This is a genomic window from Streptomyces sp. P9(2023), assembly GCF_032436795.1.
Taxonomy (GTDB): Bacteria; Actinomycetota; Actinomycetes; order Streptomycetales; family Streptomycetaceae; genus Streptomyces.
This window is the reverse complement of sequence record NZ_JAUPWM010000043.1, coordinates 1-55,236: the sequence shown is the minus strand read 5'-3', so window position 1 is coordinate 55,236 and position 55,236 is coordinate 1. Positions and strand designations below refer to the sequence as shown.

Sequence of the window (55,236 nt, the reverse complement as noted above, 5' to 3'; positions counted from 1 at the left end):
AACCCCGATCACCCACCGGCCCGACGACCGGCCTTGATCAGCCGGCCGCCCGGATCATCCGCCCGGCCCGCCGATCATCCCGGACCCTCCGATCACCCGCCCGGACCCCCGAAAAGAGCCACCGACCCCATGGGTACCCCCGAGCTGATCTCCCCGCGTTCGCCGCGCGTCGTCGCCGCCCGGCGGCTCGCCAAGCGCAACTTCCGGAGCAAGGACCGCCTCTTCATCGCCGAGGGCCCGCAGGCCGTCCGCGAGGCCGCCGAGCACCGCAGCGGCTCCGGAGAGCCCACCCTCGTCGAGCTCTTCACCACCGTCGAGGCGGCCGAGCGGTACGACGGGATCGTCGACGCCGCCCGCGCGGCCGGGGCCCGGGTCCACTACGCCGACGCCGCCGTCCTCGCCGAGGTCTCCCAGACCGTCACCCCGCAGGGGCTCGTCGGGGTCTGCCGCTTCCTCGACTCGCCGTTCGAGGAGGTCCTCGCGGCCAGGCCCAAGCTGGTCGCCGTCCTCGCCCACGTACGCGACCCCGGGAACGCCGGCACCGTGCTGCGCTGCGCCGACGCGGCAGGCGCCGACGCCGTCGTCCTCACCGACGCCTCCGTCGACCCGTACAACCCCAAGTCCGTCCGCGCCTCCGTCGGCTCCCTCTTCCACCTCCCGGTCGTGGTCGGCGTCCCGGTCGAGCGGGCCGTCGCCGGACTGAAGAGCGCGGGCGTACGGATCCTCGCCGCCGACGGTGCCGGTCAGGACGACCTCGACGACGAGCTGGACGCCGGCACCATGGGCGGGCCCACCGCCTGGGTCTTCGGCAACGAGGCCTGGGGGCTCCCCGAGGAGACCCGCGCGCTCGCCGACGCCGTGGTCCGCGTACCGATCCACGGCAAGGCCGAGAGCCTCAACCTCGCGACGGCCGCCGCCGTGTGCCTCTACGCCTCCGCGCGTGCGCAGCGCCCCCGAACCTCCGTCTGAGGGGCTCCAAAGCGTCACCCGCACCTAGTAGGGTGACCAACTCGGGGGCCCACTGCGCTACACGGAGGGGTGGGGAACGGGGATGACGGTCGGTACGGACAGTCCCGCACAGGCACGGAGTGCCGCGCCGGATGCCCCGGAGGGGTCCTCGGAAGCCCCGAAGAACCAGGACCCACCTCAGAGCCCCGAGGCCACCGAGGCCCCTGGGTCCCCGTGCGCCCCCGCCGCGGCGCCCGCGATCACCGGCATAGAGCCCGACGAGCTGCCCGACGGGCTCGTCGTCGCCGACGCCACCGGCCACGTCGTCTGCTTCAACGCCGCCGCCGCCCGCATCACCTCCGTACCCCCGAGCCAGGCCCTCGGCCGGCCGCTCGAGCAGGCGCTGCCCCTGGAGGACCTCAAGGGGCGCCGCTGGTGGACCCTCACCGATCCGTACGGCGGGCTCGCCACCCGGCGCGGACAGCCCGAGCGCAACCTGCTCCTGCCCGGCGGCCGCGAGGTCCTCGTCTCCGCCCGGTACGTCCGCGAGCACCCCACCGGACCGGTCCGCCGGGTCGTCGTCTCGCTGCGCGGCACCGAGGCCCGGCGCCGTACCGAACGCAGCCACGCCGAGCTCATCGCCACCGTCGCCCACGAGCTCCGCTCGCCGCTGACCTCCGTCAAGGGCTTCACGGCGACCCTGCTCGCCAAGTGGGAGCGGTTCACCGACGACCAGAAGCGGCTGATGCTGGAGACCGTCGACGCCGACGCCAACCGCATCACCCGGCTCATCGCCGAGCTCCTCGACATCTCCCGGATCGACTCCGGCCGCCTCGAGGTGCGCCGCCAGCCCGTCGACATCGCCGCCGCCGTCGGCCGGCACATCCAGGCCCACACCACCGGCGGCCAGTCCCCGGACCGCTTCTTCGTCCGCGTCCGGCCCGAGCTGCCCGACCTGTGGGCCGACCCCGACAAGGTCGACCAGGTCCTCGGCAACCTGCTCGAAAATGCGGTGCGCCACGGCGAGGGAACCGTCACCATCGAGGTGGCACCCACCAGCGACACCCCCGACGGCGAGAAGGGTACGGCGGTCACCGTGAGCGACGAAGGCCCCGGCATCCCCGAGGAGTCGATGGGCCGTGTCTTCACCCGCTTCTGGCGGGGGAGCAAGCGCGGTGGCACCGGACTCGGCCTCTACATTGTCAAGGGCATCGTCGAGGCCCACGGCGGCACGATCACCGTCGGACGCGGTCCCCGCGGCGGCGCCGAGTTCCGATTTATCCTGCCCGTCGGTGCCCCGGCCTATCTCGCCTGACGAGATCAGCAGCCGCCCGGGCCGCCCACGGGCTCATTCGCGTCCCCGCGCCCCGTTAGACTCGACCTTTGGCACGTTTGCGCCCTTGACGTCGAGCGGGGCCGCGCCCAAGCCAGCCAAACGGAAGCACGGGAAGAGATGTCCGCACCCAATAAGTCGTACGACCCGGTTGAGGTCGAGGCCTTGAAACCGGAAGAGATCGAGCGCATGCGGGACGAGGCGCTCGCCGCCTTCGCCACCGCGGGTGACCTCGACGCGCTCGCGCACGCGAAGGTCGCGCACACGGGCGGCACCTCGCCGCTCGCGCTGGCCAACCGCGAGATCGGCGCGCTGCCGCCGCAGGCCAAGGCCGCGGCCGGCAAGCTCGTGGGCCAGGCCCGCGGCGCGGTCTCCAAGGCCCTCGCCGCCCGCCAGGCCGAGCTGGAGGACGAGCGCGACGCCCGCGTCCTGGTCGACGAGGCGGTGGACGTCACCCTGCCGTACGACCGCGTTCCGGCCGGCGCCCGCCACCCGCTGACCACGCTCATGGAGCGGGTCGCCGACGTCTTCGTATCCATGGGGTACGAGGTCGCCGAGGGCCCCGAGGTCGAGGCGGAGTGGTTCAACTTCGACGCCCTCAACTTCATGCCGGACCACCCGGCGCGCCAGATGCAGGACACCTTCTTCGTCCAGGGCCCCGAGGGGACCACCGACGACGAGTCCGGCATCGTGCTCCGTACGCACACCTCCCCGGTGCAGGCCCGCACGCTCATCGACCGGGAGCCCCCGGTCTACGTCGTCTGCCCCGGCCGCGTCTACCGCACCGACGAGCTCGACGCCACGCACACCCCGGTCTTCCACCAGATCGAGCTGCTCGCCGTCGACGAGGGCCTGACCATGGCCGACCTCAAGGGCACCCTCGACCACATGGTCCAGGCGCTCTTCGGGGCCGACATGAAGACCCGGCTGCGCCCGAACTTCTTCCCCTTCACCGAGCCGTCCGCCGAGATGGACATGCTCTGCTACGTCTGCCGCGGCGAGTCCGTCGGCAACCCCGACCGGCCCTGCCGCACCTGCGGCAGCGAGGGCTGGATCGAGCTGGGCGGCTGCGGCATGGTCAACCCCAAGGTGCTCGTCGCCTGCGGTGTCGACCCGGAGAAGTACAGCGGATTCGCCTTCGGGTTCGGCATCGAGCGGATGCTGATGTTCCGCCACAACGTCGATGACATGCGAGACATGGTCGAGGGTGACGTCAGGTTCACCCGGCCGTTCGGGATGGAGATCTGATGCGGGTCCCGCTTTCTTGGCTGCGGGAGTACGTCGACCTGCCGGCGACGGAGACCGGACGCGACGTCCAGGCCAAGCTCATTTCGGCAGGACTCGAGGTCGAGACCGTCGAGCAGCTCGGCGCGGGCCTGACCGGCCCGCTGGTGGTCGGCAAGGTCCTCACCATCGAGGAGCTGACGGAGTTCAAGAAGCCCATCCGCTTCTGCACCGTCGACGTCGGCCAGGCCAACGGCACGGGCGAGCCGCAGGAGATCATCTGCGGCGCGCGGAACTTCGCCGAGGGCGACAAGGTCGTCGTGGCGCTGCCCGGCGCCGTGCTCCCCGGTGACTTCCGGATCGCCGAGCGCAAGACGTACGGCCGGGTCTCCCGCGGCATGATCTGCTCCGGCGACGAGCTGGGCATGGGCGACTGGGGGTCCCCCCTGGACGGAGTCCTTGGGGGAGGCACGCACGGCATCATCGTGCTGCCGCCCGAGCTCGAGATCGGCATCGACGCCACGAAGCTCCTGGAGCTGTACGACGAGGTCCTCGACATCGCCGTCACGCCCGACCGCGGCTACTGCCTCTCGATGCGCGGTGTCGCCCGCGAGGCCGCCATCGCGTACGGCCTGCCGCTGCGCGACCCGGCGCTCCTCGACGTGCCCGCGCCGAACTCGTACGGCTACCCGGTCCAGGTCACCGACCCGATCGGCTGCGACCGCTTCACCGCGCGCACCGTCGTGGGCCTGGAGCCCGAGGCGCGTACGCCGATCTGGATGCGGCGCCGGCTGCAGAAGGCCGGCATGCGTCCGATCTCGCTCGCCGTGGACATCACCAACTACGTGATGCTGGAGCTCGGTCAGCCGCTGCACGCCTACGACCGCTCCCGGCTCGACGGCCCCATCGGGGTCCGCCGCGCCGCCGCCGGGGAGACCATCACCACGCTCGACGGCGTCAAGCGCGTCCTCGACACCGGTGACCTGGTCATCACCGACAACCGCGGGTCGATCGGCATCGCGGGCGTGATGGGCGGCGCCGACACGGAGATCGCGGATCTCCCCCAAGCTCTCGACTCCGCTCGAGCAGGGGGGACCCCCATGGACGTCGCCGGTGCCACCACCGAGGTCGTCATCGAGGCCGCGCACTTCGACGCGATCTCGATCGCGCGCACGGCCCGCCGCCACAAGCTGCCCTCCGAGGCGTCCAAGCGCTTCGAGCGTGGCGTCGACCCGCAGGCCGCCTCCGCCGCGGCGCAGCGCTGCGTCGACCTGCTCGTGCTGCTCGCGGGCGGCACGGCCGAGGCCGGTGTCACCGAGATCGTCGCCCCGTCCGCGCCCCGTACGGTCACCATGCCGGCGGACCACCCGGACCGCGTCGCGGGCGTCGCCTACGGTCGCGAGACCGTCGTCCGCCGCCTCCAGCAGATCGGCTGCGACGTCTACGGCCAGGACGAGCTGGTCGTCACCGTCCCGTCGTGGCGCCCCGACCTGTGGGTGCCGAACGACCTCGCCGAGGAGGTCATCCGGCTGGAGGGCTACGAGAACCTGCCCTCGACGCTGCCCAAGCCGCCCGCCGGGCGTGGCCTCACCGAGCGCCAGCGCACCCACCGCCGGGTCGGCCGCGCGCTGGCCGGCGCCGGCTACGTCGAGGCGCTGAACTACCCGTTCATCGGCACGCAGGTCTTCGACCAGCTCGGCCTGGACGCGGACGACGCCCGTCGCCGGGTGGTCACGCTGGTCAACCCGCTCTCCGACGAGGAGCCCGCGCTCCGTACGACGCTGCTGCCGGGCCTGCTCGGCGCGCTGCGCCGCAACGCCGGACGCGGCAGCCACGACCTGGCGCTCTTCGAGACCGGTCTGGTCTTCCGGCCGGGCGACCGGCCGGGGGTCGCCGTCCGGCTGCCCGTCGACCGCCGTCCCACCGACGAGGAGATCGCCACCGTCAACGCCGCGCTGCCCGCGCAGCCGCGCCGGGTCGCCGTCGTCCTCGCCGGGGCCCGCGAGCAGGCCGGCTGGTGGGGCAAGGGCCGCCCGGCCGACTGGGCCGACGCCATCCAGGCGGCGCGCACGGTGGCCGCCGAGGCCGGTGTCGAGCTGATCGTCAGCGCCGACCAGCACGCCCCGTGGCACCCGGGCCGCTGCGCCGCGTTCCACGTGGTCGTCAACGGCGAGAAGGTCCTCGTCGGCCACGGCGGTGAGCTGCACCCGCGCGTCGTCAAGGCGCTCGGCCTGCCCGACCGCACCTGCGCGACGGAGCTGGACCTGGACCTGGTGGAGCAGGCCAACGAGGGCCCCCTGAAGGCCCCGAGCATCTCCTCCTTCCCGGTCGCCACCCAGGACGTCGCCCTGGTCGTCGACGCGTCGGTCCCGACCGTGACGGTCGAGGCCGCGCTGCGCGACGGCGCCGGTGAACTCCTGGAGTCCGTCCGGCTGTTCGACGTGTACACCGGCGACCAGCTCGGCGAGGGCAAGAAGTCCCTGGCGTACGCGCTGAAGTTCCGCGCCACGGACCGCACCCTCACGGTCGACGAGGCCAGCGCCGCGCGCGATGCGGCCGTCGCCCTCGCGTCCGAGCGCACGGGTGCCGTGCTGCGCGGCGCCTGAGCGGAACGCTCCCGGAGGGGGCCGACCCGGTGAAGACCGGGCCGGCCCCCTCCGGCATCTCCGGGCCGGCTCGTGCCTCGTGCTCACGTGCGAACGGGCACCGTTCGTGCGGGTGGCGTAAGCGTGGCGCGGAGCGGCGCGCCGGTGGCGCTCACTCCTTCGGGTGAGATGCCCGGTGGGTGTTCCGCGCTGCCCTGTGGGGTCGGCAGAATCGACGCGGCCACAGGGGCGGGCCTGTGTGCCGCAGGGCCTTCGGGCGCTGCAGGGCCTCAGGAAGGGCCGTGCATGATCCGTACCAGGACGTTGCTCTCCGATGGCTCCCGGCTGCGCGGGCTGCGGCCGCTCGCCCTTCCCACCCTCTGGGGTGCGGTGGCCGTGACCTGGAAACTCGGCTGTCCACTGGCCCAGCAACCGGGCCTGCCCATGCGCATCGCGACCAGCGTGCTCTTCTTCAGCGTCGGCACCGGGCTGATCCTCGGCATCCGCCGAGGCCTCTCGCGCGAGCTGGAGCGGATGCGGGCCATCGCCCACGCCACCCAACGGGTCCTGCTGCGCCCGCCCCCGCCCCGGCTCGACGGCCTCTCCGTCGCGGCCGGCCAGCTCTCCGCCTCGCGGGGCGCGACCGTCGGCGGGGACCTGTACGAGGCGGTGGCCACGCCCTACGGCGTGCGGGTCGTCATCGGAGACGTCCGGGGGCACGGTCTCGCCGCCCTCGGCGCGGTGGTCGCCGTGCTCGGCAGCTTCCGGGAGGCCGCGCACGACGAGCCCGAACTCGGCGGTGTGCTGCGGCGGCTCGACCGGGCGCTCGCCCGCCATCTGCGCGAGCGGGCGCGCGAGGAGCACCCGGCGGCCTGTGCCGGGCGCGAGCCGGAACATCCGGCGGCGGAGGAGTTCGTCACCCTGCTGCTCCTGGAGATCGGCGAGGACGGGGAGGTGTACGCGCTCAACTGCGGGCACCCAGGCCCGTACCGGATCGGCCGCCGCGTGGAGGCCGTCCCCGTGGGCGACCCGCTTCCGCCGCTCGGCACCTTCCCGCTGCCGGCCGACCTCGCCCCGTACCGCTGCACCCGGCTCCTGCCGGGCGAGGCGCTCTTCCTGCACACCGACGGCGCGGAGGACGCCAGGGACGGGGCCGGCCGTTTCTTCGGGCTCGAAGCCGTCCTGAGCGAAGCCGTCCTGACCGAGGCCGCCCGTGACGCGCCCCTCTCCCCGGCGGCGCTCGTCCGCCGCGTGCACACGGCGCTGCTACGGCACACCCGTGGCCGACTCGCCGACGACGTGGCCCTGTTGGTCGTCCGTAACGACCGGATGCGGGTTCCGGCGCAGCCCGCCGAACCCGGGCTGCGCCGTACCCGACCTGAACCCTCCCCTCACTGTTGAGCGATGGGAACGGCCGGCGCCGCCGGGACCGCCTGGGAGTGTCGGGCAGGTCGGCGGGCGGGCGGCGCGGGGCGGGCCGCCGCACTGTACGAGGGGGAGCCCGGCGGCCCGGGTCGCCTTGCGGCGAGGCGCTCAGTCAACCGGCCCGGAGGGGACGGCGGCAGAGTGCACGGACCGGAAAAACGGGCACTTCATTCACACCCCGTGTGAAACCGCCCTCCTCTACGCTGGGCGGACCGATCGTCGGAGGGGCTCATGCACCCCAACACCCTGCTTGACGCCCTGCTGGACGAGGCCGGCATCTCGCACGCCGGCCTCGCCGCCCGGGTGAACCGGGCGGGCCGCTCCCGTGGCCTCGCCCTACGGTACGAACACACCGCCGTGGCCCGCTGGCTGAAGGGCCAGCGGCCGCGCGGCCAGGTGCCCGACCTGATCTGCGAGGTGCTCGCGGCGCGGCTGCACCGGGCCGTCACCCTCGACGACATCGGTCTGGGCGTGTCCGGCGGCGCCGCCGTCGCGCACGGTTCGCCGCTCTCCGCCTTCGTCGAGCGGGCCACCGCCCTGTGGCGCTCCGACGAGCAGCAGCGGCCGCACATACTCGGCGCGCAGGCGGTCACCGGCACCCCGGCCGTGATGCCGGTCTGGGAGTGGGAGAACCCGCCGGAGGACTCCGACGTCTCCCGCGACGGCCGGACGCGGGTCTCGCCGGCCGACATCGCCATGCTCGGCGCCGCCCGGGCGCACTACGAGCAGATGTACCGCAAGACCGGCGGCGTGGCGACCCGGGTGCGGATCGTCGGATTCCTCAACGCCGAGACCGCGCCGCTGATGCGCGGGGCGTACAGCGACAGCCTCGGCCGGCAGCTGCACCGGGCCACCGGCGGCCTGGTGGCCGTGGCCGGCATCTGCGCGTACGACTCCGACGCCCTCGGGCTCGCGCAGCGCTACTTCCATCAGGCGCTGCGGCTCGCGAAGGCGAGCGGGGACCGGGGCCTCGGCGCCTATGTGGTGGCGCTGCTCGTCAACCAGTCGCTGTTCATGGGGGAGTACCGGCAGGCGGTGGCGTTCGCCGAGGCGGCGCTGCGGTCGGCCGGCACCCGGATCACCGCGGCGCTCGCCGCCGATCTCTCCGCGATGCAGGCGAAGGCGTACGCCCATCTCGGCGACGGGACGGCCGCGTTGGCCTGCATCCGGCGGGCGGAGGTGGCGGCGGACCGGATCAGACCCGGGTCCGAGCCGGCCGAGACCGGTTACGTCCAGCCGGGACTGGTCAACGTGCAGGTCGCCGAGGCGCTGTTGAGTCTGGGTGATCTTCCGGCGGCCCGGGAGCACGCGTGGGCGGCCGTGGAGACGCCGGCGCACGACCGGGGCCGGGTGCACCGGCTGGCGATGCTCTGCCAGATCGAGCTGCGGCAGGGGGAGGCGGACGCGGCGGCAAGGACGGCGGTGGAGATGACCGAGCGGGCGCGCGGGATGGAGTCGCAGCGGCTGCGCGACCGGCTGCGGCTGGTGCGGGAGCATCTGCTGGCGAGCGACTGCGCGGACGCGCGGCAGGCGGCCGAACTCATCGACGGGGCGCTACGCGTTCCCCTGTGAGCCCCGGACTGCTGCCATATTGCCACCGACCAATCGGAAGGTGGCAGAAACGTGCAGTGGACGAAACTGAGCGAACAACCTGTCTATGAGAACCGCTGGTTCCGGGTGAACCTCGCGGACGTCCAGCTCCCGGACGGCCGCCACCTCGACCACTATCTGATCCGGCTCCGCCCGGTCGCCGTCGCGACCGCCGTCAACGAGGCCAACGAAGTCCTCATGCTCTGGCGGCATCGCTTCATCACCGACAGCTGGGGGTGGGAGCTGGCCGCCGGCGTCGTCGAGGACGGCGAGGACCTCGCCACGGCCGCCGCCCGCGAGATGGAGGAGGAGACCGGCTGGCGGCCGGGGCCGCTGCGCCATCTCCTCACCGTCGAGCCGTCCAACGGCCTCACCGACGCCCGGCACCATCTCTACTGGGCCGAGGAAGCCACGTACATCGGCCCGCCCGAGGACGATTTCGAGTCCTCACGGCGCGAGTGGATACCGCTCAAGCTGGTCCCGGACATGATCGCCCGGGGTGAGATACCGGCCGCCAACATGGCGGCGGGGCTGCTGATGCTCCATCACCTGCGGCTGGGCTGACGTCTCGATCCCACCCCCGGGAACGCCGAACGGCCCGTACCTGTGCGGGTGTACGGGCCGTTCGGCGGTCGAAGGTGTTCAGGAGTACGGGTAGAAGCCCGAGCCCGTCTTGCGGCCGAGCCGGCCCGCGTCCACCATGCGCTGGAGCAGCGGGGGAGCGGCGTACAGCGGCTCCTTGTACTCGGCGTACATCGAGTCGGCGATGGAGGCGATCGTGTCCAGGCCGATCAGGTCGGCGAGCTTCAGCGGGCCCATCGGGTGGGCGCAGCCGAACTCCATGCCGTTGTCGATGTCCTCGCGGCTCGCGATGCCCGACTCGAACATCCGGATCGCGGAGAGGAGGTACGGCACGAGGAGTGCGTTGACCACGAAGCCGGAGCGGTCCTGGGCGCGGATCGCGTGCTTGCCGAGCACCTTCTCGGCGAAGACCTGGGCGCGGCTGATCGTGCCCTCGGACGTGGTGAGCGCCGGGATGAGCTCCACCAGCTTCTGCACCGGGGCCGGGTTGAAGAAGTGGATGCCGATGACGTGGTCCGGGCGGGAGGTGGCCACCGCCAGCTTCACCAGCGGGATGGAGGAGGTGTTGGAGGCCAGGATCGCGTCGGGCCGGGTCATCACCTGGTCGAGGATCTTGAAGATGTCGGTCTTGATCTGCTCCTTCTCCACCACGGCCTCGATGACGAGGTCGCGGTCGGCGAACTCGCCCAGGTCGGTGGTGAAGGAGAGCCGCGCCAGCGTGGCGTCCCGCTCCTCCTCGCTGATCTTGCCGCGTTCGGCGGCCTTCGCCAGCGAGTTGTAGAGCCGCGTACGGCCGATCTCCAGCGCCTCGCCGTCGGTCTCGGCGACCTTCACGTCAAGACCGCTGCGGGCACACACCTCCGCGATGCCAGCGCCCATCTGGCCGCAGCCCACCACTCCGACGCGCTCAATGTCGGCCATGGAGTCCGTCACCTCGTGTCTTTCGTTCTTCACTGGCGGCGGGGTCCGTGTGATTCCGGCGCGCCCACCTCGACCCCACGACGTTACCGCTCATTAACCGATGATCGATCGGCCGGGGCGGGCATGCTCTGCCTGTGGGTGTGACGTATCCGACATGTAAGGGATGACGAATGGGACTTCTCGGGAGAAGGGGGTTCGTCGCGGGCGCGGCACTCGCGGCGCTCGCCACGACGGGCGCCTCCGGCGGCAGGAACACCGCCGCCGCGCGGACCGAACGGGAGAGGGCGGCCGCCGCGCGCGCGTTCCGGGGCATGTGGATCGCGACGGTCTTCAACCGCGACTGGCCCTCGCGCGCCGGGCTCCAACCCGAGGCGCAGCGGGCCGAACTCCTCGCCCACCTCGACCGGGCCGTCGAGCGCCGGCTCAACGCGGTCGTCCTCCAGGTCCGGCCGACCGCCGACGCCCTGTGGCCCTCGCCGCACGAGCCGTGGGCGGAGTGCCTGACCGGGGTGCAGGGCCGTGATCCCGGCTGGGATCCGCTCGGGACGGCCGTCGCTGAGGCCCATGCGCGCGGTCTTGAGCTGCACGCCTGGTTCAACCCGTACCGTGTGGCGAACCACACGGACCCGAAGCGGCTCGCGGCGGACCATCCGGCCCGACGTCACCCGGAGTGGATCGTTCCGTACGGCGGGAAGCTGCACTACAACCCCGGGCTGCCGGAGGTGCGCCGCTTCGTCCAGGACGCGATGCTGGACGCCGTCACCCGCTACGCGATCGACGCCGTCCACTGGGACGACTACTTCTACCCGTACCCGGTGGCCGGGCAGGCCTTCCCCGACGACGAGGCGTACGCGCGCTACGGCGGGGGCTTCCCGAACCGGGCGGCCTGGCGGCGGAACAACATCGACCTGCTCGTCTCGGAGACGGCCGCCCGCGTCAAGGAGATCAATCCCCAGGTCGCCTTCGGCATCAGCCCCTTCGGGATCTGGCGCCACGCGACCACCGATCCCGCGGGCTCGGACACCCGGGGCGGGCAGAGCTACGACGACCTGCACGCGGACACCCGGAAGTGGATCAAGGAGGGCTGGATCGACTACGTCGTCCCGCAGCTGTACTGGCACATCGGCAACGACGGCGCCGACTACGCCACGCTCGTGCCCTGGTGGGACGCGGTGGTACGGGGTACCGGCGTCGAGCTCTACATCGGTGAGGCGCTGTACAAGGCCGGCGACCCCGCCCAGCCCGCCGCCTGGCAGGACCCGAAGGAACTCTCCCGCCATCTGACCCTCGCCGCGCGGTACCCGGCGGTCGGCGGGCACTGCTTCTTCGCGGCGAAGGAGGTCACGAGGGACCGGATCGGGGCGATGGCGGCCGTGGTGGCCGACCACTACCCGACCTGGGTCCGTTCGCCCCGCTAGGCACCGCCTGGGGCGGCTTCGCTTCGACTTCTCGTGGTGGCGTTCGCTACGACTTCTCGTGGTGGCGTACGACGGTGTCGGGGCCCGGAGCCATCAGGGCCTCGTGACCGTCGTCGTCGAACTTGACGCGGTACGGGGGGTTGCCGTTCTCGCCGAGCACCTGGAGGACCTCGGCCGTACGGTCGTGCTGACCGACGGTCCGGCCGTGCACCAGCAGCTTGTCGCCCACGTTCGCTTCCATCGGGGTGACCTCCTCGCGGCCGTGTTGATCCTGCCTACGCCGCTTGTCCTCGATCCGAGTCTATGTCCGCCATTGTGACCCGCATCACCCCCTGGCGCTTGTCCAGCTCTCAACTCTTGGATCGCTGCGTCACGGCGATGCAGACGAGCACGGCCGCGGCGGCCAGGGGAGCGGCGGGCGAGAGCGACTCGCCGAGCAGCGTCACCGACCAGACCAGGGTCAGCAGCGGCTGGGCGAGCTGGAGCTGGCTGGCCTTGGGGATGCCGATCGCCGCCATGCCCCGGTACCAGACGTACAGGCCGAAGAAGGTGGAGCCGGCGGCGACCCAGAGCAGCCCGACGACGCCGTGGGCGTTCAGGTGGACGGGCTCGATGGAGAGGGCGACGGCCGAGCCGACCAGCATGAGCGGCAGGCAGAGGATCAGGGCCCAGCCGACGACGTGCCAGCCCGGCATGAGCCGGGCCAGCCGCCCGCCCTCGGTGTAGCCGGCCGCGCAGACCAGGAGCGCGCCGAACAGGTACAGGTCGCCCGTCGACAGGGCGCCGCCGCTCTGCTGGAGCGTGAAGGCGAGGACGACCACCGCGCCGGCGACGGCCGCGATCCAGAACGTACGGGACGGGCGGCGGCCGGTGCGGATCGCGGCGAAGGTCGCCGTGGTGAGCGGCAGCAGGCCCACGACGACGGCCGCGTGCGAGGTGGTGGACGTCTGCAGGGCGAGCGTCGTCAGGAGCGGGAAGCCGATGACGACTCCGCCGGCGACGACGGCGAGGCCCGCCCAGTGGCGGCGCTCGGGCAGTGGCGCCTTCATGGCCAGCAGGAAGGCGCCCGCGATGAGCGCGGCGAGCGTCGAGCGGACGGCGACGAGCGACCAGGGGCCGAAGCTCTCCAGGCCCCAGGCGGTGGACGGGAAGGTGAGCGAGAACGCGACCACGCCGAGAACGGCGAGGAGCGTGCCGCGGGTCTGCGGGGAGGCCGCGTCCGTGGTGCCGACCGCTATCGTGGTGGAGTGAGTAGCGCTATCCTGTGCTGTCATGCATGAGCGTAGCAGCGTCGGTGACCTGGCCACATCCCTCAGGGCGGAGCTGAACCGCTACTCGCCTGGAGGGAAGCTGCCGTCGAGTCGCGCCCTGGTCGAGCGGTACCGCGTCTCCCCGGTGACGGTCACCCGGGCCCTCGCCCAGCTCGCCGCCGAGGGCCTCGTCGTCACCCGGCCGGGAGCCGGGGCGTACCGCGCGGAGCCGCGCGAGCGGACGGCCGTGGCGGGGGACACCTCCTGGCAGGAGGTCGCCCTGAGCGCCGACACCGCGACGGAGCTGGTGCCGCGCAGCGTCGACGCGTCGGGTGTCCTGGTGACCCTGTCGGCGCCGCCGCCGGGCGTCATCGAGTTCAACGGCGGCTATCTGCACCCCTCGCTCCAGCCCGAGCGGGCCATGGCCGCCGCGCTGGCCCGCGCCGGCCGCCGCCCCGGCGCCTGGGGCAGGCCGCCCACCGACGGCCTGCCCGAGCTCCGTGAGTGGTTCGCCCGCGACATCGGCGGCACCGTCACCGCCGCCGACGTCCTCGTCACCGCGGGCGGCCAGCCCGCCATCGCCACCGCCCTGCGGGCCCTCGCCCCGCCCGGCACCCCCGTCCTCGTCGAGTCGCCCACCTACCCGGGCATGCTCGCCGTCGCCCGCGCGGCCGGGCTGCGTCCCGTACCCGTACCGGCTGATGCCGACGGGGTCCGTCCCGAGCTGCTCGAAGCCGCCTTCCGGGCCACCGGCGCCCGGGTCTTCGTCTGCCAGCCGCTCTTCCAGAACCCGACCGGCGCCGTGCTCGACGCCGGGCGGCGGAGCGCCGTGCTCCGGATCGCCCGGGCGGCCGGGGCCTTCGTCGTGGAGGACGACTTCGCCCGCGGGCTCGTCCACGAGGACGCCGGACCGCTCCCGGCGCCGCTGGCCGCCGAGGACCCGGACGGCGTCGTCGTCCATGTCCGCTCGCTGACCAAGCCGACCTCGCCCAGCCTGCGCGTCGGCGCCCTCGCCGCGCACGGCCCGGTCCTGGAACGGCTGCGCGCCATCCACGTGGTCGACACCTTCTTCGTTCCGCGCCCCCTCCAGGAGACCGCCCTCGAACTCGTCGGCTCGCCCGCCTGGAGCCGCCATCTGCGCGCCGTCTCCCAGGAGTTGAAGAGCCGCCGCTCCACCATGACCGGCGCGCTCGCCCTGCACCTCCCGGAGCTGGACCTGCCCCACATCCCCTCGGGCGGCTACCAGCTCTGGCTGCGGCTCCCCGACACCCTCCCCGAGGCCGCGCTCCTCGCGGGCGCCCTGCGGGCCGGCGTCGCGGTCGCCCCCGGCCGCCCCTACTTCAGCGCCGAACCGCCCGCCGGTCACATCCGCCTCAGCTTCGCGGGCGTCGCGGGCCCCACCGAGATCGCGGAGGGCGTCCGCCGCCTGCGCACGGCCGTGGACGAGCTGACCGGCTGAGCCACCGGAGGGCTGCGGACAAAACCACCTGACAAGCCGCCCGGCGCCCTGCGAGCCTGCGCGTCATGACCGACACGCACACCACCGACCCCACAGACACCATGCACACCACGGACCCCATGGACCCCATGGACCCCACGGACACCACCGGAGCCCTCACGCACGGCGCGTACGAGATTTCCGCCGATCCGGACCGCATCGACCGGGCCCGCGTCCACCACTGGCTCTCCACCGACGCCTACTGGGCGCTCGGCCGCCCCCGGGACCGGCAGGACCTGGCCATCGACGGCTCCCTCAACTTCGCCGCGTACCACCGCGAGACGGGCGAGATCGCCGCCTACGCCCGGGTCGTCACCGACCGCGCCACCTTCGCCTGGCTCTGCGACGTCTACGTCGACCGGCCGGCGCGCGGCACCGGCCTCGGTACGGCGCTCGTGACCGCCGTACGGGACCACCTGAGGCCGTACGGGCTGCGCCGCATCCTTCTGGCCACCGCGGACGCGCACGGTGTGTACGAGAAAGTCGGTTTCGAGACCCTATCGAACCCGGATAAATGGATGGCTCTCGGACATCAGTGACCCTTCGACCGGCTCACCCGCCTGACCGGTCCCCGTGCATATGCCCTCTTGACCTGCCAGGCCTTCGGCCTCACGATCGCGGCCATGGGCATACGGGTCACGCTCGTCGCAGCGGCGCGCAGCTCCTCCCTGCTCGCCGAGCGGTTCGACGACGACCGGCCGCTCGACGAGGCCGGCTGGTACGAGGTGCAGCTCGCCGCGCACACGCTGGTCCCGCTCGGCGCGGCCGAGCTGCGCTACTGCTCCCCGACGCCCCGCAGCCGGGCCACCGGCGCCGCGCTCGGCTACGCCCCGCTCGCCCAGCCCGCGCTGCGCGACTGTGACATGGGCCGCTGGCGCGGACTGACCCTCGCCGAGGTCGCCGCGCTCGAACCCGCCGCCGTCGACGCCTGGCTCGCCGACCCGCGCATCGCCCCGCACGGCGGCGAGACCCTGCTCGCCTTCATCTCGCGGATAGGGGGCTGGCTCGACACCCGCCCCGCCGACGACGGCGCCATCGTCGCCGTCGCCGAACCGGCCGTCGTCCGGGCCGCCCTGGTGTACGCCCTGAAGGCGCCGCCCGCCACGTTCTGGAACGTGGACGTCCGCCCCCTGTCCACCGTCACCCTCACCGGCCGCCCCGGCCTCTGGCACCTCCACCTCCAGGCGGCCGTCGGCTAGCGGTCGCCCCGGCCGGCCCGGTGGTGGGCGGCGACCGGCTAGCCTGAGAGCACGATGAACCGTTTGACCACGTCATGGGGCGAGTTCCCACTCGCCCGCTTCCCCGAGGACCCGCGCGACCCGCTCCGTGCCTGGGACGCGTCCGACGAGTACCTGCTGAGCCACCTCGCCGAGACGGACACCGATCTGTCCGGCACGGTGGCCGTCGTCGGTGACCGCTGGGGTGCTCTCGTCACGGCGCTCGCGGCCCGCCGTCCGGGCGCCCTCGCGCAGATCGCCGACTCCTACCTCGGCCGCCGGGCGACCGTCGAGAACCTGGCCCGGTCGGGGGCCGATCCGGACGCCGTCCAGCTGCTCACCACCCAGGACGCGCCGCCCGAGCGGATCGACGTGCTCCTCGTCCGCGTCCCCAAGAGCCTCGCGCTCCTGGAGGACCAGCTGCACCGGCTCGCGCCCGCCCTGCACGAGGGCACCGTGGTCGTCGGGACCGGCATGGTCAAGGAGATCCACACCTCCACGCTCCAGCTCTTCGAGTCGATCCTCGGTCCCACCCGCACTTCGCTCGCCGTCAAGAAGGCCCGGCTGATCTTCTGCACGCCGGACCCGGCGCGCGAGCGGGCGGCGAACCCCTGGCCGTACCGCTACGACCTCCCCGCCGACGCCGGGACCGTCGCCGGACGGACCGTCGTCAACCAGGCCGGGATCTTCTGCGCCGACCGCCTCGACATCGGCACCCGCTTCTTCCTGAAGCACCTGCCGACCGGTCTCGGCCCGGCCCGGGTCGTGGACCTGGGCTGCGGCAACGGAGTCGTCGGCCTGGCCGTCGCACTCGCCGAGCCCGAGGCCGACCTGGTCTTCGCCGACGAGTCGTACCAGGCCGTCGCCTCGGCCGAGGAGAACTTCCGTAACCACACGGCGGAGGACCGGGCCGCCGAGTTCGTGGTCGGGGACGGAACGGCCGAGCTGGCCACCGAGTCGGTGGACCTCGTCCTGAACAACCCGCCCTTCCACAGCCACCAGGCCACCACCGACCGCACCGCCCGCCGGATGTTCACCGACGCCCGGCGCGTCCTGCGGCCTGGCGGCGAACTGTGGGTGGTCGGCAACCGCCACCTCGGCTACCACGTCACGCTGCGCCGGATCTTCGGCTCCTGCGAACTGGTCGCGAGCGACCCGAAGTTCGTGGTCCTGCGGGCGGTCAAGCAGTCCGGCGGGCGGGCCCGGCGGAGCGATTCGGCAGCGGCAGCCACCGCACCGGCACCTGGCGCATGACCAGGACCGAGTCCAGCTCGGCGCTGCCGGGCGGGAAGCGGTCGGGGTCCTCGAAGTAGCTGGAGCGGGCGGACGTGACCCGGCCGGGCTCGATGTGCCAGGCGTCCGTCCGCAGCTCCATCCCGTCGAGGCTCGCGCCGGTACGGGTCGCCGACCAGCCCTTCGCGCCACCCCGGAAGAACGCCGACGCCTCGTCCAGATCGGCGAACAGCCCGCTGCTCTCCAGGGTGCCGGTGATCTCCGCGGTGACGTCCACCCGCGTCTCCCCGTCGCGGGTGGCGAACGCGACCCGTACGGTGTCCGGGCTCTCGTCCACCTCGAAGTCCGCGTGCCCGTGTTCCCCGGGGAACACCCGGCCGCCCGCCCACCGGTTGACCAGCGAGGCGGTGTCCCGGCGCGGTATGTACACGCCGGTCTCCACACCGTCCGGGCCGTCCCACTCGACGGCGATCCGGTGCGCCGCGTTCTCGCTGCGCAGCCCCACCGAGGCGGGCGCCCAGGCGGGCCGTACGGAGCCGAGCCGCAGCAGGCAGATGCCGGCGACGGCATGCCCGCGGACCAGCTGCGGACGCAGGCCCACGGGCAGCAGCCGGGCGGCCACCGCCGGCTCGACGCGGTAGTTGACGAGCAGTCGCCGCTCGATGACGCTCGCCACGGTGAGGTTCATGGGGGGAGCGTAACCCCGTGTCACCAGGCCGCCGCCGTCAGGCCGGGCCATCGGGACGCTGTCGTCGGGCCAGGCCGTCGGAGGGCTTCGGTCAGGCCAGGCCGTCGGGCCGCTTTCGTCAGGCCAGGGCGACCAAGTCCAGGTACTCCTCGCTCCACAGGTCCTCGTCCCCGTCCGGCAGCAGCAGCACCCGGTCGGGGCGCAGCGCGTCGATCGCCCCCTCGTCGTGGGTGACCATCACGATCGCGCCCGGGTACGTGCCCACGGCCGCCAGGACCTCGTCCCGGGAGGCCGGGTCCAGGTTGTTCGTGGGCTCGTCGAGCAGCAGGACGTTGGCGCCCGAGTGGACGAGCCCGGCGAGCGCGAGCCGGGTCTTCTCGCCGCCCGACAGCACCCCGGCCGGCTTGTCGGCGTCGTCGCCCCGGAACAGGAACGCCCCGAGGACCCGCCGTACCTCCCCGTCCGTCAGATGCGGAGCGGCGGCGGCCAGGTTGGCGCGGACCGAGCGACCGAGGTCGAGCGTCTCGTGCTCCTGCGCGAAGTAGCCGATCCGCAGACCGGGCCCGTGCACCACCCGCCCGGAGTCGGGCCGCTCCACGCCCGCGAGCAGCCGCAGCAGCGTGGTCTTGCCGGCGCCGTTGAGGCCGAGCACCACGAGGCGGCCGCCCCGGTCCACGGCGAGGTCCACGGCGTCGAGGACCGGGCGGCCCGTCCCGTAGGACTTGGTGAGCGACACCGCGCCCAGCGGCATCCGGCCGCACGGCGCGGGCTCGGGGAGCCGGATCCGCGCGACCCGCTCGGTCTGCCGGGCGGGGTCGAGCCCGTCGAGCAGCCGGTCGGCGCGGCGCGCCATGCTCCGGGCCGTCGTCGCCGTCGCGGAGCGGGCCTTCATCCTGTCCGCCTGCGCGTGCAGCGCGGCCGCCTTGCGCTCGGCGTTGGAGCGCTCGCGGGTCCGGCGGCGTTCGTCGGCGTCCCGCTGGGCGAGGTACGCCGCCCAGCCGGTGTTGTGGACGTCGATCGCGGCGCGGGCCGGATCGAGGTGGAAGACCCGGTTGACCGTGTCGGCGAGCAGCGCCACGTCGTGGCTGATCAGGACGAGCCCGCCCTGGTGGGCGGCGAGGAAGCCACGCAGCCAGCCGATCGAGTCGGCGTCGAGGTGGTTGGTGGGCTCGTCGAGCAGCAGCGTGCCGTGCCGGCCGTGCCCGGCGAACAGGATCCTGGCCAGCTCGACCCGTCGCTTCTGGCCACCGGAGAGCGTGCCGACGGCCCGCTCCATGAGGGTGGCCGGCAGCCCGACACCGGCCGCGACCCGGGCGGCCTCGGCCTCGGCGGCGTACCCGCCGCGGGCCTCGAACTCCGCCTCGGCGCGGGCGTACGCCGCCATGCCCCGCTCGTCGGGGGTCTCGCCGAGCGCGACGGCGGCCGTGCGCAGCGCGCGCACGGACCGGTCGAGTCCGCGCGCGGAGAGGATCCGGTCGGTGACGGAGCCGACGGGGTCGGCGGCGCGGGAGTCCTGGGCGAGGTACCCGAGCTCGCCGGTACGGGTGATGGTGCCGGCGGCCGGCGGGCGCAGCCCGGCCAGGGTGTCGAGCAGGGTGGTCTTCCCGGCGCCGTTGCGGCCGACGAGGCCGATCCGGTCACCGGGGGCGACGTGGAAGGAGAGGTCGGACAGCAGGAGCCGGGCGCCGGCGCGCACGGCGGCACCATGAACGGTGATCATGGGGTAACGCTCCGAAAAGGCAGAAGGACACACGGGTGGCGTGGAAGCGGGTCCTTGAGCTAGGAAATTCGGGGCGTAGACATGCCGCTCAGGCTAATTGAGGCCCGGGTCGCGGCGCATGTGACTTTCCGCGGCGCCGCCGCGGATGCGCCGTCGGGCGTCTTGGGTGAGGCTCGCCGCTTCCGCCGTCGTACGGCCGGTGAGGCGGGCGACCTCGGGCAGCGGCAGGCCGAAGAGGTCGTGCAGGACGAGGGCGAGCCGCTCGTCCGGGCCGAGGGAGTCCAGGACCACGAAGAGCGCGAGGCTTGTTCCGTCCGCGAGCGCGGTCTCGTCGGGAGTCACCGACACGGACATCGGCGCGGGCGGGGGCACGGGCACCGAGGTCGGCACGGGCAGCGACGCCGACGTCGGCACCGGCTTCGGCGCCGGTGACCCCGGCACCGACCTCAGCATCCGCCCCGGCCCTGGCCCCGACCCCGGCCATGGCTTCGGCGGCGCGCCCGCCCGGGCCCGCAGCCGCTCCACGCACACCCGCGCGACCACCGTCGTCAGCCAGGAGTCGATCCCCGCGAGCCCGACCGCCGTCCTGGCCGTGCTCAGCGCCTCCGTGGCCTCGTGCCGCGAGCCCAGCATCCGCCGGGCGACGGCCCACAGTCGCTCATGGTGCAGGTCGAACTGCCCGGCCAGAAACGCGTCGCCGTTCATGTGCCCTCACTCCTCTACGTCGGTCTTCGAAGCGATGACGCGTCCGTCGAGGGCGATGTGACAGCTAGCGCGGCGGCCGGCGGGGGTGGGGCACGGTCGGCGCGGAGCGGGACGGCCGGCCGAGGCGGACCGGTACCCCAGGCGAGTACAGGACGCTGACCGGGGCCTCGCGGGGCGTCGGGATCCCGGCCGAGTCGAGCAGGTTCTCGTCGCACGCGCGCAGCTCGGCGCGGAACAGCGGCCAGCGCGGATGGTCGTTGGGCAGAAACGCCGCCGCGCCGAAGAACGCGCTGTGCAGGCCCCACCGGGCGGTGAGGAAGTGCTCCAGCTCGGTGGGCTCCTCGATCCGCTCGCCCCGCTCGACGGTGAGGCGGCTGAACGCCCCGCGCGGGCCGGGCCAGCGGCGGGAGCTGGTGTAGTCGACCGTGTCGCCCTCGGTACGGACGCTCATCCGGGACCACAGATACGGCAGCTGGAAGCCGATGCGCCCCATCACCACCGGGATCAGCCGTGACGCGTCCATCGACCGGAAGACGACCCCGCGCCGCCCGTGCGCGTCGACCGAGTACAGGCGCACGTTGGTCTCCGGGAAGGAGCCGAAGTACGGGATTCCCGGCAGCCGCAGCCAGCCGACCTTGTGCATCCGGAAGGCCACGAGCCCGACGTAGGTGAGTCCGTCGTGGGTGTCGGGCACCGTCCCCTTCGGCAGGAGTGGGGCGACGACGTCCGGGTCGACGGCCCAGTGGACGAAGGTGAGGTCGAGCCACTCCTGGGTGAGGAGCGGGTCGCGTATGCGGGCGGGGGCGTCGGGCACGACGGACTCTGGCTGCAACACGGCGTAAAGAATGGCAGAGCGCCCCCGGCGCACGCCCCCCCGCCCCGTCACTCCGCCCGCAGTGTCGGACCCGTCTGCGATGCTGGTGGATGTGACGACGCTCGAAGACCTGGTGCGCCTGCGCCGCGCCCGCGACGCGATGGACCGCGACTACGCGCAGCCGCTGGACGTCCCGGCGCTGGCGCGCATCGCCCTCATGTCGGCCGGGCACTTCTCCCGGAGCTTCCGCGCCGCCTTCGGGGAGACGCCCTACAGCTATCTGATGACCCGCCGTGTCGAGCGGGCGAAGGCGCTGCTGCGCCGCGGCGACCTGAGCGTGACCGAGGTCTGCTTCGCCGTCGGCTGTACGTCGCTGGGCTCGTTCAGTACGCGGTTCACCGAGCTCGTCGGCGAGAGCCCCAGCGCGTACCGGGCCCGCCGCCACGAGGCGGGCGCCCCGATCCCGGCCTGCCTGGCGAAGATCCACACGAGACCGGTCAGGAACGGCACGCCCGCCGCCTAGCGCGGAATCCGACGGCACCTCCTATCGTCGGGACCATGACCATCAAGCTCGCACAGTGCTTCATCGCGGTGGACGACCACGACAAGGCGCTCGCCTTCTACCGCGACGTCCTCGGCATGGAGGTACGCAACGACGTCGGCTTCGAGGGCATGCGCTGGGTGACCGTCGGCTCGCCCGAGCAGCCCGACGTGGAGATCGTCCTCGAACCGCCGCTCGCCGACCCCAACGCCTCGCCCGCGGACCGCCAGGCCATGGCGGAGCTGCTCGCGAAGGGCATGCTCCGGGGGGTGATCTTCCAGACGGACGACTGCGACGCCACCTTCGAGCGCATCCGGGCCGCCGGCGGCGAGGTCCTCCAGGAGCCGGCCGACCAGCCCTACGGCGTCCGCGACTGCGCCTTCCGCGACCCCTCCGGGAACATGCTCCGTTTCAACCAGCCCCGCACTGCCTGACCCCTGCTCCGAGGGGCTGCCCTCTGGTGCGGGAGCAGGTCGGTGAGCTCGTGGAACAGCCCCGCCCCGGTCCGGCGTTCACCGAGTCGGCGGCAGGACCTGAAGGTGCTCGGCGGCCTCAGGGGCGGTGTACGAGGCGGCGAAGGTGAAGGCGCGCGGGGACGGCCCGTGCGCCCGCAGGTCCGCCAGCCGCTCCAGGGCCTCGTCGACGGTCGGGATGTGCCCGGCGGGGACCCACCAGAGCACCAGGTGCGCCTCGACGTTCCGTTCGAACCATTCGCGGCGCCGCCGCATCACCTCCAAGTGCCCGCTGCGGTAGGCGAAGTCCCACAGCGCGTCCTGCGTCTCCCACACCGACAGGTTCACGATGACGCCCTCACCCGCCGGGCGCAGGCCCGTCGCGTCGGGCGCCCCCTCCTCCGCGAGTCGCCAGACGAACCCGGGCGCTCCGTCGGCCGCGGCGTTGACCGGAGCGAGCATGCCCGGGAACCCGCCCGGCGGGCGCCCCGACCTGACGTACCGGCCCCGGCCCCAGTAGCGTCCGTTTCCATGATCGCCATCGATGCCCTTGTCCGCCTCTGCCCGCCACCCGCCGATCCGCCGCCCGCGGTGGACTGGCCGCAGGCCGAGCGCGCCCTCGGGGTGACTCTGCCCGCCGACTACAAGCGGCTGGTCGAGGCGTACGGCGACGGCATCTTCGACGAGACGATCTGGCTGCTCGTCCCCGACTCCGCCTACGACGACTGCGATCTGCACGGGCAGACGGCGGAACGGGACGAGGTCCTGGCCGGCCTGTGGGAGTCCGAGGACAAGCCCGCCGCCCTGCAGGAGGTGGGGGCAAGGGTCCTGCCGTGGGCGTTCGAGGAGGGCACGGGGGCGTTCCTGTACTGGCTGGCGCGGCCCGGTCAGCATCCCGACGAGTGGACCGTGCTCTACAACGAGGGGCGCGGCCCACTCTGGGAGCACCACGACATGGGGTGCCTCGCCTTTCTGCTGGCGGTGCTCACCGGAACGGCGGAAACGGAGTACTTCGGCTATTTCCACGAAGTGCTGAAGCCGACGGAACACCGCTTCGAAACGGCCGACCGGACCCTCGGACGCCCGTGACGCCGCCGGCCATGTGCGGAGTTCCTGCGTAAGACGTCATCGCGGGAGCATGGAAGTGAGGTACGTCGAGGCGGGCGGAGCCTTCCCGGCCACTTCGCCTGCTCGCCCGTGGGCAAGGGCTTTGCATAAAAGTGCGGGTGCACGTATAGTCATGCCATCCATGAGGAGGGTTCTGATGACGGTACGAGCAGCAGTGGCAGGCGCGAGCGGATACGCGGGCGGAGAGCTCCTGCGTCTCCTCCTCGCCCACCCCCACATCGAGATCGGCACCCTGACCGGCCACTCCAACGCGGGTCAGCGGCTCAGTGGCCTTCAGCCGCACCTGCTCCCGCTCGCCGACCGCGTCCTCGCGCCGACCACGGCCGAGGCGCTCGCGGGTCACGACGTCGTCTTCCTCGCCCTGCCGCACGGCCAGTCCGCCGCCGTCGCCGAGCAGCTCGGCCCGGACGTCCTCGTCGTCGACATGGGCGCCGACTTCCGGCTCGCCGACTCCACCGACTGGGAGACCTTCTACGGGTCCCCGCACGCCGGCACCTGGCCCTACGGCCTCCCGGAACTGCCGGGTGCCCGCGCCGCGCTGGAGGGGTCCAAGCGCATCGCGGTGCCCGGTTGCTACCCCACCGCCGTCTCCCTCGCGCTCTTCCCCGCGTACGAGAACGGCCTCGCCGAGCCCGAGGCGGTGATCGTCGCCGCCAGCGGCACCTCCGGCGCGGGCAAGGCCCTCAAGCCGCACCTGCTCGGCAGCGAGGTCATGGGCTCCATGTCCCCGTACGGCGTCGGCGGCGGCCACCGGCACACCCCCGAGATGATCCAGAACCTCAGCGCGGCGGCCGGCGAGCGCGTCGGAGTCTCCTTCACGCCGACCCTCGCGCCCATGCCCCGGGGCATCCTCGCCACCTGCACCGCCAAGGCGAAGCCCGGGGTCACCGCCGAGACCGTGCGCGCCGCGTACGAGAAGGCCTTCGCCGACGAGCCCTTCGTCCACCTGCTCCCCGAGGGGCAGTGGCCCGCCACGGCGTCCGTCTACGGTTCCAACGCCGTTCAGATCCAGGTCGCCCACGACGTCGCGGCCGGCCGGATCATCGCGATCAGCGCCATCGACAACCTGACCAAGGGCACCGCCGGCGGCGCGGTGCAGAGCATGAACATCGCCCTCGGGCTCCCCGAGGACACCGGACTTTCCACGATTGGAGTCGCTCCATGAGCGTCACAGCGGCGAAGGGATTCACGGCAGCGGGCATCGCCGCCGGGATCAAGCAGAACGGCAACCCCGACCTGGCCCTCGTGGTCAACGACGGGCCCCGTCGCGCCGCCGCGGGCGTCTTCACCTCCAACCGCGTCAAGGCCGCCCCGGTGCTCTGGTCCCAGCAGGTGCTGACCACCGGCGAGCTGGCCGCCGTCGTCCTCAACTCCGGCGGCGCCAACGCCTGTACGGGCCCGCAGGGCTTCCAGGACACCCACGCCACGGCCGAGAAGGTCGCCGAGGTCCTCACCGCCAAGGGCATGGCCATCGGTGCCGGCGAGGTCGCCGTCGCCTCCACCGGCCTCATCGGTCTCCTGCTCCCCATGGACAAGGTGCTGGCCGGCGTGGAGAAGGCCGCGGGCGAGCTCTCCGAGCACGGCGGCGAGAAGGCCGCCATCGCCATCAAGACCACCGACACGGTCCACAAGACCTCCGTCGTGACGAAGGACGGCTGGACCGTCGGCGGCATGGCCAAGGGCGCGGGCATGCTCGCCCCCGGCCTCGCCACCATGCTCGTCGTCCTCACCACCGACGCCGACGTCGAGAGCAAGGACCTCGACGCGGCGCTGCGCCAGTCCACCCGGGTCACCTTCGACCGGGTCGACTCGGACGGCTGCATGTCCACCAACGACACGGTCCTCCTGCTCGCCTCCGGCGCCTCCGGCACCACCCCGGCGCAGGACGAGTTCGCCGAGGCCGTCACGGCCGTCTGCCAGGACCTCGCCCGCCAGCTCATCGGCGACGCCGAGGGCGCCAGCAAGGACATCCGTATCGAGGTGATCAACGCCGCGACCGAGGACGACGCCGTCGAGGTGGGCCGCTCCATCGCCCGTAACAACCTCCTCAAGTGCGCCATCCACGGCGAGGACCCCAACTGGGGCCGGGTGCTCTCCGCCATCGGCACGACCAGCGCCGCCTTCGACCCCGACCGGCTGAACGTCGCCATCAACGGCGTCTGGGTCTGCCGGAACGGCTCGGTCGGCGAGGACCGCGACCTCGTCGACATGCGCTACCGCGAGGTCACCATCACCGCAGACCTGGCCGCCGGGTCCGAGACGGCCGTCATCTGGGCCAACGACCTGACCGCCGACTACGTCCACGAGAACAGCGCGTACTCGTCATGAGCGACTCCACGAACCCGACCCGTAAGCACATCGCGCTTCCCAAGGCGCAGATCCTCATCGAGGCGCTGCCCTGGCTGACCCGGCACAACGGCAAGACGGTCGTCATCAAGTTCGGCGGCAACGCCATGATCGACGACGAGCTCAAGGCGGCCTTCGCCCAGGACGTCGTCTTCCTGCGCCACGCCGGCCTCAAGCCGGTCGTCGTGCACGGCGGCGGCCCGCAGATCAGCGCCGCGCTCGACCGGCACGGCATCGTCAGCGAGTTCAAGGCCGGGCTGCGCGTCACCACCGAGGACGCCATGGACGTCGTACGGATGGTGCTCGCCGGCCAGGTCCAGCGCGAACTCGTCGGCCTGCTCAACGAGCACGGCCCGTTCGCCGTCGGCATGACCGGCGAGGACGCCCACACCATCACGGCCACCAAGCACCAGCCGGTCATCGAGGGCGAGCAGGTCGACATCGGCCGGGTCGGCGAGATCACCGCCATCGACACCGGCGCCATCGAGGCGCTCCTGGAGGACGGCCGGATCCCGGTCATCTCCTCCATCGCCCGCTCCGAGGACGACGGACATGTCTACAACGTCAATGCTGATACGGCGGCTGCGGCTCTCGCTGCGGCACTGGGCGCCGAGACCCTGATGGTCCTGACCGACGTCGAAGGCCTCTACGAGGACTGGCCGAACAGCGACGAGGTCATCAGCCGGCTCACCGCGAGCCAGCTGGAGAAGCTCCTGCCCGAGCTCTCCAGCGGGATGGTCCCCAAGATGGAGGGCTGTCTGCACGCCGTACGCAACGGGGTCACCACGGCCCGTGTGATCGACGGCCGCGTCCAGCACTCGATCCTGCTGGAGATCTTCACCGACTCGGGCATCGGCACGATGGTCGTGCCCGACGAGCCGACGGGGGACGGGAAATGAGCAACGCGGAACTGGCACAGCGGTGGCAGGGCGCGCTGATGGACAACTACGGCACGCCGAAGCTGTCCCTGGTGCGCGGCGAGGGCGTCAAGGTCTGGGACGCCGACGGCAACGCCTACCTCGACTTCGTCGGCGGCATCGCCGTCAACGCCCTCGGCCACGCCCACCCGGCGATCGTCGAGGCCGTGTCGACGCAGATCGCCTCCCTCGGCCACGTCTCCAACCTCTTCGTCGCCGAACCGCCCGTCGCGCTCGCCGAACGGCTCCTCCAGCTCTTCGGCCGGCCGGGCCGGGTCTTCTTCTGCAACTCGGGCGCCGAGGCCAACGAAGCCGCCTTCAAGCTCGGCCGGCTGACCGGCCGGACCCACATGGTCGCCACCCAGGGCGGGTTCCACGGCCGGACCATGGGCTCGCTCGCCCTCACCGGCCAGCCCGGCAAGCAGACTCCGTTCCTGCCGCTGCCCGGCGACGTCACGCACGTCCCGTACGGCGACGTCGAGGCGCTGCGCGCCGCGGTGACCGAGGACACCGCCCTGGTGATCATCGAGCCGATCCAGGGCGAGAACGGCGTGGTCGTGCCGCCCGCCGGCTACCTCCAGGCGGCCCGCGAGATCACCCGCGCCACCGGCACCCTGCTCGTCCTCGACGAGGTCCAGACGGGCGTCGGCCGCACCGGTCACTGGTTCGAGTACCAGGGCCACGACGGGGTCGACCCCGACATCGTGACCCTCGCCAAGGGCCTCGGCGGCGGGCTGCCGCTCGGCGCGACCGTCGCCTTCGGCAAGGCGGCCGAGCTCTTCACGCCCGGCCACCACGGCACGACCTTCGGCGGGAACCCGGTCGCCTGCGCCGCCGGACTGGCCGTCGTCGACACCCTCGCGGCCGGCGGAACCCTCGACGAGGTCAAGCGGCTGGGCGAGAAGCTGCGCAGCGGAATCGAAGGCCTGAACCACCCGCTGGTCTCCCATGTCCGTGGTGCGGGCCTCCTGCTGGGTATCGTGCTCACCGAGTCCCTCGCGCCGCAGGTGCAGCAGGCGGCTCAGGACGCCGGTCTCCTGGTGAACGCGCCCGCCCCCGATGTCGTACGGCTCATGCCCGCACTGATCATCACCGACACGGAGGTGGACGCGTTCCTGGCAGCGCTGCCCGGTGTCCTCGACGGAGCGGTGAACGGGGAAGGACGTACCGAGGAATGAGACGACGATGACCGACGCGCAGGAAACCGAGCACGGCGGGCCGTCCGTTCCGCAGACCCGTACCGCACGCCACCGCAGGATCGTCGACATCCTCAACCGGCAGCCGGTGCGCTCGCAGAGCCAGCTCGCCAAGCTTCTCGCGGACGACGGGCTGAGCGTCACGCAGGCGACGCTCTCCCGTGACCTGGACGAGCTCGGCGCGGTGAAGATCCGTGCCACGGGTGGCGAGCTGATCTACGCGGTGCCCAGCGAGGGCGGCTTCCGCACCCCGCAGGCGCCGCTCGGCGAGTCCGCCAAGGAGGAGCGCATGCGGCGCCTCTCCGGTGAACTGCTGATCTCCGCCGAGGCCTCCGCCAACCTCGTGGTGCTGCGGACCCCGCCGGGTGCGGCCCAGTTCCTCGCGTCGGCCATCGACCAGGCCGAACTCCACGCGATCCTCGGCACGATCGCGGGCGACGACACGCTGCTGCTGATCTCCCGCGACCCGGTGGGCGGGCAGGCGCTCGCCGACCACCTGCTGCGGCTCGCGCAGAACGACCGCTAGGCCGCGGCGACGGCCGGTCCGCAGGGGACCGGCCGTCGCAGGGCGCGTCGCAGGGCGCGTCGCAGGGCGCGTCGCAGGGCGCGTCGCAGGGCGCGTCGCAGGGCGCGTCGCAAGGCGCGTCGCAAGGCGCGTCGCAAGGCGCGCAAGGCGCGTGCCAAGGCGCGTGCCAAGGCTTTACGCACCCGGCCGGGGGAGCGGCGGCAGCGGGAGCGGCAGCCCCGGCAGCCCGTCCATGCTGACGCCGATGTGCTCCTTCTTCTCGAAGTACGCGCTCAGCGAGGCGTCGTCCTCGCGCGCGAACCGCCTCCCGTGCAGATCGCGGTCCTCGTCGTACGTCATGAACGGCACGGCGTACCCGCAGGAGTCCCGGATCACTTCGGCCGTGACCACGATGATCGCGCGCAGCCCGTGCTGGGTCACGTCGATCGAGGGAAAGTGCGCCATGAGGCCCTCCCACCGCGGATCGTCCCGGAACACCGGCTCGCCCCGCCCGTGCACCCGCACGATGCTCGGCGGGCCCTGAAACGCGCACCACATGAGCGTGATGCGCCCGTTCTCGCGCAGATGCGCGACGGTCTCGGCGGTGGACCCGGCGAAGTCCAGGTAGGCGACGGTCAGTTCGTCGATGACGGCGAAGGATCCGGTCAGCCCCTTGGGCGAGAGGTTGACGGTGCCGTCGGCGTCGAGCGGGGCCGTGGCGTGGAAGAAGATGGGCTGGGCCTCGATGAAGGTCCGGAGGCGTCCGTCGATGCGTTCATATGTCTTTCCCATGCGGGCATTGTCGCCGAACGGCTGTGCGAAGTCGGGGGCGCCGCTCCGCACGATTGACGAATCATGCGGAGCAATGCATACTCATGCATAACAGCGTGCTTGTGAGGCAAGGAGGAACCCATGACCGAGCGTGTCGTACTCGCCTACTCCGGCGGCCTGGACACCTCCGTCGCCATCGGCTGGATCGCCGAGGAGACGGGCGCCGAGGTCATCGCGGTCGCCGTGGACGTCGGTCAGGGCGGCGAGGACCTGGACGTCATCCGTAAGCGCGCCCTCGCCTGCGGGGCCGTCGAGGCCGAGGTCGCGGACGCCAAGGACGAGTTCGCCGAGGAGTACTGCCTCCCGGCGATCAAGGCCAACGCCCTCTACATGGACCGCTATCCCCTCGTCTCCGCCCTCTCCCGGCCCGCGATCGTCAAGCACCTCGTCGCGGCCGCCAGGAAGCACGGCGCCGGGATCGTGGCCCACGGCTGCACCGGCAAGGGCAACGACCAGGTCCGATTCGAGGCCGGCATCCAGGCCCTCGGCCCCGACCTGACCTGCATCGCCCCGGTCCGTGACTACGCCATGACCCGCGACAAGGCCATCGCCTTCGCGGAGCAGGCGGACCTGCCGATCGCGACCACCAAGAAGTCCCCGTACTCCATCGACCAGAACGTCTTCGGCCGCGCCGTCGAGACCGGTTTCCTGGAGGACATCTGGAACGCGCCGATCGAGGACATCTACGAGTACACCTCGAACCCGGCCCTCCCGCGCGAGCCCGACGAGGTCGTCCTCACCTTCAAGGAGGGCGTCCCCGTCGCGATCGACGGCAGGCCCGTCACCGTCCTCCAGGCGATCCAGCAGCTCAACGAGCGGGCCGGCGCCCAGGGCATCGGCCGGATCGACATGGTCGAGGACCGGCTCGTCGGCATCAAGTCCCGCGAGGTGTACGAGGCTCCCGGCGCGATCGCCCTGATCACCGCCCACCAGGAGCTGGAGAACGTCACCGTCGAGCGCGAACTCGCCCGCTACAAGCGGCAGGTCGAGCAGCGCTGGGGCGAACTCGTCTACGACGGCCTCTGGTTCTCCCCGCTCAAGCGCGCCCTCGACGGCTTCGTCGAGGAGGCCAACCGGCACGTCACCGGCGACATCCGGATGACCCTGCACAGCGGCCGCGCCGTCGTCACCGGCCGCAGGTCCGAGGAGTCGCTGTACGACTTCAACCTCGCGACCTACGACTCGGGCGACACGTTCGACCAGTCCAAGGCCCAGGGTTTCATCGACGTCTTCGCCCTCTCCGCGAAGATCGCCGCCCGGCGTGACCTCGCGTAATCCCGACTCGTTCCACAGCCGCCTCCCCACCGCAGGGACCGGGGAGGCGGCCTTGCACCCACCCTCCTGAGGAGCAGTAGCTGTGAGCAGCAACAACGGTGACGTCCGGCTCTGGGGCGGCCGTTTCGCCGACGGCCCCGCCGAGGCCCTCGCGAAGCTGTCCGCGTCGGTCCACTTCGACTGGCGCCTCGCGCCCTACGACATCGCCGGTTCCCGCGCCCACGCGCGCGTGCTCCACAAGGCGGGCCTGCTGACCGCGGACGAGCTCACCCGCATGCTGGCCGGCCTGGACCAGCTGGAGTCGGACGTCGCCGACGGCTCCTTCGTCGGCACGATCGCCGACGAGGACGTCCACACCGCCCTGGAGCGCGGCCTCCTGGAGCGCCTCGGCCCCGACCTCGGTGGCAAGCTGCGTGCCGGCCGGTCCCGCAACGACCAGGTCGCCACCCTCTTCCGGATGTACCTGCGCGACCACGCCCGGATCATCGGCGGCCTGATCGCCGACCTCCAGGACGCCCTCGTCGGCCTCGCCGAGGCCCACTCCGACGTCGCCATGCCGGGCCGGACCCACCTCCAGCACGCCCAGCCGGTGCTCTTCGCCCACCACGTCCTCGCCCATGTCCAGTCCCTCTCCCGGGACGCGGAGCGGCTGCGGCAGTGGGACACCCGTACCGCGGTCTCGCCGTACGGCTCCGGCGCCCTGGCCGGCTCCTCCCTCGGGCTCGACCCGGAGGCGGTCGCCAGGGACCTGGGCTTCGAGCGGGGCTCGGCCGGCAACTCCATCGACGGCACGGCCTCGCGGGACTTCGTCGCCGAGTTCGCCTTCATCACCGCGATGATCGGGGTCAACCTCTCCCGTATCGCGGAGGAGATCATCATCTGGAACACGAAGGAGTTCTCCTTCGTGACCCTGCACGACGCCTTCTCCACCGGCTCGTCGATCATGCCGCAGAAGAAGAACCCGGACATCGCGGAGCTCGCCCGCGGCAAGTCCGGCCGCCTCATCGGCAACCTCAGCGGGCTGATGGCCACGCTCAAGGCCCTGCCGCTCGCCTACAACCGCGACCTCCAGGAGGACAAGGAGCCGGTCTTCGACTCCTGCGACCAGCTGGAGGTCCTGCTCCCCGCGTTCACCGGCATGATGGCCACGCTCACCGTCAACCGGGAGCGCATGGAGGAACTGGCCCCGGCCGGCTTCTCGCTCGCGACCGACATCGCCGAGTGGCTGGTCAAGCAGGGCGTGCCGTTCCGGGTGGCGCACGAGGTGGCCGGCGAGTGCGTGAAGGTCGCCGAGGCGGAGGGCAAGGAGCTGGACGGCCTCACCGACGACCAGTTCGCCAAAATCTCGGAGCACCTCACCCCCGAGGTCCGTACGGTCCTCAACGTCCCGGGCGCGCTCGCCTCCCGTGATGGCCGAGGCGGTACGGCCCCGTCGGCGGTCGCCGCCCAGCTGGTCGAGGTCAAGGCGGACCTGGTGATCCAGCACGCCTGGGCCACGGCCAAGAAGTAACGCTCAGTACGTCACAGCGCCGCCGCCCAGTCCGCGAGCGCGTCGAAGTCCGGTCGGGTCAGCCCGATCCGTTCGTCGACGCGCACCAACAGGGCGGCGGCGAGGTGGTTCTGCTCCACGTACTCGTGGTCGTACGACGTGATGTCGTCGTCCACCCAGGCGAACGGCCGCCCCGCCGCGTACTCCAGGATGTACTGCGTCTTCCAGAAGGTCCCGCGAGGGGCCTTCCCGTGCATCTGGGGCCAGTCGATGAACGGCAGCTCAGGCAGCCCGAGCTGCGACCCTATCCACTTGTTCGCCTCGCCCTTCCACGTCGTCGCCCACACCAGCTCGTACGCCTCCGACAGCGCGAGCAGCTCCGCCCCGTGCGCGGGGTTCAGCCACACCCGCAGCGGCTTCGCTCCCGTCCAGCCGGTCGGGTGCATCCGGTGCGTGCCGTACCCCTCCGGGCGGCGCTCGGCCTGGGCCGCGTAGGGGTTCAGCGGTCCGTCCACGTCGATCAGCAGCAGCGGCTTCGTCATGATCACAGGATTCCTTCCAGCCCCACGGTGAGGCGTCGAATTATCGAATGAGACAGTGACGTCTCATTCGGTGTATGGTTGTCTCATGTCAGTCGACCGCACCCAGGTGCTCCGCGCCGCCGCCGCTCTGCTCTCCCGGAAATCGACCGCCACCATGGACGAGGTCGCCCGGGCCGCAGGCATCGGCCGCGCCACCCTGCACCGGCACTTCGCCGGGCGGGACGCGCTGGTCAGAGCGCTGGAGGCGATGGGCATCCAGGAGTTCGAGGCCGCGCTCGACGCCGCGAACCTCGACGAGGGCCCGGCCGACGAGGCCGTACGCCGACTCGTCGTCCAGTCCGAGCCCAACGCCCAGCTGCTGGCCTTCCTCGTCACCGAGAACCAGCTCTTCGAGGGCGACCAGGTCAACGAGGGCTGGGCCCGGCTCGACGCGCGCGTCAGCGACCTCTTCAGGCGCGGCCAGGAAGAGGGCGCCTTCCGGATCGACCTGAGCCCCGCGTGGCTCACCGAGGCCCTCTACGGCCTCATCTCGTCCTGCGCCTGGTCCGTCATGGACGGCCGGGTCGCGGCCAAGGACTTTTCATTCATGATCACCGAGCTGCTGCTCGGTGGCGCACGACGGAGCGTGGAGAAATGAGCAGGACCCAGGAGTTGAGCCCGACGACGGGGATCGAGGTGAAGAGCCCCGGCCGCTGGCTCGCGCTCTCGGTACTCGTCCTGGCCGTGCTGCTGGTCGCGGTGGACGCCACCGTCCTCGGTCTCGCGACGCCCTCCCTCAGCGAGGACCTGAAGCCGACCGGCACCCAGCTGCTGTGGATCGGCGACATCTACTCCTTCGTCATCGCCGGACTCCTGGTCTCGATGGGCTCCCTCGGCGACCGGATCGGCCGCAAGAAGCTGCTCCTGATCGGGGCGACCGCGTTCGGCGCCGTCTCGGTGCTCAACGCGTACGCCGCCAGCCCCGAGATGATGATCGTCGCCCGCGCGCTGCTCGGTGTCGCCGGTGCCACGCTGATGCCGTCGACCCTGGCGCTGATCCGGAACATCTTCCACGACCCCAAGGAGCGCAGCCTCGCCATCGGCATCTGGGGCGCCACCGCCTCGGCCGGCGCGGCCGTCGGCCCGGTCGTCGGCGGAGCGCTGCTCCAGCACTTCTGGTGGGGCTCGGTCTTCCTCATCAACCTGCCCGTGATGATCGCCCTGGTCCTCGTCGGCATCAAGCTGCTGCCAGAGTCCAAGAACCCGGTCTCCGGCCCCTGGGACCTCGTCAGCGTCGGACTCTCGCTCGTCGGTGTCATCGGAGTCGTCTACGCCATCAAGGAAGTCGCCTCGCACGGCCTGACGTGGGAGGTCGGCGCGGCCGCCGTCATCGGCGCCGCGGCCCTGTACGCCTTCGTTCGGCGGCAGCACACGCTGACCGCACCCCTGCTCGACATGCGGCTCTTCAAGCACCGCGGCTTCTCGGGTGCGGTCCTGGCGGATCTGCTCACCGTCTTCGGACTGTCCGGACTGGTCTTCTTCCTCTCCCAGTTCCTGCAGCTCGTCCAGGGGCGTGACCCGCTGGAGGCCGGACTCGCCGAACTGCCCGCCGCCATCGGCGCGGTGGCCACCGGTCTGCTCGCCGGCCGGTACGCCCGGCGGTTCTCCGTACGAGCCGTCGTCACCGGCGGTCTCGGCGCGATCGGACTGGCGCTCGCCGCGATCACCCTGGTCCACAAGGAGACCGGCTACCCGCTGCTCGGCGCGGCCCTGCTCGTCGTCGGCCTCGGCGCCGGATTCTCCTTCACCGTCACGGCGGACGTGATCCTCTCCAGCGTGCCCAAGGAGCAGGCCGGTTCGGCCTCCGCGGTCTCCGAGACCGCATACGAACTGGGCGCGGCGCTCGGCATCGCCCTCCTCGGCTCGATCGTCACCGGCGTCTACCAGGGCTTCGTGACCCCGGCGGGCGTCCCCGCCGACGCCGCGGCGGCGGCCCACGAATCGCTCGGCGGCGCGGTCGAGGCCTCCGCGGGCCTCGCCCCCGACTCGGCGACCGCCCTGGTCTCCACGGCCCAGGACGCCTTCGTCGACGGCCTGAACATCGCGGCGGGCGTCGGCGCTGCGGTCCTCCTCGCGACGGCGGTCGCGGCCTGGTTCCTCCTGAAGGGCCAGAAACTGGAGGACGGCATCGAGCACTGACGCGCACCGCGGGCGTCACGAGAAACGGGCGGGCCCCGCACGGCGATCACTGCCGTACGGGGCCCGCCCGTTCACGTCGTACGGGCGGGGGCCCGCCCGTTCAGTTCCTAGGGGCGGCTACGCGGCCTTCGCCTTCGTGGCGTACATGTCCACGTACTCCTGGCCCGACAGCCGCATCACCTCGGACATCACCGAGTCCGTCACGGCCCGCAGCACATAGCGGTCCCGGTCCATCCCCTCGTACCGCGAGAACTCCATCGGCTCGCCGAAGCGGACCGTCACCCGGCCCGGCCGGGGCAGCCCCGCACCGCCCGGCTGGATCTTGTCCGTGCCGATCATCGCGAACGGCACCACCGGCGCGCCGGTCATCAGGGTCAGCCGCGCGATGCCGGTACGGCCCCGGTACAGCCGGCCGTCGGGGGAGCGGGTGCCCTCCGGGTAGATGGAGAAGATCTTGCCCTCCTCCAGGACCCGGCGGCCCGTCATCAGCGCCGCGACACCGCCCCGGCCGCCGTCCCGGTCCACCGGGATCATGCCGACGCTGGTGAAGAACCAGGCCATCAGCCGGCCCTTGAAGCCCTTGCCCGTGACGTACTCGTCCTTGCCGATGAAGAAGACCGGGCGGTCCGTGCAGATCGGCATGATCATCGAGTCGATGAACGTGAGGTGGTTGCCCGCCAGGATGACCGGACCCGTCCCCGGGATGTTCTCGGCACCCTCCACGCGCGGGCGGAACATCAGGCGCAGGAGCGGTCCGAGCACTGCCTTGATGAGTGCGAGACGGGACAACGGTTCCTCCGGTGTCGGGGGGCGGGGCTTCGTCGTGAGGGGGGCTGTGCAGGTGAGGACGATACTCGCGGGTCGCCGTCGTCCGCACATCGGGTTCACCGAGCGGATACGCAGTGTTGACGTGTGTTTCCGTCATGTTCGGCCAAGGTCTGCCGTGGGGAAGGGCCGAATGCCTACGGTCGGAGCTGCGTTTGACAGGTGCGGGACATCACATCAAGGAGCCTTCATGACACAGGGTGAGCACGCCAGCCCCGCTCGACGCGCGGTCCTCGGAGCGGCGGGCGCGGCGGTGACCGGCGTCGCGGGAGCCGCCGTCCTCGGCGCCTCCTCGGTCCTCGCCGCCGGCACCGCGCACGCCGCCGACGCCCCGGACGAGGCCCAGGGCCACGGCTACCGCTCCCTCCCCGTCCCCACCGTCATCGCCCACCGCGGCGCGAGCGGCTACCGCCCCGAGCACACCCTCGGCTCGTACCAGCTCGCCCTCGACCTCGGCGCCCACGTGATCGAGCAGGACCTCGTCCCCACCAAGGACGGCCACCTGGTCTGCCGCCACGAGAACGACATCACCGGCACGACCGATGTCGCCGACCACCCCGAGTTCGCCTCCCGGAAGACCACCAAGTCCGTCGACGGCGTCTCGTACACGGGCTGGTTCACCGAGGACTTCACGCTCGCCGAGCTCAAGACCCTCCGCGCCAAGGAGCGCATCCCGGGCACCCGCCAGGAGAACACCCTCTACGACGGCCGCTGGCAGATCCCGTCCTTCGAGGAGGTGCTGCGCTGGGCGGAGCGCGAGGGCCGCCGCCGGGGCCGCCAGGTCTGGCTGCACGTCGAGACCAAGCACCCCACCTACTTCCGCTCCCTCGGCCTCGGCCTGGAGGAGCCCCTCGCCAGGCTGCTGCGCCGGTACGGCCGCCACCGCGCCGACTCTCCGGTCTTCCTCCAGTCGTTCGAGCCGAGCAGTATCCAGCGGCTGGCGAAGCTGGTGAACTCGCCGCGCGTCGTGCTGCTCTCCGCCGCGAGCAGCCGCCCCTGGGACTTCGTCCAGGCGGGTGACCCGCGCACCGTCGCCGACCTGGTCACGCCGGAGGGCCTGCGCTGGATCGCCTCGTACGCGCAGGGCATCGGCCCCACCCTGGACCTGGTCATCCCGCGCGACGCGACCGGCCGCCTCGGCAGCCCGACGACCCTGGTGCGGGACGCCCACGCGCAGGGCCTGATCCTCCACCCGTACACCCAGCGCAACGAGAACAGCTTCCTGCCGGCCGAGTACCGACGCGGCACGGACCCGAACGCCTACGGCGACGCCTTCGGCGCCCTGAAGACCTACCTGGCGACCGGCATAGACGGCATCTTCTCCGACAACCCGGACACGGCCCTGCTGGCGACGACCGACTGACCGCCCCCCTTGTGCCCACCCCCCCCGCCACTGCGGAGGGGTGGGCACAACCCACGGGGTCGGTGCCGTTCCGTGGTCCGTACAGCCCAGGACCCTGGGCCCGGGCCACGGGCAACGGCACCCACCCGAGTGGTTTACCCCAGGTCGCGCAACCGCCCGCGACAGCGGGCCGTCGTGCGGGTCATGACCCACCCCCACCTCCTCCGAACCCTCGCCCCCCTCCTCGCCGCCGAGTCGAAGGCCGAGGCCCCCGCCGCCGGCGTAGAGGCGGGCGACCTCGAACAAGCCGTCTGGCTGAGGCTCCTGGAGCGCCTCGAAAAGGACGACGTGCCCACCCGCCCCGCCGACTGGCTCCGCCGAGCCGTCCGCTCCGAAGCCCGCCGCGCCCGCCGCGCCGCCCTCCGCGAGCGCCCGTACGACGGCGAGGAGGCCACCGAGACGCGCGACGACAACCCCGAGAGCACCGCCCTCACCACCGAACGCCGCCGCGCCGTCCGCGCCGCCGTCCGCCGCACCCCCGGTCACTGCCCGCGGCTGCTCACCGCGATGCTCGACCCGGCAGACCCCACCTACCGAGAAATCGCAGGGGAGTTGGGTATCTCACAGGGCAGTCTGGGGCCGATGCGTTCCCGTTGCCTGGGATGCCTGCGCAGAATGCTGGCTGCAGAGGTTCCCGCAGCGACCCGGAGGGGAAGGGTGCGGGAGACCGACCGAGGAACCAGGTGAGCGGGAGGCATGCGCACATGGGCATGAGCGTGACCATCTCAGCGGCTGACGCGGGCGACGCGGAGCACATACTGAAGCTGCAGTACCTCTGTTACCAGAGCGAGGCCGAGCTCTACGGCGACTACGCCATCGAGCCGCTCACCCAGACCCTCGACGGCCTGCGGGCCGAACTCTCCGAGGGGTACGGGCTCGTGGCGCGCCTCGGCGACGAGATCGTCGCCTCCGTACGCGGGCGGGTCGACGAGGCCGGCACCGTGCGGATCGCCAAGCTGATCGTCCACCCGCGCATGCAGCGGCACGGCCTCGGCGGCCGGCTCCTCGACGCCATAGAAGGCCACTTCGCCGGCGACCCGGCGCCCACCGCCAAGCGCTTCCAGCTCTTCACGGGCCACCGCAGCGAGGGCAACCTCCGGCTCTACCGCAGCAAGGGGTACGAGCAGGTCGGCGCCCGCGAGATCGGCCCCAGGCTCACGCTCGTGACCCTGGAGAAGGCCGCCTGATCAGGCAGCCGCCCGCGACCCCCGCAGCCACCAGATCCCGGTCACCGGCAGCAGCACCGGAATGAAGATGTAGCCGTAGCCGTAGTCCGACCAGACCGTGGCGTCCGGGAACGCGGACGGGTCGGCCAGCGTCCAGGTCCCCACGGTCAGTACGCCCACCAGCTCGGCGGCGCAGCACACCAGCGCCGCCCTGCGGGCCGTCTCCCCGCCCCGTACCAGCGTGTACGTGATGAACGCGTACACGACCGCCGCCACCGCCGACAGCGCGTACGCGAGCGGCGCCCGGTCGAACTCGGTCGCGATCTGGTAGATCGAGCGCGAGACCGCGCCGACCGACATCACCCCGTACATCCAGACCAGCAGCATGCCGGGGCCCGTGACCAGGCGCGTGCCCGCGCCGGTCTCCTCCGTCGTGGTCATCAGCCCACCGTCCAGATGTCGAAGAGACGCACTTCGAGGACCGCGAGCACGACCCCGCTCGCCGCCACTGTCGCCGAGCCCCACCGGCTGCGCTCCGTGAGCGACATGAAGGCCGCCGCGGGCACCGCGCACAGCGAGCCCAGCAGATACGCGACGAAGATCGTCGTGCCCTCCTCGGCCTTCTCGCCGCGCGAGAGCTGCACGATGCCGACGACCAGCTGCACCAGGGCGAGGAGGGTCACCACGGCCATGCCGATGAAGTGCCAGTCCTTGGTCGGCTGGTCGCGGGTGAAGGCGAAGCCGCACCAGGCGGCGAGCGCGAGCGCGGCCACCGAGACCGCGACTGTCAGGGCGTCAAGCATGCGCACGAGGGTATTACGGGCCGAAAGGCCCGATGCGGTCGCCCCCCGTCCGCCCCGTAGGGTCGGGGGCCATGAAGATACGCGCGGAAGCCCTGCTGTTCGACAACGACGGAACCCTCGTCTCCTCCATGGCGTCCGTGTACCGCTGCTGGACCCGCTGGGCGGGGGAGTACGGCATCACGGCCGAGGACTTCGCCCGCGTGGAGCTGCACGGCCGGCCCGCCGCCGAGATCATCGCCGACCTGCTGCCCGCCGAGCGGGTGCCCGAGGCGCTGCGCCGCATCGAGCAGCTGGAGGTCGAGGACGTCCCCGGCGGTGTCGAGCTGCTGCCCGGCACCAAGGAGCTGCTCTCCTCCCTCCCGGCCGACCGCTGGGCCGTCGTCACCTCCGCGACCAGGCCGCTCGGCGAAGCACGGCTGCGCGAGGTGGGCATCGACTTCCCCGTCCTGGTGGCCGCCGACGACATCACGCGCGGCAAGCCCGACCCGGAGCCCTTCCTGCTCGCCGCCGCGAAGCTCGGCGTCGACCCGGCCGCCTGCGTGGTCTTCGAGGACGCCCCGGCGGGGCTCGCCGCCGGTCGCGCCGCGGGCATGCGGACCGTGGCCTTGGCCACAACCCACGATCGTTCCGAGCTCGACGCCGATGTCGTCGTGACCGACCTGTCGGAGGTGTCCGCGCAGGCCACGGACGGGGCGGTGGAGATCGTCGTCGGGATCTGACGCCCGCCCCGGGGTGTCCGCATGGCGTCTCGGCGACGTCCGCTATACGGACACCCCCGAAGTGGCCGTACCCCCGCGTGCTTTACTTGCAGACATGACCACGACGAGCAGCCGCACCCTTGCGACCGAGGCGAACGCGACGCCCGGTGCTCGTTGTATGTGTCGAATGTGCGCCTTCTGAGGGCCCCCGCCTGAGCCTCGCGCCCCGAAGCGAGACCCCGACGGCCGAGCCGTTCCGCCCGCCGAAACCGGCGCCGGACCGTGCCCGCCCCGCGCACGCGCTGCCTCCGGTTCACCCACCGAAGCGGCCGATCTGCGCCTGACTGTCCGAACGACGAATGCCCCGTGCCCGGCGGACCCCGCGCCGTGCACTCGACAGTGACGGAAACCCCTGTGATCACCACTTCGGGCCTGACCAAGGTCTACGAGTCGCGAGGCCGCCAGGTCACCGCTCTGGACGGCGTCGACCTCCACGTCCGCGAGGGCGAGGTGTACGGCGTGATCGGCCAGAGCGGCGCCGGCAAGTCCTCGCTCATCCGCTGCGTCAACCTCCTGGAGCGCCCCACCTCCGGCACCGTGACCGTGGACGGCGTCGACCTCACCGCGCTCGCCGCCACGGGCCGCCGCGCCGGCAAGGACCTGCGCCGCGCCCGCAGCAGCATCGGCATGGTCTTCCAGCACTTCAACCTGCTGTCCTCCCGTACGGTCAAGGACAACATCGAGCTCCCCCTGGAGATCCTCGGCGTCTCCGGTGCCGAGCGCACCCGCCGCGCCCTGGAACTCCTCGACCTCGTCGGCCTCGCCGACAAGGCCAAGGCCTACCCCGGCCAGCTCTCCGGTGGCCAGAAGCAGCGCGTCGGCATAGCCCGCGCCCTGGCCGGCAACCCCAAGGTCCTGCTCTCCGACGAGGCCACCAGCGCCCTCGACCCGGAGACCACCCGCTCCATCCTCCAGCTGCTGCGCGACCTCAACCGGCAGCTCGGCCTGACCGTCCTGCTCATCACGCACGAGATGGACGTCGTCAAGACGATCTGCGACTCGGCCGCGCTGATGCAGCAGGGCCGGATCGTCGAGTCGGGCACCGTGAGCGAACTGCTCGCCACCCCCGGCTCCGAGCTGGCCGCCGAGCTCTTCCCGGTCAGCGGCGCCGCCACCGGCCCCGACCGTACGGTCGTCGACGTCACCTTCCACGGCGAGGCCGCCACCCAGCCGGTGATCTCCCAGCTCTCCCGTACGTACAACATCGACATCTCGATCCTCGGCGCCGCCATGGACACCGTGGGCGGCAAGCAGATCGGCCGGATGCGGATCGAACTGCCCGGCCGTTACGAGGAGAACGTCGTGCCCGTCGGCTTCCTGCGCGAGCAGGGCCTCCAGGTCGACGTCGTGGACGACGAAGCCACCGCGCCCACCGCGGATCTGGTCAAGGAAGGTGCCAAGTGACCTGGTCGGAGATGCAGCCCCTCCTTGAGCAGGGCACTGTCGACACCGTCTACATGGTCCTGTGGGCCACGGTCGTCACCGTCCTCGGCGGACTGCCGCTCGGCATCCTCCTCGTCCTCACGGACAAGGGCGGTCTGCTGCAGAACACCGTGGTCAACAAGGTCGTCGGCGTGATCGTGAACATCGGCCGCTCGCTGCCGTTCATCATCCTCCTGATCGCCCTGATCCCGTTCACGACCTTCGTCGTCGGCACCTTCATCGGACCGACCGCGATGATCGTGCCGCTCGCCATCGGCGCCATCCCCTTCTTCGCGCGCCTCGTCGAGACCTCGATCCGCGAGGTCGACCACGGACTGGTGGAAGCCGTCCAGTCCATGGGCGGCTCCGTGCCGACGATCGTCCGCAAGGTGCTGCTGCCGCAGGCGCTGCCCTCGCTGGTCTCCGGGACCACCACCACCGTCATCGTGCTCATCGGCTACTCCGCGATGGCCGGCGCGGTCGGCGGCGAAGGCCTCGGCTCCAAGGCGATCACCTACGGATACCAGCGCTTCGACACCCAGTTCATGCTGGTCACCGTCCTCGTCCTGATCGCGATCGTCACCGTGGTCCAGCTGATCGGCGACCTCGCCGTCCGGCTCCTCGCCCGCCGGGGCCGTACCGCGTAACCCCACAGACTTCGATTTTCGAAGACGAGCCCGGACTTGTTGTCCAGGCGTCCACCGCACCACCGGAAAGAGGCACTCTTCGTGCGTAAGAACATCAAGCTCACCGCCGGTATCGCCGCCACCGCCGCGCTCGCCCTGGGCCTCACCGCCTGCGGCACGGCCTCGGACCCGTCCTCCGCCAAGGACTCGGCCGGCTCCGCCGACAAGCCGCTCGTCGTCGCCGCGTCCCCGACGCCGCACGCCGACATCCTCAACTACGTCAAGGACAACCTCGCCGCGAAGGAGCGCCTGAAGCTGGAGGTGAAGGAGTTCACGGACTACGTCCTGCCGAACACCGCCACCCAGTCCGGCCAGGTCGACGCCAACTTCTTCCAGCACAAGCCGTACCTCGACGACTTCAACGAGAAGAACAAGACCACCATCGTCCCCGTGGTCAACGTCCACCTGGAGCCCCTCGGCCTCTACTCCAAGAAGGTCAAGGCGCTCTCGGACATCAAGGCCGGCCAGACCATCGCGGTCCCCAACGACACCACCAACGGCGGCCGCGCCCTCCAGCTGCTCGCCGAGAACGGCCTCATCACGCTGAAGGACGGCGTCGGCACCAACGCCAAGCTCTCCGACATCACGGACAAGAAGGGCCTGGAGTTCAAGGAGCTGGAGGCCGCCACCGTGCCCCGCGCCCTGAACGACGTGGACGCCGCCGTCATCAACGGCAACTACGCCATCGAGGCCAAGCTCTCGCCCGCGAAGGACGCCATCGCCGTCGAGAAGGCCGAGGGCAACCCGTACGCCAACTTCCTCGCCGTCAAGGAGGGCAACGAGAAGGACGCCCGCGTGCAGAAGCTCGTGAAGCTCCTCAACTCGCCCGAGGTGAAGAAGTACATCGAGGACACGTACAACGGCTCGGTCATCCCGGCCTTCGGCGCCGTCGCCAAGTAAGGCCCGCAGTACAGTTCTTACGACGAAGGCCCCCGCACCCCGTCCGGTGCGCGGGGCCTTCCTCGTACCGCGGGCGCGTCCCGGCAGCCCTTCAGGGTGCGGCTCCGTATCTGACGCCACATCGGACCCGGCCATGCGTACCGACGGCAGCATGCTGCATGCTGTGCGTTCACGGTCGATTCGGACGGTTCACGGCATGGAGCTGAGCATGACTACCACCTTTCCGGACATCTCCATCAACACGGACCGGTTGGTGCTGCGTGCGCTCGAAGAGGCCGACGCGCCCGCCCTCGCCGAGATGATGAACGACGAGATGGTGGCGGCCTGGACGGCCGTCCCCCAGCCCTACACCGAGGACGCCGCCCACCGCTGGATCACCGAGTACGCCCCCACCGAACGCACCGCCGGCCGAGGCCTCGACCTCGCCGTCACCGAGTTCCTCACCCAGCGCCTCGTGGGCATCGTCCAACTCAGCAACACCAACTGGCGCGTCCGCTCCACCGAGATGTCCTACATCGTCGCCCCCTGGGCCCGCGGCGAGGGCTACGCCTCCGAAGCCGCCCTCGCCACCGCCCAGTGGCTCTTCGGCGACCAGGGATTCGAACGCATCGAGCTGCGCACCGCCGCCGACAACACCGCCTCCCAGCAGGTCGCCCAGAAGATCGGCTGCATCAGCGAAGGCGTGCTCAGAGGTGCCTGCATAGCCCGCACCCGCACCGAGGACGGCACCCTGGCCGACCTGCGCACCGACTTCATCGTCTGGGGACTGCTCCCCGAGGACCTGGAAGGCGTCGCCGACCAGATGGCGGAGGCCGGCTACTCCTCCTTCACCGACTGGAGCTGAGCCCGCAACCGATCCCGGGTACCCTCGACACCCCCCGACCTGCGACAAGACCTCAGGAGACAGACGACGATGGCCGACCGGGTCACGGTGATCGGCTGGGACGGCTCGCCCCTCACCGCAGCGGCCCGGTCCGCGCTCGCCGCCGCCACGCTCGTGGCCGGTGCCGCGCACCACCTCGCACTGCCCGAGGTCCCGCCCGCCGCCGAAAGGATCCGCCTCGGCAGCGTCGACCTCGCCGCCCGCCGTATCGCAGGCCACCGCGGCACAGCCGTCGTCCTCGCCGACGGCGACCCCGGCTTCTTCGGCGTCGTCCGCACCCTCCGCGCCCCCGAGCACGGCCTTGAGGTCGAGGTCGTCCCCGCCGTCACCTCCGTCGCCGCCGCCTTCGCCCGCGCAGGCATGCCCTGGGACGACGCCCGGATCGTCGTCGCCCACCAGCGCACCCTGCGCCGCGCCGTCAACGTCTGCCGCGCCCACCCCAAGGTCGCCGTCCTCACCTCGCCCGGCGCGGGACCCGCCGAACTCGCCCTCCTCCTCGACGGCGTCCACCGCACCTTCGTCATCTGCGAGGAGCTCGGCACCGACCGCGAACAGGTCACCGTGCTCACCTCCGACAAGGCCGCCGACCACGCCTGGCGCGACCCCAACGTGGTCATCGTCATCGGCGGCAGCGCCGGAGCCCCGCCCGGCGGCTGGCTCATGGGCCAGGAGACCCCGGCCGTACGCGGCTGGGCCCTGCCCCCCGACGAGCCCACCGGCGCCCGGGGCGGCAGCGGCGAGGACCGCACCCTGCGCGCCGCCCAGCTCGCCCGGCTCGGCCCCCGCGTCGGCGACCTCGTCTGGGACATCGGCTGCGGAAGCGGCGCCCTCTCGGTGGAGGCCGCCCGCTTCGGAGCCGCCGTCATCGCCGTCGACGCCGACCCGCAGGCCTGCGCCCGCACCGAGGCGGCCGCCCGCCGCCAGGGCGTCCAGCTCCAGGCCGTACGGGGCCGGGCCCCGCACGTCCTGGAACGACTGCCCGAACCCGACGTCGTACGGATCGGGGGCGGCGGCGTCCCCGTCGTCATCGCCTGCACCGACCGCAGGCCCGAACGGATCGTCGCCCACGCCTCCACCCGCGACGAGGCCGAGGCCATCGGCGCGGCACTCGCCGACGGCGGCTACACCGTCGAATGCGCCCTCCTGCAGAGCGTCGGCCTCGATCCTGACGACTGGTCGGAACGCGACCGCACCACCGTCTTCCTGCTCGCCGGGCGCCGGTCGACCTCCGCCTGACTCCGCCCCGGCGGCCCCCACCCGTGACCATGCCAACCCGGCGGGGCAGGTAGGCTGGCCGATCGTCGTACCGCACCGGGACCCTCGACGCTTTGTTCGGCAATGACCCGGATCGGGTGCCCGATGGGCCCTGATGTGGTACGCGGCAACGGGGGGACGCGCGACGTGGCGCAGTCCACAGCAAACCGTGGCGGATCCGCCTGTCACGACGGCCGATGGCCGCGACAATGCTGGGGTGCCCGCGCGTCATTCGTGCCGCACGGGGCGCCCGCTCGTTCTTGTTGACGGGCGAAGGTCTGAAGGAGCACAACCGATGGGCGAGGGGTACGCATGACGGACACCGGCCAGGTCCCGGGCGAGGGGCTGCCGGAGAACGCAGGCATGGTCGAGCAGCCGGGCATCCCCGCTCCGGGCGCGTACACCTTCCTGGACCCCTCCGAGAGCGCAGCCGAGGACGACGACCTGCTTCTGATGCCGGGTGCCCAGGGCGCCTGGAGCGAGCACCAGCCGGGCGCCGTGCCCGCGCCGCCCGTCGCCGTGCCTGCCCCCGGGATGATGCCGGGTCAGCAGCCGGTCGGCGCCCAGCTCACCGACCCGCTGGCCGGCCCGATCGCCGACGCCCTGGCCGCCCAGACCCCGATGGCGCCGCCCGCGCCCCTCGCGCACGAGGCCCTCGCGCACGGGGCTGTCGCGCACGAGGCCCTCGCGCACGAGGCCGTCGTGCACGAGGCCGTCGCCACCCCGGCGCACGGTGTCCCGGCCGCTGCGGAGCCCGCCCCGGTCGTCCCGACCCCCGCGCACGGCGTGCCGTTGGCGCCCGAGCCCGCGCAGGGTGTGCCCACGTTCGCGGAGCCGGGCCAGGTCCCGTCGTCCACCCCCGCGCACGGCGTGCCGGTCGGGGCCGAGGTCGTGACCGACCACGGCTACGAGCCCGGGATCCTGGACACCGGCGCCCACGAGGCCGCCGGCCGCGACAGCGGTTCGGTCGACCTCGGCGGCGTCCGCGTACCGCCGCCGGCCGCGGCTCCGACCCCGCCGCCCGCCCGCCGCCCGCTGCACATGGGCCCGCCCGTCCCGGAGAGCGGCGGAGTTGTCCGCTCCCTCGCCGACCGAGGCCCCGCCGCCGCCCCGGCACCCATGGCCGCCCCCATGCCGGCGCCCGCCGCCCCGGTCGCCGCGACGGCGCCCACGCCGCTGCCGGCCCGGGTCGCGGGTCCGCCCACGACCGGCCTCGAGTACCTCGACATCCCCCAGGAGCAGCCGGCCGCCCCGGTCGCGCCCCAGCTCGGCGACATCCCGCCGCAGGGCGCCGTTCCGTGGGACCCGCAGCCCCAGGTGCCCGCAGAAACGGTCGGCCAGTTCGTCCCGGTCGAGGGCACGGTCCCGACGACCCCGCACCTGGCACCGACGCCGTTGCCGGAGCCGGTGTCGGTTCCGGAGCCGACACCGGAGCCGGTCGAGGAGTCGGTGCCGGCCCAGGAGCCGGTGGCCGGGGAGCTGGTGGCCGAGGCGCCCGTCCCGGTGGAAGCTCCCGTGGAGGTCACCCCCGCCCCCGTACCGGCCCCGCGCGACGGCGGCCCGGCCGCCGCCGGACCCGTACCCCCGGTGGAGGAAGTCGCCCCGGAGGCACCGTCGGAGCCCGAGGCGGCAGAGGCCCCGGAGGCCCCCGAGGCGCCCGTCGCGCCCGAGCAGGATCAGCCCGAGCCGGTCGCGGAGGCCGCCGCGGAGGCCGTGGCCGAAGAGCCGGTGGCCGACACGCCCGAGGCGGCTGTGGAGGCCCCGGCGGAACTGTCCGGCGAAGCACTCGACACGATCGACGAGCCCGCAGCCGACGAGCCCGCTGCCGAGCAGCCCGCCGCCGAGGAAGTCGCCGCAGCGGAAGACGTCCCCGACGAGGCTGTCGTAGCGGAATCCCTCCCCGAGGAAGCAGCCGTAGCGGAGCCCGTAGTCGGCGAGGCCGCCGACGCAGAAGCAGCAGTAGAAGCAGAAGCAGCGGTCGCGGAACCCGCCCACGAGGAAGTGGCCGTGGCGGAACCCGCCCACGAGGAATCCGCGGAAGCGGAAGAACCGGCGTTCGCGGAGGCCGTCGGCGCACCCGCTCCCGGCTACGACGACGCCGAGCGGGAAGCGGTTCTCCGCGTCATGCGCGAGCGCCGGGACATCCGTAACGGCTTCCGCTCCGACCCGATCCCGCACGAGGTGCTGCTCCGCGTCCTGGAGGCCGCCCACACGGCCCCCAGCGTCGGGCACTCCCAGCCCTGGGACTTCGTCGTCATCCGCTCGGCGGAGACCCGCCGGACGATGCACGAACTGGCCCAGCGTCAGCGCGAGGCGTACGCCAAGTCGCTGCCCAAGGCGCGGGCGAAGCAGTTCAAGGAACTGAAGATCGAGGCCATCCTCGACACCCCGGTCAACATCGTCGTGACCGCCGACCCCACCCGGGGCGGCCGGCACACCCTCGGCCGCTACACGCAGCCGCAGATGGCCCCGTACTCCTCGGCCCTCGCCGTCGAGAACCTCTGGCTCGCCGCCCGCGCCGAGGGCCTCGGCGTCGGCTGGGTCAGCTTCTTCGACGAGCGGGAGATGGTCCGGACCCTCGGCCTGCCCGAGCACCTCGAAGTGGTCGCGTACCTCTGCGTCGGTTACGTCGACGAGTTCCCCGAGGAGCCCGAGCTGATGCAGGCGGGCTGGTCCAAGCGCCGCCCGCTGTCCTGGGTCGTCCACGAGGAGACGTACGGCCGCCGGGCGCTGCCCGGCGAGGAGCCGCACGACCTGCTCCAGGAGACGGTCGCCAACATCCGCCCGCTGGACGCCAAGGCGCTCGGCGAGGCGTGGGAGCGGCAGAAGCGCATGACGAAGCCCGCCGGGGCGCTCGGCATGCTGGAGATCATCTCCGCACAGCTGGCCGGCCTGTCCCGGATGTGCCCTCCCCCCATCCCCGAACCGGCGGCCGTCGCGATCTTCGCGGGTGACCACGGCGTGCACGCCCAGGGCGTCACCGCCTGGCCGCAGGAGGTGACCGGCCAGATGGTCGCGAACTTCCTCGGTGGGGGAGCGGTCTGCAACGCCTTCGCCAACCAGGTGGGGGCCGAGGTCTGCGTCATCGACGTCGGCGTCGCCTCCGACCTCCCCGCCACGCCCGGCCTGCTTCCCCGCAAGGTCCGCGCGGGCACGGCCGACTTCACCACCGGCCTGGCGATGACCCGGGACGAGGTCCTGGCGGCGATCGAGGTGGGCGTCGAGACCGCGCGCGACCTCGTCTCCGCCGGTAACAAGGCCCTTCTCACCGGCGAGATGGGCATCGCGAACACCACCGCGTCCGCGGCCCTGATCTCGGTGTACACGGGCGTCGACCCGGTCGAGGTGACCGGCCGAGGCACCGGCATCAACGACGAGATGCACGCGCGGAAGGTGGACGTGGTCCGCCGCGCCCTGGACCTCCACCAGCCCGACCCGGCGGACCCCATCGGCGTCCTCTCGGCCATCGGCGGCCTGGAGCACGCGGCGCTCGTCGGCCTGATCCTGGGCGCGGCCTCGCTGCGCGTCCCGGTCGTGCTCGACGGCGTATCGACGGGCGCGGCGGCACTGGTGGCGCGGGCGATCGCCCCCGAGTCCCTGGCGGCCTGCATCGCGGGCCACCGCAGCGCCGAGCCGGGCCACGTGGCCGCCCTCAACAAGCTGGGCCTGCGCCCCCTGGTCGACCTCGACCTCCGCCTCGGCGAGGGCACCGGCGCCCTCCTCGCCCTCCCGATCGTCCAGAGCGCGGCCCGGGCGATGCACGAGGTGGCGACGTTCGACTCGGCGGGCGTGACGGAGAAGTAGCACGCACAGGCGCCCCTGAGGGCGCGTCCGCCCCGTGCACCCCACCCGGAGGCCGTTGCCCTGTACAGCGCAACGGCCTCCGGGTACAGGGGCCCATGAGCGGAACGCGTCCGCAAGGGCACACGGGGGCGGGACAAGGGTCACAGCGTGCCCACCCCCGGTGACCGATATCGTGGGCACCGGTCCCCACCAGCCGCTTCACCGCCGCAGCGGCCCCGTACACGCCCCGCCCCTCCGAGGAGCCGCACACCCATGGCCGAGCACGCCGCGCACCCCGCCTACCCCGTAGGACTCCGTCTCTCCGGCCGGCGCGTCGTCGTCCTCGGCGGCGGCCAGGTGGCCCAGCGCCGCCTCCCCGCCCTGATCGCGGCCGGCGCGGCGATCACCCTCGTCTCTCCCTCCGCGACCCCCTCCGTCGAGGCGATGGCGGAGACCGGCGAGATCACCTGGGTGAAGCGCCGCTACGAGGACGGCGACATCGCCGACGCCTGGTACGCGCTCGTCGCCACCAGCGACCCCGCCGCCAACGCGGCCGCGTCCGCCGAGGCCGAGCGGACCAAGACCTGGTGCGTACGGTCCGACGACGCCGAGGCGGCCACCGCCTGGACCCCGGCGACCGGCCGCGGCGAGGGCGTGACCGTCGCCGTGCTGACCGGCCACGACCCCCGCCGCTCCGCCGCCGTGCGCGACGCGATCGTCGAGGGCCTCCGGGACGGTTCGATCGCCGCGCCGCACCACCGCTCCCGTACCCCCTTCGTCGCCCTCGTCGGCGGCGGCCCCGGCGACCCCGACCTGATCACGGTCCGCGGCCGCCGGCTCCTCGCCGAGGCCGACGTGGTCATCGCCGACCGCCTCGGCCCGCGCGACCTGCTCGACGAACTGCCCCCGCACGTCGAGGTGATCGACGCGGCGAAGATCCCGTACGGCCGCTTCATGGCGCAGGAGGCCATCAACAACGCGCTGATCGAGCACGCCAGGGCCGGCAGGTCGGTCGTACGGCTCAAGGGCGGCGACCCGTTCGTCTTCGGCCGTGGCATGGAGGAGGCCCAGGCGCTGGCGGCGGAGGGCATCGCCTGCACGGTCGTCCCCGGCATCTCCAGCTCGATCTCGGTCCCCGGCGCGGCCGGTATCCCGGTCACGCACCGCGGTGTGGCCCACGAGTTCACCGTCGTCAGCGGCCATGTGGCGCCCGACGACCCGCGCTCGCTCGTCGACTGGGCCTCGCTCGCCAAGCTGACCGGGACCCTCGTCATCCTCATGGGCGTCGACAAGATCGGGAAGATCGCCGAGGCGCTCATCGCGCACGGCAAGTCCCCTGACACGCCGCTGGCCCTGGTCCAGGAGGGCACCACGGCCGCCCAGCGCCGGGTGGACGCCACGCTGGCGACCGTCGCGGAGACGGTCAGGGCCGAGCAGGTCCGCCCGCCGGCGGTCATCGTGATCGGCGACGTGGTGACGGAGAACCCGGAGAAGCTGCGCAAGCACCAGAGCTGACCCGTCCCACCCCGACACATTGGCACCGCACCCCGGACAAGGCAGTATCACCACGTGGCCGAACTCATCACGATCGACGACCCCGACGACCCGCGCCTGAGCGACTACACCGGCCTGACCGACGTGGAGCTGCGCCGCAGGCGCGAACCCGCCGAGGGACTGTTCATCGCCGAGGGCGAGAAGGTCATCCGCCGGGCCAGGCGGGCCGGGTACGAGATGCGGTCGATGCTGCTCTCCGCCAAGTGGGTCGACGTCATGCGCGACGTCATCGACGAGGTCCCGGCGCCCGTCTACGCGGTGCAGCCGGAGCTCGCCGAGCGCGTCACCGGCTACCACGTGCACCGCGGCGCCCTCGCCTCCATGCAGCGCAAGCCGCTGCCGAGCGCGGAGGAACTGCTCCGCCCGGCCCGCCGGGTCGCCGTGATGGAGTCGGTCAACGACCACACCAACATCGGCGCCATCTTCCGCAGCGCGGCCGCGCTGGGCATGGACGCGGTGCTGCTGTCGCCGGACTGCGCGGACCCGCTGTACCGCCGCTCGGTGAAGGTCTCCATGGGCGCGGTCTTCTCGGTCCCGTACGCCCGCCTGGACACCTGGCCGCGCGGCCTGGAGGCGGTACGGGAGGCGGGCTTCAAGCTGCTCGCCCTCACTCCTGACGAGAAGGCCTCCCCGATCGACGTGGCGGCCCCGCACAAGCTGGAACGGGCGGCGCTGATGCTCGGTGCGGAGGGCGAGGGCCTCTCCACCCAGGCACTGCGGGCGGCGGACGAATGGGTCCGCATCCCGATGGCGCACGGAGTCGACTCGCTGAACGTGGGCGCGGCGGCGGCCGTGGCCTTCTACGCGGTGGCGAGCGGCCGCCCGCAGGACTGACGGGGAGCACGGACGGGACGGCAGCTGACGCGGCAGGGGCGGGACCACACAGCGGCTGACGCGGCAGGGGCGGGACCACACAGCGGCTGACGCGGCAGGGCGGGACCACACAGCGGCTGACGCGGCAGGGCGGGACCACACAGCGGCTGACGCCGCTGGCCCGACGCGAAAGCGCCGGGACCTCCGCCGACCTACCCCTGCAGAGCCTGCGCAGCGGCGATCCCCAGCGCCACCACCAACGTCACCACGACGAAGACGAAGAGCCGCTGGCGCAGCAGCCGGGGGTTGGCGGGCCGCCGGCCGGTGGAGGTGGTGCGCGCGCCGCCGGGCCGGGAGGGCGCGGGGCGCCCGTTGGGCCGGGACGGCGCGGCCGGCCGACCGCCGGTACGCGACGAGGACGGCCGCGGGGCGGAACCCTGGGCCCGGCCTTCCGTGGTGCGTTCGGTGTACCGCTCCGTGGGCCGGCTGCCGGTGGCCGCCTGCTCCGTACGCTCCCGCTGCGCCGGCGGGCGGGCGGCGGGCAGCCCCTGCGCCTCGCGGGCGGCGATCTCCTTGAGCCGCATGGACAGCTGCAGTGTGCTCGGACGGTCCTCGGGATCCTTGGCCAGGCAGGCGCGGACGAGCGGGGCCAGCGCGTCCGGTACGCCACTCAGCTGCGGCTCCTCGTGCACGACCCGGTAGAGCATGACCTCGGAACTGCCGTGCCCGAAGGGGGAGTCCGCCATGGCCGCGTACGCCAGGGTGGCGCCGAGCGAGAAGACGTCCGTGGCCGGGGTGACGGTCGCGCCGCGCACCTGTTCGGGCGCGAGGAAGCCGGGGGAGCCGACGGCGGTGCCGACGTGGGTGAGGGTGCTGGCGCCGGTGGCCCAGGCGATGCCGAAGTCGATGATGCGGGGGCCTTTGGGGGACAGCAGGATGTTCGAGGGCTTGAGGTCCCGGTGCACGACACCGGCCTCGTGGACGGCGACCAGGCCCTCGGAGAGCGCGGCGCCGATCGCGGCGACGTCGGCGGCGCGCAGCGGGCCTTCCTCGGCGACCCGGTCGTGCAGGGAGGGACCGGGGACGTACTGGGTGGCGAACCAGGGGCGGTCGGCCTCCAGGTCGGCGGCGACGAGCCGGGCCGTACAGCCACCGCGGATCCGCCGGGCGGCGGAGACCTCGCGGGCGAACCGCGACCGGAACTCCTGGTCCTCGGCCAGGTCCGGCCGGATCACCTTCAGGGCGACGCGCTGCCCGCGCCGGTCGGATCCCAGGTACACGACCCCCATCCCACCGGCCCCGAGCCGGCGGTGGAGCCGGAACGACCCGACGATCCGCGGATCCTCGCGCCGGAGCCGCATCATCGCCATGTCCGTCCCCTCGTCCGTTCGACGTGGCACAGCTTACGTATTGACGCCCCGGTGTGCTCATAGGCCGCGCCCTCGCGCGGGGATCGATTGTCAGTGCTGGGGAGGACACTTGAGGGATGGTCAGGACGAGCACGAAAAGGAACGTCCTGACGAAGGGATTCTCCAACACCCAATACAAAAGGGGGGATTCGACCGATGAAGGGCGATCGCGTGGAGATAGTCGTGGACGCGGGGGACACGACACGGACGTACGAAGTGGTGGCAAGCCGGGCGGGCCGCAGGGTGGAGACGGCGGTACGGCGAGGGGTGGTGGAAGTGAGCGAAGTCACGCGCACGGGGGTGGTCGTCCGGACGGCCCGCTTCATGGCGAGCCGGGTCCTCGCACTGGTCGAGCAGCCCGTCCCCCTCAGGGAAGACCCTCAGTCCTAGGAGGGGCTCTCCACCCAGGGGAGTACGCCGTAGGGGTACGCGTCATCCTCCCGTAGGCCCGGTATTCGATACGCGGGCATGACGTCCGGGCGGCGGCGGGTCCCTAGTGTTGAAGACAAGCGGCGGGTGGAGCACTCGTCCCCCGAGGTCAGACACCCGCCGCTGCCATCCACGACAGGAGAGGAACCATGGCGTACCCGGTATCGCGGATCACCACCCGTCCTTCGGGCCGCCGCCACCCCCTGGTGGCGACAGCCATGGTCCTCCCTCTCGCGACCCTGCTGGTCGTCGCCTTCGGCGGCTGGGACGCAGTGGTCACACAAGCGTCGTCCGTGGGCGTGATGCTGGGGCGCTGAGCGGCGCCCCGGACCCGGGAGAGCGGCCCGGGTCGGGGACATCCGGCCAACAACCCCGTGGGGACGGGGGTGCGGCGGACGGCAGCGTGCGGCCGGTCAGCTGGGGAGCTGACCGGCCCTCGCTTTTCCCCGGCGGCCACGTTGCATGCCCTCCCGCGGCGCGAAGCTGCCGCTGCCGGGGCACGGGGCGGCAGTTCCACTGGCCTCGGCACCTCTGGTCGCGTTCGGCGCGGGCGCCGTGCGGCGGGTGAGCCCCACGCATTGCCGCCTCCTGCGGCGCTCAGCGGCCGCCAGCGGCCGCGGGCGGAGCCTCCAACACCCCCACCCCCAGGTGCGCCCTGCTGCGGCCCGAAGCCGCCGGTGCCGGCACCGGGGTGCGGAGCCCCGATACCCGCACCCCCGGGTACGCCCCCCTGTGGTGGGAAGCTGCCGCCGCCAGGGGACGGCGGCGGAGCCTCCAACACCCCCACCCCCGGCTGCGCCCTCCTGTGGCGCGAAGCTGCCGCTGTCGGGGCACGGGGCGGAGCCCCGACAACCCCCATCACCCCCACCAGCCCCCGGCGGGGTTTCGGGAAGGGGTGGGGTGGGGGAGCCGCCTTTGGGCCCACGGCGGGCGCGCCCCGCCGGGAGGGCGTTGGGGAGCCCAAGGCGCCCGGCAGCGGCGGAAGCCCCCTTCGCGCCCCCGGCAAGGCAAGCCCCCGCCCCCCACCACGTACCCTCCCCAGGTGGAGCACGCCGACATCGAACAGCTCAGCGCCCTCGCCCGGCACGCGGCGCATCAGGCCGACCCCGCCTGCCCCTGCGCCCCGCACACAGCCACCGTGCTCGCCGATCGTGCCGACGGCACCGTCGTCCGGCACGGCGCCGTCGTCGTCAAGGCCCACGCCCCCGGCACCCACCCCCACGCCCACGCGACCCGCGTCGCCGTCGCCGGCCACCGCCCCCTGGACGGCGTCCTGCTCCCGCCCCACACCCACCCCACGCCCCCCATAGGCGCCCGCCTCCTCTCCGTCTGGCCCTACGGCACCCCCGTCGACCCCGCAGATCCCGACGCCGCCCCCTGGGAGGACGCCGCGCGGCTCCTCGCCCGGCTGCACCGGACCCCGCCGCCCCCCGGTCTCCCCGTCCCGCCGATGCGGGCGCCTGTCAAAGCCGCCCTCGCCGTCGAGCGGATGCGCCGCTCCGGCGCGCCCGGTCCCGCCGTCGAGACGGTGCTCCGCGCCTGGCGCACGATCCCCGAGGAGCCGGCGACCCGCCCCCTCCTCTGCCACGGCGACTTCCACCTCGGCCAGCTTGTCCGCGACCCCCGCCACCCCCACGCCCCCTGGGTCCTCATCGACGTCGACGACCTCGGCCTCGGTGACCCGGCCTGGGACCTGGCCCGCCCCGCCGCCTGGTTCGCCGCCGGGATCCTGCCCCCGGACGTCTGGTCGCGGTTCCTCGACGCGTACCGCGAGGCCGGCGGCCCGGCCGTCGACACCCGAGCCGCCGACCCCGACCCCTGGCCCCAACTCGACGTCCCCGCCCGCGTCCTGACCGTTCAGACCGCCGCGCTCGCCCTCGCCAAGTCCACCGCCGAGAACCGCCCCCTCGACGAGGTCGAGGAAGTGATGATCGACACCTGCGCCCGAATCGCCTCGCTCCGAACCGAGTTGGCCCCGCCCGCGTCCCCCTAAGCTGAAAGCACCATTCGTACGGCAGGGAGTTGAGCCGACCATGCAGTGTCCGAAGTGCCACGCAGCGATGCACACGTACAACCGCAACGGCGTCCAGATCGAGCAGTGCAGCGGCTGCCGCGGGATATTCCTGGACTACGGCGAGCTGGAGTCCCTGACCCGGCTGGAGTCCCAGTGGGTCCAGCAGGCCCCGCCCGCGCCCGCCCCGCCGGCCTACCCGGCGCACGGTGCCCCGGCCGCGCCCGCATGGGGCGCCCCGCAGCACGGTGGCCACCACGGCGGACACCACGGCGGTCACCACCAGCGCGGCTTCGGCCGGATGCTGTTCTCCTCCTGACACCCCCGCTCCTGGCGACAGGAGCGGGTACGACGAAGCCCCCGGCCGCGAGAGGCGGCCGGGGGCTTCGAACGTATGGTGCGCGATACTGGGATTGAACCAGTGACCTCTTCCGTGTCAGGGAAGCGCTCTCCCGCTGAGCTAATCGCGCGGGAACCACGGCTCGAAAGCCGCAGGTCAGGCTGTATTGCGTGCGCGATACTGGGATTGAACCAGTGACCTCTTCCGTGTCAGGGAAGCGCTCTCCCGCTGAGCTAATCGCGCGGGA

Annotated in this window: 54 protein-coding genes and 2 tRNA genes; 40 read left to right on the top strand and 16 right to left on the bottom strand. The window is 72.5% G+C overall.

Features of this window, described 5'->3' with window-relative positions; translation table 11 throughout:
- Positions 1-129: 129 nt before the first annotated feature.
- From Q5762_RS32485 to Q5762_RS32455, 7 genes are all read left to right on the top strand, one after another.
- Positions 130-969 carry an RNA methyltransferase gene (locus Q5762_RS32485; RefSeq protein WP_315895870.1) on the top strand — a complete coding sequence of 280 codons (840 nt, stop codon included), beginning with the start codon at positions 130-132 and terminating at the stop codon, positions 967-969.
- A gap of 82 nt (positions 970-1,051) precedes the next feature.
- Positions 1,052-2,263, top strand: coding sequence for an ATP-binding protein (locus Q5762_RS32480; RefSeq protein ID WP_315895869.1), 1,212 nt, complete (start codon positions 1,052-1,054; stop codon positions 2,261-2,263).
- A 138-nt stretch (positions 2,264-2,401) separates the two neighbouring features.
- Positions 2,402-3,529 carry a phenylalanine--tRNA ligase subunit alpha gene (pheS, locus tag Q5762_RS32475; RefSeq protein ID WP_315895868.1) on the top strand — a complete coding sequence of 376 codons (1,128 nt, stop codon included), beginning with the start codon at positions 2,402-2,404 and terminating at the stop codon, positions 3,527-3,529.
- Positions 3,529-6,111 carry a phenylalanine--tRNA ligase subunit beta gene (locus Q5762_RS32470; RefSeq protein WP_315895867.1) on the top strand — a complete coding sequence of 861 codons (2,583 nt, stop codon included), beginning with the start codon at positions 3,529-3,531 and terminating at the stop codon, positions 6,109-6,111. Before pheS ends, Q5762_RS32470 begins: the two co-directional genes overlap by 1 nt.
- 285 nt (positions 6,112-6,396) lie before the next feature.
- Complete coding sequence (locus Q5762_RS32465; RefSeq protein WP_315895866.1) at positions 6,397-7,491, top strand: PP2C family protein-serine/threonine phosphatase; 1,095 nt, start codon at positions 6,397-6,399, stop codon at positions 7,489-7,491.
- 255 nt (positions 7,492-7,746) lie between these two features.
- On the top strand, positions 7,747-9,087 hold the full coding sequence (locus tag Q5762_RS32460; protein ID WP_315895865.1) for a transcriptional regulator: 1,341 nt from the start codon (positions 7,747-7,749) through the stop codon (positions 9,085-9,087).
- A gap of 51 nt (positions 9,088-9,138) precedes the next feature.
- Positions 9,139-9,669, top strand: coding sequence for an NUDIX hydrolase (locus Q5762_RS32455; protein WP_315895864.1), 531 nt, complete (start codon positions 9,139-9,141; stop codon positions 9,667-9,669).
- 78 nt (positions 9,670-9,747) lie between these two features.
- Here Q5762_RS32455 and Q5762_RS32450 read toward each other — a convergent pair whose 3' ends face one another.
- Entirely contained in the window at positions 9,748-10,608 is an 861-nt protein-coding gene (locus tag Q5762_RS32450; RefSeq protein WP_315895863.1) for a 3-hydroxybutyryl-CoA dehydrogenase, read from the bottom strand.
- Between the two features lie 170 nt (positions 10,609-10,778).
- Here Q5762_RS32450 and Q5762_RS32445 point away from each other — a divergent pair, with 170 nt between their 5' ends.
- Complete coding sequence (locus Q5762_RS32445; protein ID WP_315895862.1) at positions 10,779-12,026, top strand: family 10 glycosylhydrolase; 1,248 nt, start codon at positions 10,779-10,781, stop codon at positions 12,024-12,026.
- Positions 12,027-12,072: 46 nt separating this feature from the next.
- Here the strand turns inward: Q5762_RS32445 and Q5762_RS32440 are convergent, their stop codons facing one another.
- Both Q5762_RS32440 and Q5762_RS32435 read right to left on the bottom strand, forming a co-directional pair.
- Positions 12,073-12,267 carry a DUF1918 domain-containing protein gene (locus Q5762_RS32440; RefSeq protein WP_315895861.1) on the bottom strand — a complete coding sequence of 65 codons (195 nt, stop codon included), beginning with the start codon at positions 12,265-12,267 and terminating at the stop codon, positions 12,073-12,075.
- Between the two features lie 109 nt (positions 12,268-12,376).
- A complete protein-coding gene (locus Q5762_RS32435) occupies positions 12,377-13,300 on the bottom strand; it encodes a DMT family transporter (protein WP_315895860.1) in 924 nt (307 codons plus the stop codon).
- On the opposite strand from Q5762_RS32435, the gene Q5762_RS32430 reads away from it, so the two are divergent.
- The 4 genes from Q5762_RS32430 (at position 13,299) to Q5762_RS32415 (ending at position 17,245) form a co-directional block, all read left to right on the top strand.
- Complete coding sequence (locus Q5762_RS32430; RefSeq protein ID WP_315895859.1) at positions 13,299-14,735, top strand: PLP-dependent aminotransferase family protein; 1,437 nt, start codon at positions 13,299-13,301, stop codon at positions 14,733-14,735. The two genes, Q5762_RS32435 and Q5762_RS32430, sit on opposite strands and share 2 nt — an antisense overlap.
- Before the next feature lie 128 nt (positions 14,736-14,863).
- The gene (locus Q5762_RS32425; protein ID WP_315895876.1) at positions 14,864-15,313 is read left to right on the top strand and encodes a GNAT family N-acetyltransferase; all 450 of its coding nucleotides are present in this window, start codon (positions 14,864-14,866) and stop codon (positions 15,311-15,313) included.
- A gap of 84 nt (positions 15,314-15,397) precedes the next feature.
- Positions 15,398-15,973, top strand: coding sequence for a histidine phosphatase family protein (locus tag Q5762_RS32420; protein ID WP_315895858.1), 576 nt, complete (start codon positions 15,398-15,400; stop codon positions 15,971-15,973).
- Between the two features lie 54 nt (positions 15,974-16,027).
- On the top strand, positions 16,028-17,245 hold the full coding sequence (locus Q5762_RS32415) for a methyltransferase (RefSeq protein WP_315895857.1): 1,218 nt from the start codon (positions 16,028-16,030) through the stop codon (positions 17,243-17,245).
- Here the strand turns inward: Q5762_RS32415 and Q5762_RS32410 are convergent.
- The 4 genes from Q5762_RS32410 to Q5762_RS32395 all read right to left on the bottom strand — a co-directional run bounded on the left by Q5762_RS32410 (position 17,172) and on the right by Q5762_RS32395 (position 21,172).
- Positions 17,172-17,912 carry a DUF2071 domain-containing protein gene (locus Q5762_RS32410; RefSeq protein WP_315895856.1) on the bottom strand — a complete coding sequence of 247 codons (741 nt, stop codon included), beginning with the start codon at positions 17,910-17,912 and terminating at the stop codon, positions 17,172-17,174. The genes Q5762_RS32415 and Q5762_RS32410 overlap by 74 nt on opposite strands.
- Positions 17,913-18,030: 118 nt before the next feature.
- Positions 18,031-19,632 (bottom strand): ABC-F family ATP-binding cassette domain-containing protein, encoded by a 1,602-nt coding sequence (locus tag Q5762_RS32405; protein WP_315895855.1) that lies wholly within the window; start codon positions 19,630-19,632, stop codon positions 18,031-18,033.
- Positions 19,633-19,725: 93 nt separating this feature from the next.
- On the bottom strand, positions 19,726-20,337 hold the full coding sequence (locus Q5762_RS32400; RefSeq protein ID WP_315895854.1) for a sigma factor-like helix-turn-helix DNA-binding protein: 612 nt from the start codon (positions 20,335-20,337) through the stop codon (positions 19,726-19,728).
- A 64-nt stretch (positions 20,338-20,401) separates the two neighbouring features.
- Entirely contained in the window at positions 20,402-21,172 is a 771-nt protein-coding gene (locus Q5762_RS32395; RefSeq protein WP_315895853.1) for a DUF2071 domain-containing protein, read from the bottom strand.
- A 91-nt stretch (positions 21,173-21,263) separates the two neighbouring features.
- On the opposite strand from Q5762_RS32395, the gene Q5762_RS32390 reads away from it, so the two are divergent.
- A complete protein-coding gene (locus tag Q5762_RS32390) occupies positions 21,264-21,674 on the top strand; it encodes a helix-turn-helix transcriptional regulator (protein ID WP_315895852.1) in 411 nt (136 codons plus the stop codon).
- Between the two features lie 35 nt (positions 21,675-21,709).
- Positions 21,710-22,126, top strand: coding sequence for a VOC family protein (locus tag Q5762_RS32385; protein WP_315895851.1), 417 nt, complete (start codon positions 21,710-21,712; stop codon positions 22,124-22,126).
- Positions 22,127-22,204: 78 nt separating this feature from the next.
- Here the strand turns inward: Q5762_RS32385 and Q5762_RS32380 are convergent, their stop codons facing one another.
- A complete protein-coding gene (locus Q5762_RS32380; RefSeq protein ID WP_315895850.1) occupies positions 22,205-22,606 on the bottom strand; it encodes a DUF3291 domain-containing protein in 402 nt (133 codons plus the stop codon).
- Positions 22,607-22,675: 69 nt separating this feature from the next.
- Between Q5762_RS32380 and Q5762_RS32375 the strand changes: the two genes are divergently transcribed.
- The 6 genes from Q5762_RS32375 to Q5762_RS32350 all read left to right on the top strand — a co-directional run bounded on the left by Q5762_RS32375 (position 22,676) and on the right by Q5762_RS32350 (position 28,257).
- A complete protein-coding gene (locus tag Q5762_RS32375; protein WP_315895849.1) occupies positions 22,676-23,233 on the top strand; it encodes a hypothetical protein in 558 nt (185 codons plus the stop codon).
- Between the two features lie 175 nt (positions 23,234-23,408).
- Entirely contained in the window at positions 23,409-24,437 is a 1,029-nt protein-coding gene (argC, locus tag Q5762_RS32370) for an N-acetyl-gamma-glutamyl-phosphate reductase (RefSeq protein ID WP_315895848.1), read from the top strand.
- The gene (argJ, locus tag Q5762_RS32365; RefSeq protein ID WP_315895847.1) at positions 24,434-25,600 is read left to right on the top strand and encodes a bifunctional glutamate N-acetyltransferase/amino-acid acetyltransferase ArgJ; all 1,167 of its coding nucleotides are present in this window, start codon (positions 24,434-24,436) and stop codon (positions 25,598-25,600) included. Before argC ends, argJ begins: the two co-directional genes overlap by 4 nt.
- Positions 25,597-26,517: an acetylglutamate kinase gene (gene argB / locus Q5762_RS32360; protein WP_315895846.1), complete on the top strand. Its 921-nt coding sequence runs from the start codon at positions 25,597-25,599 to the stop codon at positions 26,515-26,517. The genes argJ and argB overlap by 4 nt, the downstream gene beginning before the upstream one ends.
- Positions 26,514-27,713, top strand: coding sequence for an acetylornithine transaminase (locus Q5762_RS32355; protein ID WP_315895845.1), 1,200 nt, complete (start codon positions 26,514-26,516; stop codon positions 27,711-27,713). Before argB ends, Q5762_RS32355 begins: the two co-directional genes overlap by 4 nt.
- Positions 27,714-27,720: 7 nt before the next feature.
- Complete coding sequence (locus tag Q5762_RS32350; RefSeq protein ID WP_315895844.1) at positions 27,721-28,257, top strand: arginine repressor; 537 nt, start codon at positions 27,721-27,723, stop codon at positions 28,255-28,257.
- Positions 28,258-28,431: 174 nt separating this feature from the next.
- Here Q5762_RS32350 and Q5762_RS32345 read toward each other — a convergent pair whose 3' ends face one another.
- Positions 28,432-29,028: a pyridoxamine 5'-phosphate oxidase family protein gene (locus Q5762_RS32345; RefSeq protein WP_315895843.1), complete on the bottom strand. Its 597-nt coding sequence runs from the start codon at positions 29,026-29,028 to the stop codon at positions 28,432-28,434.
- Positions 29,029-29,148: 120 nt separating this feature from the next.
- Here Q5762_RS32345 and Q5762_RS32340 point away from each other — a divergent pair, with 120 nt between their 5' ends.
- Entirely contained in the window at positions 29,149-30,342 is a 1,194-nt protein-coding gene (locus Q5762_RS32340; protein WP_315895842.1) for an argininosuccinate synthase, read from the top strand.
- An 82-nt stretch (positions 30,343-30,424) separates the two neighbouring features.
- A complete protein-coding gene (gene argH, locus Q5762_RS32335; RefSeq protein WP_315895841.1) occupies positions 30,425-31,852 on the top strand; it encodes an argininosuccinate lyase in 1,428 nt (475 codons plus the stop codon).
- Between the two features lie 11 nt (positions 31,853-31,863).
- Here the strand turns inward: argH and Q5762_RS32330 are convergent, their stop codons facing one another.
- Entirely contained in the window at positions 31,864-32,373 is a 510-nt protein-coding gene (locus Q5762_RS32330; protein ID WP_315895840.1) for an HAD domain-containing protein, read from the bottom strand.
- A gap of 85 nt (positions 32,374-32,458) precedes the next feature.
- Between Q5762_RS32330 and Q5762_RS32325 the strand changes: the two genes are divergently transcribed.
- Together Q5762_RS32325 and Q5762_RS32320 are read left to right on the top strand one after the other, a co-directional pair.
- Positions 32,459-33,010, top strand: coding sequence for a helix-turn-helix domain-containing protein (locus Q5762_RS32325; RefSeq protein ID WP_315895839.1), 552 nt, complete (start codon positions 32,459-32,461; stop codon positions 33,008-33,010).
- Positions 33,007-34,551 (top strand): MFS transporter, encoded by a 1,545-nt coding sequence (locus Q5762_RS32320; protein WP_315895838.1) that lies wholly within the window; start codon positions 33,007-33,009, stop codon positions 34,549-34,551. The genes Q5762_RS32325 and Q5762_RS32320 overlap by 4 nt, the downstream gene beginning before the upstream one ends.
- Positions 34,552-34,668: 117 nt before the next feature.
- On the opposite strand, the gene Q5762_RS32315 is transcribed toward Q5762_RS32320, so the two are convergent.
- A complete protein-coding gene (locus Q5762_RS32315) occupies positions 34,669-35,340 on the bottom strand; it encodes a lysophospholipid acyltransferase family protein (protein ID WP_315895837.1) in 672 nt (223 codons plus the stop codon).
- 226 nt (positions 35,341-35,566) lie between these two features.
- Here Q5762_RS32315 and Q5762_RS32310 point away from each other — a divergent pair, with 226 nt between their 5' ends.
- The 3 genes from Q5762_RS32310 to Q5762_RS32300 all read left to right on the top strand — a co-directional run bounded on the left by Q5762_RS32310 (position 35,567) and on the right by Q5762_RS32300 (position 37,965).
- The gene (locus tag Q5762_RS32310) at positions 35,567-36,739 is read left to right on the top strand and encodes a glycerophosphodiester phosphodiesterase (protein WP_315895836.1); all 1,173 of its coding nucleotides are present in this window, start codon (positions 35,567-35,569) and stop codon (positions 36,737-36,739) included.
- A gap of 183 nt (positions 36,740-36,922) precedes the next feature.
- A complete protein-coding gene (locus Q5762_RS32305) occupies positions 36,923-37,465 on the top strand; it encodes a sigma-70 family RNA polymerase sigma factor (RefSeq protein ID WP_315895835.1) in 543 nt (180 codons plus the stop codon).
- A 17-nt stretch (positions 37,466-37,482) separates the two neighbouring features.
- Entirely contained in the window at positions 37,483-37,965 is a 483-nt protein-coding gene (locus Q5762_RS32300; protein WP_315895875.1) for a GNAT family N-acetyltransferase, read from the top strand.
- Here the strand turns inward: Q5762_RS32300 and Q5762_RS32295 are convergent, their stop codons facing one another.
- The gene (locus tag Q5762_RS32295; protein ID WP_315895834.1) at positions 37,966-38,385 is read right to left on the bottom strand and encodes a hypothetical protein; all 420 of its coding nucleotides are present in this window, start codon (positions 38,383-38,385) and stop codon (positions 37,966-37,968) included.
- Complete coding sequence (locus Q5762_RS32290) at positions 38,385-38,747, bottom strand: hypothetical protein (protein ID WP_315895833.1); 363 nt, start codon at positions 38,745-38,747, stop codon at positions 38,385-38,387. Before Q5762_RS32290 ends, Q5762_RS32295 begins: the two co-directional genes overlap by 1 nt.
- Before the next feature lie 71 nt (positions 38,748-38,818).
- Here Q5762_RS32290 and Q5762_RS32285 point away from each other — a divergent pair, with 71 nt between their 5' ends.
- From Q5762_RS32285 to Q5762_RS32245, 9 genes are all read left to right on the top strand, one after another.
- Entirely contained in the window at positions 38,819-39,466 is a 648-nt protein-coding gene (locus Q5762_RS32285; RefSeq protein WP_315895832.1) for an HAD-IA family hydrolase, read from the top strand.
- A 393-nt stretch (positions 39,467-39,859) separates the two neighbouring features.
- The gene (locus Q5762_RS32280; protein WP_315895831.1) at positions 39,860-40,909 is read left to right on the top strand and encodes an ATP-binding cassette domain-containing protein; all 1,050 of its coding nucleotides are present in this window, start codon (positions 39,860-39,862) and stop codon (positions 40,907-40,909) included.
- A complete protein-coding gene (locus Q5762_RS32275) occupies positions 40,906-41,574 on the top strand; it encodes a methionine ABC transporter permease (RefSeq protein ID WP_315895830.1) in 669 nt (222 codons plus the stop codon). Before Q5762_RS32280 ends, Q5762_RS32275 begins: the two co-directional genes overlap by 4 nt.
- 81 nt (positions 41,575-41,655) lie before the next feature.
- Positions 41,656-42,513 carry a MetQ/NlpA family ABC transporter substrate-binding protein gene (locus tag Q5762_RS32270; RefSeq protein ID WP_315895829.1) on the top strand — a complete coding sequence of 286 codons (858 nt, stop codon included), beginning with the start codon at positions 41,656-41,658 and terminating at the stop codon, positions 42,511-42,513.
- 208 nt (positions 42,514-42,721) lie between these two features.
- The gene (locus Q5762_RS32265; RefSeq protein WP_315895828.1) at positions 42,722-43,357 is read left to right on the top strand and encodes a GNAT family N-acetyltransferase; all 636 of its coding nucleotides are present in this window, start codon (positions 42,722-42,724) and stop codon (positions 43,355-43,357) included.
- Between the two features lie 69 nt (positions 43,358-43,426).
- Positions 43,427-44,632, top strand: a complete 1,206-nt coding sequence (gene cbiE, locus Q5762_RS32260; RefSeq protein ID WP_315895827.1) for a precorrin-6y C5,15-methyltransferase (decarboxylating) subunit CbiE — start codon at positions 43,427-43,429, stop codon at positions 44,630-44,632.
- Between the two features lie 330 nt (positions 44,633-44,962).
- Positions 44,963-48,454 (top strand): nicotinate-nucleotide--dimethylbenzimidazole phosphoribosyltransferase, encoded by a 3,492-nt coding sequence (cobT, locus tag Q5762_RS32255; RefSeq protein ID WP_315895826.1) that lies wholly within the window; start codon positions 44,963-44,965, stop codon positions 48,452-48,454.
- Between the two features lie 252 nt (positions 48,455-48,706).
- Entirely contained in the window at positions 48,707-49,948 is a 1,242-nt protein-coding gene (gene cobA, locus Q5762_RS32250; RefSeq protein ID WP_315895825.1) for a uroporphyrinogen-III C-methyltransferase, read from the top strand.
- A 54-nt stretch (positions 49,949-50,002) separates the two neighbouring features.
- Entirely contained in the window at positions 50,003-50,821 is an 819-nt protein-coding gene (locus Q5762_RS32245; protein ID WP_315895824.1) for an RNA methyltransferase, read from the top strand.
- 191 nt (positions 50,822-51,012) lie between these two features.
- On the opposite strand, the gene Q5762_RS32240 is transcribed toward Q5762_RS32245, so the two are convergent.
- Positions 51,013-52,170, bottom strand: a complete 1,158-nt coding sequence (locus Q5762_RS32240; protein WP_315895823.1) for a protein kinase domain-containing protein — start codon at positions 52,168-52,170, stop codon at positions 51,013-51,015.
- Positions 52,171-52,365: 195 nt separating this feature from the next.
- On the opposite strand from Q5762_RS32240, the gene Q5762_RS32235 reads away from it, so the two are divergent.
- From Q5762_RS32235 to Q5762_RS32220, 4 genes are all read left to right on the top strand, one after another.
- On the top strand, positions 52,366-52,599 hold the full coding sequence (locus Q5762_RS32235) for a hypothetical protein (protein ID WP_137990476.1): 234 nt from the start codon (positions 52,366-52,368) through the stop codon (positions 52,597-52,599).
- A gap of 188 nt (positions 52,600-52,787) precedes the next feature.
- Positions 52,788-52,955 (top strand): hypothetical protein, encoded by a 168-nt coding sequence (locus tag Q5762_RS32230; protein ID WP_315895822.1) that lies wholly within the window; start codon positions 52,788-52,790, stop codon positions 52,953-52,955.
- A 725-nt stretch (positions 52,956-53,680) separates the two neighbouring features.
- Positions 53,681-54,631 (top strand): aminoglycoside phosphotransferase family protein, encoded by a 951-nt coding sequence (locus Q5762_RS32225; RefSeq protein ID WP_315895821.1) that lies wholly within the window; start codon positions 53,681-53,683, stop codon positions 54,629-54,631.
- Positions 54,632-54,671: 40 nt separating this feature from the next.
- The gene (locus Q5762_RS32220) at positions 54,672-54,968 is read left to right on the top strand and encodes a zf-TFIIB domain-containing protein (protein WP_315895820.1); all 297 of its coding nucleotides are present in this window, start codon (positions 54,672-54,674) and stop codon (positions 54,966-54,968) included.
- A 76-nt stretch (positions 54,969-55,044) separates the two neighbouring features.
- Here Q5762_RS32220 and Q5762_RS32215 read toward each other — a convergent pair.
- Both Q5762_RS32215 and Q5762_RS32210 read right to left on the bottom strand, forming a co-directional pair.
- Positions 55,045-55,119, bottom strand: a tRNA-Val gene (locus Q5762_RS32215).
- Positions 55,120-55,160: 41 nt separating this feature from the next.
- Positions 55,161-55,232 (bottom strand) — tRNA-Val (locus tag Q5762_RS32210).
- Positions 55,233-55,236: the final 4 nt, after the last annotated feature.

Bases quoted from the DNA above. Each gene is read 5' to 3' on its own strand.
- Q5762_RS32485 (WP_315895870.1), top strand. From the start codon at position 130: ATGGGTACCCCCGAGCTGATCTCCCCGCGTTCGCCGCGCGTCGTCGCC.
- Q5762_RS32480 (WP_315895869.1), top strand. From the start codon at position 1,052: ATGACGGTCGGTACGGACAGTCCCGCACAGGCACGGAGTGCCGCGCCG.
- pheS (WP_315895868.1), top strand. From the start codon at position 2,402: ATGTCCGCACCCAATAAGTCGTACGACCCGGTTGAGGTCGAGGCCTTG.
- Q5762_RS32470 (WP_315895867.1), top strand. From the start codon at position 3,529: ATGCGGGTCCCGCTTTCTTGGCTGCGGGAGTACGTCGACCTGCCGGCG.
- Q5762_RS32465 (WP_315895866.1), top strand. From the start codon at position 6,397: ATGATCCGTACCAGGACGTTGCTCTCCGATGGCTCCCGGCTGCGCGGG.
- Q5762_RS32460 (WP_315895865.1), top strand. From the start codon at position 7,747: ATGCACCCCAACACCCTGCTTGACGCCCTGCTGGACGAGGCCGGCATC.
- Q5762_RS32450 (WP_315895863.1), bottom strand. From the start codon at position 10,608: ATGGCCGACATTGAGCGCGTCGGAGTGGTGGGCTGCGGCCAGATGGGC.
- Q5762_RS32445 (WP_315895862.1), top strand. From the start codon at position 10,779: ATGGGACTTCTCGGGAGAAGGGGGTTCGTCGCGGGCGCGGCACTCGCG.
- Q5762_RS32440 (WP_315895861.1), bottom strand. From the start codon at position 12,267: ATGGAAGCGAACGTGGGCGACAAGCTGCTGGTGCACGGCCGGACCGTC.
- Q5762_RS32430 (WP_315895859.1), top strand. From the start codon at position 13,299: ATGCATGAGCGTAGCAGCGTCGGTGACCTGGCCACATCCCTCAGGGCG.
- Q5762_RS32435 (WP_315895860.1), bottom strand. From the start codon at position 13,300: ATGACAGCACAGGATAGCGCTACTCACTCCACCACGATAGCGGTCGGC.
- Q5762_RS32425 (WP_315895876.1), top strand. From the start codon at position 14,864: ATGGACCCCACGGACACCACCGGAGCCCTCACGCACGGCGCGTACGAG.
- Q5762_RS32420 (WP_315895858.1), top strand. From the start codon at position 15,398: ATGGGCATACGGGTCACGCTCGTCGCAGCGGCGCGCAGCTCCTCCCTG.
- Q5762_RS32415 (WP_315895857.1), top strand. From the start codon at position 16,028: ATGAACCGTTTGACCACGTCATGGGGCGAGTTCCCACTCGCCCGCTTC.
- Q5762_RS32410 (WP_315895856.1), bottom strand. From the start codon at position 17,912: ATGAACCTCACCGTGGCGAGCGTCATCGAGCGGCGACTGCTCGTCAAC.
- Q5762_RS32405 (WP_315895855.1), bottom strand. From the start codon at position 19,632: ATGATCACCGTTCATGGTGCCGCCGTGCGCGCCGGCGCCCGGCTCCTG.
- Q5762_RS32400 (WP_315895854.1), bottom strand. From the start codon at position 20,337: ATGAACGGCGACGCGTTTCTGGCCGGGCAGTTCGACCTGCACCATGAG.
- Q5762_RS32385 (WP_315895851.1), top strand. From the start codon at position 21,710: ATGACCATCAAGCTCGCACAGTGCTTCATCGCGGTGGACGACCACGAC.
- Q5762_RS32380 (WP_315895850.1), bottom strand. From the start codon at position 22,606: ATGCTCGCTCCGGTCAACGCCGCGGCCGACGGAGCGCCCGGGTTCGTC.
- Q5762_RS32375 (WP_315895849.1), top strand. From the start codon at position 22,676: ATGATCGCCATCGATGCCCTTGTCCGCCTCTGCCCGCCACCCGCCGAT.
- argC (WP_315895848.1), top strand. From the start codon at position 23,409: ATGACGGTACGAGCAGCAGTGGCAGGCGCGAGCGGATACGCGGGCGGA.
- argJ (WP_315895847.1), top strand. From the start codon at position 24,434: ATGAGCGTCACAGCGGCGAAGGGATTCACGGCAGCGGGCATCGCCGCC.
- argB (WP_315895846.1), top strand. From the start codon at position 25,597: ATGAGCGACTCCACGAACCCGACCCGTAAGCACATCGCGCTTCCCAAG.
- Q5762_RS32355 (WP_315895845.1), top strand. From the start codon at position 26,514: ATGAGCAACGCGGAACTGGCACAGCGGTGGCAGGGCGCGCTGATGGAC.
- Q5762_RS32350 (WP_315895844.1), top strand. From the start codon at position 27,721: ATGACCGACGCGCAGGAAACCGAGCACGGCGGGCCGTCCGTTCCGCAG.
- Q5762_RS32345 (WP_315895843.1), bottom strand. From the start codon at position 29,028: ATGGGAAAGACATATGAACGCATCGACGGACGCCTCCGGACCTTCATC.
- Q5762_RS32340 (WP_315895842.1), top strand. From the start codon at position 29,149: ATGACCGAGCGTGTCGTACTCGCCTACTCCGGCGGCCTGGACACCTCC.
- Q5762_RS32330 (WP_315895840.1), bottom strand. From the start codon at position 32,373: ATGACGAAGCCGCTGCTGCTGATCGACGTGGACGGACCGCTGAACCCC.
- Q5762_RS32325 (WP_315895839.1), top strand. From the start codon at position 32,459: ATGTCAGTCGACCGCACCCAGGTGCTCCGCGCCGCCGCCGCTCTGCTC.
- Q5762_RS32320 (WP_315895838.1), top strand. From the start codon at position 33,007: ATGAGCAGGACCCAGGAGTTGAGCCCGACGACGGGGATCGAGGTGAAG.
- Q5762_RS32310 (WP_315895836.1), top strand. From the start codon at position 35,567: ATGACACAGGGTGAGCACGCCAGCCCCGCTCGACGCGCGGTCCTCGGA.
- Q5762_RS32305 (WP_315895835.1), top strand. From the start codon at position 36,923: ATGACCCACCCCCACCTCCTCCGAACCCTCGCCCCCCTCCTCGCCGCC.
- Q5762_RS32300 (WP_315895875.1), top strand. From the start codon at position 37,483: ATGGGCATGAGCGTGACCATCTCAGCGGCTGACGCGGGCGACGCGGAG.
- Q5762_RS32295 (WP_315895834.1), bottom strand. From the start codon at position 38,385: ATGACCACGACGGAGGAGACCGGCGCGGGCACGCGCCTGGTCACGGGC.
- Q5762_RS32290 (WP_315895833.1), bottom strand. From the start codon at position 38,747: ATGCTTGACGCCCTGACAGTCGCGGTCTCGGTGGCCGCGCTCGCGCTC.
- Q5762_RS32285 (WP_315895832.1), top strand. From the start codon at position 38,819: ATGAAGATACGCGCGGAAGCCCTGCTGTTCGACAACGACGGAACCCTC.
- Q5762_RS32265 (WP_315895828.1), top strand. From the start codon at position 42,722: ATGACTACCACCTTTCCGGACATCTCCATCAACACGGACCGGTTGGTG.
- cbiE (WP_315895827.1), top strand. From the start codon at position 43,427: ATGGCCGACCGGGTCACGGTGATCGGCTGGGACGGCTCGCCCCTCACC.
- cobT (WP_315895826.1), top strand. From the start codon at position 44,963: ATGACGGACACCGGCCAGGTCCCGGGCGAGGGGCTGCCGGAGAACGCA.
- cobA (WP_315895825.1), top strand. From the start codon at position 48,707: ATGGCCGAGCACGCCGCGCACCCCGCCTACCCCGTAGGACTCCGTCTC.
- Q5762_RS32240 (WP_315895823.1), bottom strand. From the start codon at position 52,170: ATGGCGATGATGCGGCTCCGGCGCGAGGATCCGCGGATCGTCGGGTCG.
- Q5762_RS32235 (WP_137990476.1), top strand. From the start codon at position 52,366: ATGAAGGGCGATCGCGTGGAGATAGTCGTGGACGCGGGGGACACGACA.
- Q5762_RS32230 (WP_315895822.1), top strand. From the start codon at position 52,788: ATGGCGTACCCGGTATCGCGGATCACCACCCGTCCTTCGGGCCGCCGC.
- Q5762_RS32220 (WP_315895820.1), top strand. From the start codon at position 54,672: ATGCAGTGTCCGAAGTGCCACGCAGCGATGCACACGTACAACCGCAAC.